Annotated in this window: 52 protein-coding genes and 2 pseudogenes (2 of these 54 running past the window's edge); 35 read left to right on the top strand and 19 right to left on the bottom strand. The window is 39.7% G+C overall.

The genetic code is table 11. From position 1 onward, the window contains the following. The 3 genes in view from QM382_RS00560 to QM382_RS00570 are tightly spaced (at most 26 nt apart) and all read right to left on the bottom strand, a layout consistent with a single transcriptional unit that may run on beyond the window. Window positions 1-924 carry the 5' portion of a metal ABC transporter substrate-binding lipoprotein gene (locus QM382_RS00560; protein ID WP_414272099.1) on the bottom strand. It extends 9 nt beyond the left edge of the window, so 924 of the gene's 933 nt are visible here — the first part of the coding sequence; it begins with the start codon at window positions 922-924; the stop codon falls past the left edge of the window. A gap of 26 nt (window positions 925-950) precedes the next feature. Further along, window positions 951-1,799 (bottom strand): metal ABC transporter permease, encoded by an 849-nt coding sequence (locus tag QM382_RS00565; protein WP_004251242.1) that lies wholly within the window; start codon window positions 1,797-1,799, stop codon window positions 951-953. Further along, entirely contained in the window at window positions 1,796-2,518 is a 723-nt protein-coding gene (locus QM382_RS00570; RefSeq protein ID WP_414272100.1) for a metal ABC transporter ATP-binding protein, read from the bottom strand. The genes QM382_RS00565 and QM382_RS00570 overlap by 4 nt, the downstream gene beginning before the upstream one ends. A gap of 179 nt (window positions 2,519-2,697) precedes the next feature. On the opposite strand from QM382_RS00570, the gene QM382_RS00575 reads away from it, so the two are divergent. Continuing rightward, a complete protein-coding gene (locus tag QM382_RS00575) occupies window positions 2,698-4,590 on the top strand; it encodes a M13 family metallopeptidase (RefSeq protein ID WP_414272101.1) in 1,893 nt (630 codons plus the stop codon). Between the two features lie 87 nt (window positions 4,591-4,677). Continuing rightward, complete coding sequence (locus QM382_RS00580) at window positions 4,678-5,442, top strand: hypothetical protein (protein WP_414272102.1); 765 nt, start codon at window positions 4,678-4,680, stop codon at window positions 5,440-5,442. Window positions 5,443-5,546: 104 nt separating this feature from the next. Here QM382_RS00580 and QM382_RS00585 read toward each other — a convergent pair whose 3' ends face one another. Both QM382_RS00585 and QM382_RS00590 read right to left on the bottom strand, forming a co-directional pair. Next, a complete protein-coding gene (locus QM382_RS00585; RefSeq protein WP_070677615.1) occupies window positions 5,547-6,176 on the bottom strand; it encodes an MBL fold metallo-hydrolase in 630 nt (209 codons plus the stop codon). Between the two features lie 104 nt (window positions 6,177-6,280). Then, window positions 6,281-7,357, bottom strand: a complete 1,077-nt coding sequence (locus QM382_RS00590; RefSeq protein WP_414272452.1) for a DUF2974 domain-containing protein — start codon at window positions 7,355-7,357, stop codon at window positions 6,281-6,283. Between the two features lie 95 nt (window positions 7,358-7,452). On the opposite strand from QM382_RS00590, the gene QM382_RS00595 reads away from it, so the two are divergent. The 6 genes from QM382_RS00595 (at window position 7,453) to QM382_RS00620 (ending at window position 14,116) form a co-directional block, all read left to right on the top strand. Then, window positions 7,453-8,130, top strand: a complete 678-nt coding sequence (locus QM382_RS00595) for a response regulator transcription factor (protein WP_000548968.1) — start codon at window positions 7,453-7,455, stop codon at window positions 8,128-8,130. Then, window positions 8,123-9,097 carry a sensor histidine kinase gene (locus tag QM382_RS00600; RefSeq protein WP_414272103.1) on the top strand — a complete coding sequence of 325 codons (975 nt, stop codon included), beginning with the start codon at window positions 8,123-8,125 and terminating at the stop codon, window positions 9,095-9,097. Before QM382_RS00595 ends, QM382_RS00600 begins: the two co-directional genes overlap by 8 nt. Before the next feature lie 432 nt (window positions 9,098-9,529). Continuing rightward, window positions 9,530-10,288, top strand: coding sequence for an ABC transporter ATP-binding protein (locus QM382_RS00605; protein ID WP_006152604.1), 759 nt, complete (start codon window positions 9,530-9,532; stop codon window positions 10,286-10,288). Between the two features lies 1 nt (window position 10,289). Beyond that, window positions 10,290-12,281 carry an ABC transporter permease gene (locus QM382_RS00610; RefSeq protein WP_414272104.1) on the top strand — a complete coding sequence of 664 codons (1,992 nt, stop codon included), beginning with the start codon at window positions 10,290-10,292 and terminating at the stop codon, window positions 12,279-12,281. Window positions 12,282-12,858: 577 nt separating this feature from the next. Continuing rightward, the gene (locus QM382_RS00615; RefSeq protein WP_414272105.1) at window positions 12,859-13,908 is read left to right on the top strand and encodes a DUF389 domain-containing protein; all 1,050 of its coding nucleotides are present in this window, start codon (window positions 12,859-12,861) and stop codon (window positions 13,906-13,908) included. 64 nt (window positions 13,909-13,972) lie between these two features. After that, window positions 13,973-14,116 (top strand): hypothetical protein, encoded by a 144-nt coding sequence (locus QM382_RS00620; RefSeq protein ID WP_414272106.1) that lies wholly within the window; start codon window positions 13,973-13,975, stop codon window positions 14,114-14,116. 80 nt (window positions 14,117-14,196) lie between these two features. On the opposite strand, the gene QM382_RS00625 is transcribed toward QM382_RS00620, so the two are convergent. The 7 genes and pseudogenes from QM382_RS00625 to QM382_RS00655 form a co-directional block, all read right to left on the bottom strand. Then, window positions 14,197-14,391 carry a hypothetical protein gene (locus QM382_RS00625; protein WP_303407027.1) on the bottom strand — a complete coding sequence of 65 codons (195 nt, stop codon included), beginning with the start codon at window positions 14,389-14,391 and terminating at the stop codon, window positions 14,197-14,199. A 158-nt stretch (window positions 14,392-14,549) separates the two neighbouring features. After that, window positions 14,550-14,723: a hypothetical protein gene (locus tag QM382_RS00630; RefSeq protein ID WP_414280773.1), complete on the bottom strand. Its 174-nt coding sequence runs from the start codon at window positions 14,721-14,723 to the stop codon at window positions 14,550-14,552. 399 nt (window positions 14,724-15,122) lie between these two features. After that, complete coding sequence (locus tag QM382_RS00635; RefSeq protein WP_414272107.1) at window positions 15,123-15,668, bottom strand: DUF6609 family protein; 546 nt, start codon at window positions 15,666-15,668, stop codon at window positions 15,123-15,125. An 88-nt stretch (window positions 15,669-15,756) separates the two neighbouring features. Beyond that, window positions 15,757-16,266: pseudogene (locus QM382_RS00640) on the bottom strand (DNA alkylation repair protein); the annotation flags it as partial. An 8-nt stretch (window positions 16,267-16,274) separates the two neighbouring features. Then, complete coding sequence (thrS, locus tag QM382_RS00645) at window positions 16,275-18,218, bottom strand: threonine--tRNA ligase (protein ID WP_414272108.1); 1,944 nt, start codon at window positions 18,216-18,218, stop codon at window positions 16,275-16,277. Between the two features lie 70 nt (window positions 18,219-18,288). Continuing rightward, a pseudogene (locus QM382_RS00650) lies at window positions 18,289-18,416 on the bottom strand (AAA family ATPase); the annotation flags it as partial. Window positions 18,417-18,537: 121 nt separating this feature from the next. Beyond that, window positions 18,538-18,909, bottom strand: a complete 372-nt coding sequence (locus QM382_RS00655; protein ID WP_414272109.1) for a hypothetical protein — start codon at window positions 18,907-18,909, stop codon at window positions 18,538-18,540. A gap of 205 nt (window positions 18,910-19,114) precedes the next feature. Between QM382_RS00655 and rpsO the strand changes: the two genes are divergently transcribed. The 14 genes from rpsO (at window position 19,115) to QM382_RS00725 (ending at window position 30,261) form a co-directional block, all read left to right on the top strand. Then, window positions 19,115-19,384: a 30S ribosomal protein S15 gene (rpsO, locus tag QM382_RS00660; RefSeq protein ID WP_001018251.1), complete on the top strand. Its 270-nt coding sequence runs from the start codon at window positions 19,115-19,117 to the stop codon at window positions 19,382-19,384. Window positions 19,385-19,948: 564 nt separating this feature from the next. Next, window positions 19,949-20,995, top strand: a complete 1,047-nt coding sequence (locus QM382_RS00665) for a FecCD family ABC transporter permease (RefSeq protein WP_414258836.1) — start codon at window positions 19,949-19,951, stop codon at window positions 20,993-20,995. Between the two features lies 1 nt (window position 20,996). Next, entirely contained in the window at window positions 20,997-21,752 is a 756-nt protein-coding gene (locus QM382_RS00670; RefSeq protein ID WP_414258838.1) for an ABC transporter ATP-binding protein, read from the top strand. 18 nt (window positions 21,753-21,770) lie between these two features. Then, window positions 21,771-22,781: an ABC transporter substrate-binding protein gene (locus QM382_RS00675; RefSeq protein WP_414258839.1), complete on the top strand. Its 1,011-nt coding sequence runs from the start codon at window positions 21,771-21,773 to the stop codon at window positions 22,779-22,781. Next, window positions 22,762-23,457: an alpha/beta hydrolase-fold protein gene (locus tag QM382_RS00680; RefSeq protein WP_414272110.1), complete on the top strand. Its 696-nt coding sequence runs from the start codon at window positions 22,762-22,764 to the stop codon at window positions 23,455-23,457. Before QM382_RS00675 ends, QM382_RS00680 begins: the two co-directional genes overlap by 20 nt. A gap of 150 nt (window positions 23,458-23,607) precedes the next feature. Further along, on the top strand, window positions 23,608-24,951 hold the full coding sequence (locus QM382_RS00685) for a DEAD/DEAH box helicase (protein WP_414272111.1): 1,344 nt from the start codon (window positions 23,608-23,610) through the stop codon (window positions 24,949-24,951). A 240-nt stretch (window positions 24,952-25,191) separates the two neighbouring features. Further along, window positions 25,192-26,571, top strand: a complete 1,380-nt coding sequence (locus tag QM382_RS00690; protein ID WP_414272112.1) for a VWA domain-containing protein — start codon at window positions 25,192-25,194, stop codon at window positions 26,569-26,571. Window positions 26,572-26,850: 279 nt separating this feature from the next. Further along, on the top strand, window positions 26,851-27,327 hold the full coding sequence (gene pezA, locus QM382_RS00695) for a type II toxin-antitoxin system antitoxin PezA (protein WP_414272113.1): 477 nt from the start codon (window positions 26,851-26,853) through the stop codon (window positions 27,325-27,327). Then, window positions 27,327-28,085 carry a type II toxin-antitoxin system toxin PezT gene (gene pezT / locus QM382_RS00700; RefSeq protein WP_414272114.1) on the top strand — a complete coding sequence of 253 codons (759 nt, stop codon included), beginning with the start codon at window positions 27,327-27,329 and terminating at the stop codon, window positions 28,083-28,085. Before pezA ends, pezT begins: the two co-directional genes overlap by 1 nt. Before the next feature lie 54 nt (window positions 28,086-28,139). Then, on the top strand, window positions 28,140-28,346 hold the full coding sequence (locus QM382_RS00705; protein ID WP_049538195.1) for a hypothetical protein: 207 nt from the start codon (window positions 28,140-28,142) through the stop codon (window positions 28,344-28,346). 156 nt (window positions 28,347-28,502) lie between these two features. Next, window positions 28,503-29,021 (top strand): hypothetical protein, encoded by a 519-nt coding sequence (locus tag QM382_RS00710; protein ID WP_414272115.1) that lies wholly within the window; start codon window positions 28,503-28,505, stop codon window positions 29,019-29,021. A 23-nt stretch (window positions 29,022-29,044) separates the two neighbouring features. Next, window positions 29,045-29,461, top strand: a complete 417-nt coding sequence (locus QM382_RS00715) for a hypothetical protein (protein ID WP_414272116.1) — start codon at window positions 29,045-29,047, stop codon at window positions 29,459-29,461. Between the two features lie 112 nt (window positions 29,462-29,573). After that, window positions 29,574-29,960: an HYD1 signature containing ADP-ribosyltransferase family protein gene (locus QM382_RS00720; RefSeq protein ID WP_414272117.1), complete on the top strand. Its 387-nt coding sequence runs from the start codon at window positions 29,574-29,576 to the stop codon at window positions 29,958-29,960. A gap of 10 nt (window positions 29,961-29,970) precedes the next feature. Next, a complete protein-coding gene (locus QM382_RS00725) occupies window positions 29,971-30,261 on the top strand; it encodes a DUF6881 domain-containing protein (protein WP_414272118.1) in 291 nt (96 codons plus the stop codon). A 348-nt stretch (window positions 30,262-30,609) separates the two neighbouring features. Here QM382_RS00725 and guaA read toward each other — a convergent pair whose 3' ends face one another. After that, the gene (gene guaA / locus QM382_RS00730) at window positions 30,610-32,172 is read right to left on the bottom strand and encodes a glutamine-hydrolyzing GMP synthase (protein WP_414272119.1); all 1,563 of its coding nucleotides are present in this window, start codon (window positions 32,170-32,172) and stop codon (window positions 30,610-30,612) included. Window positions 32,173-32,312: 140 nt separating this feature from the next. Here guaA and QM382_RS00735 point away from each other — a divergent pair, with 140 nt between their 5' ends. Then, window positions 32,313-33,011, top strand: a complete 699-nt coding sequence (locus tag QM382_RS00735; RefSeq protein WP_414272120.1) for a GntR family transcriptional regulator — start codon at window positions 32,313-32,315, stop codon at window positions 33,009-33,011. A gap of 236 nt (window positions 33,012-33,247) precedes the next feature. Continuing rightward, window positions 33,248-34,438, top strand: a complete 1,191-nt coding sequence (metK, locus tag QM382_RS00740) for a methionine adenosyltransferase (RefSeq protein ID WP_303407085.1) — start codon at window positions 33,248-33,250, stop codon at window positions 34,436-34,438. 46 nt (window positions 34,439-34,484) lie between these two features. Here metK and QM382_RS00745 read toward each other — a convergent pair whose 3' ends face one another. The 5 genes from QM382_RS00745 to QM382_RS00765 all read right to left on the bottom strand — a co-directional run bounded on the left by QM382_RS00745 (window position 34,485) and on the right by QM382_RS00765 (window position 38,911). Further along, on the bottom strand, window positions 34,485-35,117 hold the full coding sequence (locus tag QM382_RS00745) for a GNAT family N-acetyltransferase (RefSeq protein ID WP_247922170.1): 633 nt from the start codon (window positions 35,115-35,117) through the stop codon (window positions 34,485-34,487). A gap of 171 nt (window positions 35,118-35,288) precedes the next feature. Continuing rightward, window positions 35,289-35,588: a DUF1827 family protein gene (locus tag QM382_RS00750; RefSeq protein WP_254730369.1), complete on the bottom strand. Its 300-nt coding sequence runs from the start codon at window positions 35,586-35,588 to the stop codon at window positions 35,289-35,291. 63 nt (window positions 35,589-35,651) lie between these two features. Further along, window positions 35,652-36,101 carry an NUDIX hydrolase gene (locus QM382_RS00755; protein ID WP_414272121.1) on the bottom strand — a complete coding sequence of 150 codons (450 nt, stop codon included), beginning with the start codon at window positions 36,099-36,101 and terminating at the stop codon, window positions 35,652-35,654. A gap of 89 nt (window positions 36,102-36,190) precedes the next feature. Next, window positions 36,191-38,440 carry an AAA family ATPase gene (locus QM382_RS00760; RefSeq protein WP_414272122.1) on the bottom strand — a complete coding sequence of 750 codons (2,250 nt, stop codon included), beginning with the start codon at window positions 38,438-38,440 and terminating at the stop codon, window positions 36,191-36,193. A gap of 240 nt (window positions 38,441-38,680) precedes the next feature. Then, a complete protein-coding gene (locus tag QM382_RS00765) occupies window positions 38,681-38,911 on the bottom strand; it encodes a DUF1797 family protein (protein ID WP_004253825.1) in 231 nt (76 codons plus the stop codon). A 205-nt stretch (window positions 38,912-39,116) separates the two neighbouring features. On the opposite strand from QM382_RS00765, the gene QM382_RS00770 reads away from it, so the two are divergent. The 6 genes from QM382_RS00770 (at window position 39,117) to QM382_RS00795 (ending at window position 51,006) form a co-directional block, all read left to right on the top strand. Then, window positions 39,117-39,800, top strand: a complete 684-nt coding sequence (locus tag QM382_RS00770) for an amino acid ABC transporter permease (RefSeq protein ID WP_414272123.1) — start codon at window positions 39,117-39,119, stop codon at window positions 39,798-39,800. Next, window positions 39,800-40,534, top strand: a complete 735-nt coding sequence (locus QM382_RS00775) for an amino acid ABC transporter ATP-binding protein (protein ID WP_414272124.1) — start codon at window positions 39,800-39,802, stop codon at window positions 40,532-40,534. The genes QM382_RS00770 and QM382_RS00775 overlap by 1 nt, the downstream gene beginning before the upstream one ends. 132 nt (window positions 40,535-40,666) lie before the next feature. Next, window positions 40,667-41,524: a bifunctional methylenetetrahydrofolate dehydrogenase/methenyltetrahydrofolate cyclohydrolase gene (locus QM382_RS00780; protein WP_414272125.1), complete on the top strand. Its 858-nt coding sequence runs from the start codon at window positions 40,667-40,669 to the stop codon at window positions 41,522-41,524. Between the two features lie 236 nt (window positions 41,525-41,760). Then, entirely contained in the window at window positions 41,761-49,050 is a 7,290-nt protein-coding gene (locus tag QM382_RS00785; RefSeq protein ID WP_414272126.1) for an SIALI-17 repeat-containing surface protein, read from the top strand. A 279-nt stretch (window positions 49,051-49,329) separates the two neighbouring features. Continuing rightward, window positions 49,330-50,154, top strand: a complete 825-nt coding sequence (locus QM382_RS00790; RefSeq protein ID WP_414272127.1) for a phosphate ABC transporter ATPase — start codon at window positions 49,330-49,332, stop codon at window positions 50,152-50,154. Between the two features lie 3 nt (window positions 50,155-50,157). Next, complete coding sequence (locus QM382_RS00795; RefSeq protein WP_414272128.1) at window positions 50,158-51,006, top strand: NAD(P)H-hydrate dehydratase; 849 nt, start codon at window positions 50,158-50,160, stop codon at window positions 51,004-51,006. 23 nt (window positions 51,007-51,029) lie between these two features. Here the strand turns inward: QM382_RS00795 and QM382_RS00800 are convergent, their stop codons facing one another. Further along, window positions 51,030-51,215 (bottom strand): hypothetical protein, encoded by a 186-nt coding sequence (locus QM382_RS00800; RefSeq protein WP_006148859.1) that lies wholly within the window; start codon window positions 51,213-51,215, stop codon window positions 51,030-51,032. 121 nt (window positions 51,216-51,336) lie between these two features. On the opposite strand from QM382_RS00800, the gene QM382_RS00805 reads away from it, so the two are divergent. The 5 genes from QM382_RS00805 to gyrB all read left to right on the top strand — a co-directional run. Further along, complete coding sequence (locus QM382_RS00805) at window positions 51,337-53,784, top strand: bifunctional DnaQ family exonuclease/ATP-dependent helicase (protein ID WP_414272129.1); 2,448 nt, start codon at window positions 51,337-51,339, stop codon at window positions 53,782-53,784. A 36-nt stretch (window positions 53,785-53,820) separates the two neighbouring features. Then, entirely contained in the window at window positions 53,821-55,044 is a 1,224-nt protein-coding gene (locus QM382_RS00810) for an FtsW/RodA/SpoVE family cell cycle protein (RefSeq protein WP_414272130.1), read from the top strand. A gap of 10 nt (window positions 55,045-55,054) precedes the next feature. Next, window positions 55,055-55,603 carry a DJ-1 family glyoxalase III gene (locus tag QM382_RS00815; protein ID WP_178894762.1) on the top strand — a complete coding sequence of 183 codons (549 nt, stop codon included), beginning with the start codon at window positions 55,055-55,057 and terminating at the stop codon, window positions 55,601-55,603. Window positions 55,604-55,712: 109 nt separating this feature from the next. Next, window positions 55,713-56,276: an HAD family hydrolase gene (locus tag QM382_RS00820; protein WP_414272131.1), complete on the top strand. Its 564-nt coding sequence runs from the start codon at window positions 55,713-55,715 to the stop codon at window positions 56,274-56,276. 14 nt (window positions 56,277-56,290) lie between these two features. After that, window positions 56,291-57,671 carry the 5' portion of a DNA topoisomerase (ATP-hydrolyzing) subunit B gene (gene gyrB / locus QM382_RS00825; protein ID WP_414272132.1) on the top strand. Its footprint extends 566 nt past the window's final position, so the window shows 1,381 of its 1,947 coding nt (coding positions 1-1,381); the start codon lies at window positions 56,291-56,293; its stop codon lies beyond the right edge, outside the window.

The raw sequence follows: 57,671 nt of genomic DNA on the forward strand, positions 1-57,671 counted from the left end.
TAAACCTTCAGCAATCTTGTCAAGGTTATATTTCATCATGTTGTAGTAGCTATCGCCTTCTTTACCTTCTTCAGCGATTGAGTCCGTAAAGATTTGAGCATAGATTGGGATGTTTGTGTCTTTTGAAACAGTCTTCATTGGACGATCATCGACACTGGACTCAACAAATAGTGATGGGACTTTCATTTGGCGAAGTTTTTCAACCAAAGTCTTGATTTGGTCAGGTGTTCCTTCTTCTTCAGTGTTGATTTCCCAAATGTAAGCACTTGGTACACCGTAAGCTTTAGAGAAGTATTTGAAGCATCCCTCGCTGGTTACGATGAGTTTCTTGTCAGCATCAATAGCGTTAAATTTCTCTTTGGCTTCCTTGTCAAGCTTGTCTAGTTTTTCAGTGTATTCTTTGAGATTCTTTTCGTAGAATTCCTTGTTGCTAGGGTCTTTGGCGATGAGTTGCTTAGCAATATTTTGAGCATAGATGATCCCATTTTCAAGATTGAGCCAAGCGTGTGGGTCTTCTTTCCCTTTTTCATTTTCCCCTTCTAGGTAGATGACATCAACGCCTTCACTAACTGCAAAGTAGTCTTTGTTTTCAGTTTTCTTAGCATTCTCAACTAATTTTGTAAACCAGGCATTTCCACCTGTTTCAAGGTTGATACCATTGTAGAAAATTAAGTCGGCTTGCGAAGTTTTCTTGACGTCTTCTGGTAGTGGCTCGTACTCGTGTGGATCTTGTCCTACAGGCACGATACTATGAAGATCAATCTTGTCTCCTGCGATATTTTTAGTAATATCAGCGATGATAGAGTTAGTTGCTACAACCTTTAGTTTTTGGTTTGTAGATGCTGTGTCTTTTTTTCCGCTAGCACAGGCAGCTAATCCAATGATAGCAAGAAAAAGAACAAGCAATGTACCTAATTTTTTCATTATATTCCTCCAGAGGGGCTCCCTCATTATTGTTTGATTTTTTTATTTTTCAGCTTCAGATAACGTTGTTTTGGTGCGATAAAGAAACTGATGAGAAAGAAACTTGCAGATGTCAGCACGATACTTGAACCTGCAGCCAGGTTAAAGCTATAACCGATAAAAAGTCCCAAGACAGAAGCTAGAGCTCCCAAGCCTGATGAAAGAAAAATCATGGTCTTTAGACTATTGGCGTAAAGATAAGCTGTCGCGGCTGGAGTAATCAGCATGGCTACGATAAGGATGGTTCCGACACTTTGCATAGCAGTCACTGACACCAAAGTCAAGAGTATCATGAGTAGATAGTGGTAGAAATTAACTGGCATGCCCATAGCTTTGGCTAGGAGTTCATCAAAGGATGTAATCAAGAGTTGCTTGAAGAAAATCCCGATAATCAATAGAATGAGAGCTCCCATACCGATGGTAATATACATGTCTATGTCTTGCACAGCTAAGATATTCCCAAAGAGAATATGGAAGAGGTCAGTCGAGCTTTTAGCCACACTAATCAAGATAATGCCCAGAGCCAATAAAGATGAAAAGGTAATCCCAATGGCAGTGTCACTCTTGATAATAGAGTTCCCCTTGATGTAGGTGATGATGACAGAGGCAAGCAGTCCAAAGATGATAGCACCAATAAAGAAGTCAATTCCTAAAATAAAAGAAAGAGCTACACCAGGTAAGACAGCGTGCGAGATAGCATCTCCCATAAGGGACATACCACGGAGAATGATAAAGCATCCGACCGCTCCAGCAACAATACCAATCACAACAGCTGTAATCAAGGCATTTTGGAGAAAGTGGAAGTTCTGCAATCCATCTATAAATTCTGCAATCATAGGTCACCTCCATTGAAAAAGAGTCGGTCACCATAAGCTTGTTTGAGATTGGCTTGGGTGAAGGTCTCCTTTGTTGGACCAAAGGCAATTAGCTCCTTGTTGAGAAGGAGTACCTGGTCAAAATAATGGGCAACCTTGCCGAGGTCATGGTGAACGATAAGGACAGTCTTGCCAGCTTTTTTAAGATCTCTCAGCGTATTCATGATGATCTCTTCACTGACCGAGTCAATCCCCACAAAAGGCTCGTCTAAGAGAATATAGTCAGCCTCTTGAACTAGACAGCGAGCAATTAAAACACGCTGGAATTGTCCTCCAGATAGTTGACTAATCTGACGATCTGCATAGTCAGAAAGACCTACGATTTCGAGTGCTTCAGCCACCTTTTGCCAGTGGTTTGCTTTTAAAGTGTGAAAGAGTGGAATGGATGGATAGAGTCCCAGAGAGACACATTCTTTTACCTTGATAGGGAAGTTGTAGTCGATATGAATTTTTTGCTCGACATAGGCAACTTTCTTAAGAGATTTTTTCATTTCTTTATCTTCGATAAAAGCATGTCCTTCATGTGGGATAATGCCCAGCATACCTTTTAATAATGTTGATTTCCCGGCGCCGTTTGGACCAATAATTCCGGTAATCGTTGGTCCTTGGAGCACTAGTGAAATATCCTTAAGTGCCAACGTTTCTTTGTAGGAGACACTGAGGTTTTCGATACGTATCATACAGTTGTATTCCTCCTGGATTTTAATATACCTTAATTTTATTTTTAAGTCAAGTTAATTTTGGTAAAAATTTAAAATATTAATGATGAAATCGATCAGTAAGAGACGGCATTTTTAATTGCATTCCCCAGGGATTTTTGCTAAGCTAAGAATAAGTGAAAAATGAAAGCGAGAACAAGATGACACGATATCAAGATGATTTTTATGATGCTATAAATGGTGAGTGGGAAAAGACTGCGGTCATTCCAGCTGACAAATCGCGAACAGGTGGTTTTATCGACCTTGATGAAGAAATCGAAGAGTTGATGCTAACGACGACAGACAAGTGGTTGGAAGGAGAAGATGTTCCAGAAGATCCTATCCTAGCAAACTTTGTCAAATACCACGCTATGGTGAGAGATTTCGATAAGCGAGAAGCAGACGGAATTGAGCCAGTCCTTCCTTTATTGAAGGAATACCAAGATTTGGAAAGTTTTGCGGACTTCGCAAGTAAACTAGCAGCATTTGAATTAGCTGGCAAACCAAACTTCCTTCCATTTGGAGTATCACCAGACTTTATGGATGCTAGAACCAATGTTCTCTGGGCTAGTGCTCCAGGAACTATTTTGCCTGATACAACCTACTATGCGGAAGACCATCCTCAGCGTGAGGAATTATTGAACCTTTGGAAAGAAAGTACTTCTAATCTCCTCAAAGCCTATAACTTCTCAGATGAAGAAATCGAAGACTTGCTAGAAAAACGATTGGAATTGGACCGCCGCATCGCAGCTGTCGTACTTTCAAACGAAGAGAGTTCAGAATATGCCAAACTTTACCATCCGTATTCTTATGAAGATTTCAAAAAGTTTGCACCTGCTCTACCTCTCGATGACTTCTTCCAAACTGTGATTGGACAAACTCCAGATAAGGTTATCGTAGATGAAGAACGTTTCTGGCAAGCAGCAGAGCAATTCTATAGTGAAGAAGCTTGGCCTTTGCTCAAGGCAAGCTTGATCTTGAGTGTGATCAATCTTTCAACGAGCTATTTGACAGATGAGATTCGTATCTTGTCAGGTGCTTATGGCCGTGCTCTTTCAGGTGTTCCAGAAGCCCAAGACAAACGTAAGGCGGCTTATCATTTAGCGCAAGGACCATTTAAACAAGCTCTCGGACTTTGGTATGCCCATGAAAAATTCTCTCCAGAAGCAAAGGCGGATGTAGAGAAAAAAGTAGCAACTATGATTGACGTTTATAAGGAACGCTTGGCTAAGAATGACTGGCTGACTCCTGAAACACGAGAAAAAGCTATCGTCAAACTCAATGTCATTAAGCCTTATATCGGTTATCCAGAAGAATTGCCAGCTCGCTACAAGGACAAGGTAGTGGATGAATCTGCTAGCCTCTTTGAGAATGCTCTTGCCTTTGCGCGTGTGGAAATTAAGCACAGTTGGAGCAAGTGGAATCAGCCGGTTGACTACAAGGAGTGGGGAATGCCTGCTCACATGGTTAATGCCTACTACAATCCACAAAAGAACTTGATTGTCTTCCCAGCTGCTATCTTACAGGCACCATTCTATGACTTGCATCAGTCATCTTCTGCCAACTATGGTGGTATTGGTGCGGTTATTGCCCATGAAATTTCTCACGCCTTTGATACTAATGGAGCTTCCTTTGATGAAAATGGAAGTCTCAAGGATTGGTGGACAGAGAGCGACTACGCAGCTTTTAAAGAAAAAACACAGAAGGTTATCGACCAGTTTGATGGTCAAGAATCTTACGGTGCAAAAATCAATGGTAAATTAACTGTATCCGAAAACGTTGCCGACCTAGGAGGAATTGCTGCTGCCCTTGAAGCTGCTAAGAGAGAACCAGACTTCTCAGCTGAAGAGTTCTTCCATAACTTTGCTCGTATCTGGCGAATGAAAGGTCGCCCAGAGTTGATGAAACTCATGGCTAGCGTTGACGTACACGCCCCAGCTAAACTCCGTGTTAATGTCCAAGTGCCAAACTTTGATGACTTCTTTACAACCTATGATGTCAAAGAAGGTGACGGCATGTGGCGTTCACCAGAAGACCGTGTGATTATTTGGTAAAATGATTTCTTAATCAAGTATAACTTGGAGTGAATGATTCATTTTTGAAGTTTATACATCTGAAAATGCAATGCTATCGAGGTTAATATGAAGAAATTTTTAATGATGCTTTCAGCTATTTTTTCGATTTCAGTTTTGGCATCTTGTGGTCTTAATAAGAATAATAGCAATACAGAACCTTCATCTCCACTATCATCTGTTTCCAAAGACGATAAGTCTAGTACATCAACAGAAGCAAAGACTGAAAATACAAGCGACTCGTCAACCAAAGTTTCACAATCAACTGCTGAAAATAAGAAGGAAACGGGACCAGATTTGTATAAAGAAGTGATTGAACGTTATAATCACTATACAGAGCTTTTAAAACAAGGTAATAGAGAAGATTTATACGAGGAAAATAAACAACACAAGATTGCTTCAGAAGAATATGGCATGATTTTCTCTCGTATGGATTATCAAAATGCACCAGACTTTAAATATGCCCTTCTTGATTTGAATAAAGATGGGCAAGATGAGTTGCTTATTGGGGATGAAAAATTCGTTTCAGCTATTTACTATTTGGAAAATCAAAAACCAAACTTACTTCACACAGCTTATGTAGCTTCTGCAGGTGGTTTTCGCTCAGGCTTTGTTATTTACGAAAATGGTCTAGTCTCTTATGCAGACTGGCAGTCAACTCGTCCAGAAATGAACCTGGCTCTATATTCGTTTGACAAAAATGGAGTGCAGAAGATTAAAGAAGCAACTATTCAAATCGGTGGTAATGAAAAAGCAGAGCAAGTTTTAGATATTTCTTCTGAAAAGCTTGATTTATCTAACATTGACTGGAAAGAATTGAATCCAACTAATTAGTTTTGAATTATTTTTCTAGTCAATGTTGATTCTACCGAGCAAGTAGTGATGTAGAAATTAAAGCTACACAAAAACCAAGGATGATTGTCCTTGGTTTTTATGTTTTAGAAAAATGGATTGAAGGTTTTTTCGTGCGCGATAGTCGTAGCCGGACCATGTCCTGGATAGACATCGTAGTTTGGAAGGGTGAAGAGCTGGGTTTGGACACTATGAAGGAGTTGTTCCATACTACCAGTTGGCAAATCTGTTCGACCAATGGTTTCTCGAAAAAGGGCATCTCCCGTTAAGACCAAGTGTCCATCTGGGAAAACCAATGAAACTCCACCGATAGAGTGGCCTGGCGTTGGTAAGACCGTGAAGCGGAATTCTTCAATCTGGTATTCTTCATGAAAGACATAAGTGTGTTCAGCTGGTTTGCAGATGACATCTGCCATATCGTCATGTCGAGGGAGACCTGAAAGGTTGTCAACAGGAGTATAGAGCCAAGAAGCTTCACTTTCTGCCACATAGACTGGAGGATTTCCATAAGTATCTCTGACCAAGTCAAGACTCATAATATGGTCGTAGTGAGTGTGGGTCAGAAGAATGGCACAGACCGGTTTGTTGATGGTTTCGATAGTCTTGCGAATGGCCTCCCAGTTGCTACCAGGATCGACTACAATCAGGTGTTGCTCCCCTTCAAGATAATAAGTATTTTCATAGGCAACAGGATTCACAGTTTTATGGATTTTCATAGGATTTCCTCTTTCATAGATTTACATTTTCTAGTATAACACAGAAGAATAAAATAAGGAATCAACAAGAAAGTCCCTCCATAAAGGAAGGGACTTTTAACTTTTTAAAAATGATTTTTCCAGGCTTGGAAGCGTGCATCCAGTAGGAGTTGTGTCAGGTTTTTTAAGATTTCGACTTGCTCGGGCTCCAGTGTCTGGGCTTGAGAAACAAGTTGTCGAACATGGTCAATAGCATTTTTAGAAGACAGTTCATTAATAGAGCTAATTCCAGACTCTAGGATGGTACCAAAGAAGAGATCGAAGTAGAGCTCCAATTCCTCATCGGGCACACTGTCCACCCATTCCTTAAGAGTGTCTTTGATTTGGAGACTTTCGCTACTGATGGACTCTAGTTGGACAAAGTGGTGTCCTTCAGTTTGCCAGCTGAAAGTATTGTGTTGGGCGATACCGCCTAGGGCTAGACTTCGCACGACAATAGGAGTATCAGGCACTTCAAGCATCATTCCAATAACAGACCCCTGGGGTACATAACGGTGAATTTTAGGGATAATGTCTTGGTAGCCAGTGGTTTCAGTCAGATGAGCCTGCAAACCAGGAGCATCATAGGTATAGATAGCCGAGATTTTTTCTTGCAACTCAGGCTGGATTTGACTTGCAGCATAGACGGCTAGATTACCACCTTTAGAATGCCCAGCTATAATCACTTTTTGTTTTGGATGTTGTTTAAAGAAATCTTCCAAGTATTCAAGAGCATGCTTTTGGGCAGGGATTTCCTTCATATAGGTCATATGGAAATCTTCCTTCCAGCCAATAATACTGTCGTCTGTGCCACGAAAGACAATCAGATAAGTATCTAGGTTCAGACGATAGGTCATAGCAGCGAACTGTTTCTGTTGCTCAGTGTCAATCTCGTTAATAAAGTTTGATAGCTTGCTATTTTTAAAACGCTTGTGTGTGGAGAGTTGATCTAAGAGTTGCAGACGTTCTTTATTGGTCAACATGGTGCTTTCTCGCGGAACACGTGTTGCGACATCGCTTAAACGATTGACAGGCTGGTCCAATAGGTTATCAAAAGGAAGATAAGTCAGCTCTGTTAAAGCAAGTACATCCAGTTCATTTAAGGGAAGATCATAAAAAGAATCGTATTGAACATCAGTTAGATAGTCAAAAATATTGGCCATGAGAATTCCTTTCTTAACTTTTATCATATCAGATTTGCATCAATTTCGCTAGTAGTCAGAAGAATTTTGCTATAATATAAAAAAAGGAGGAGCAGATGCATAAGATTTTACTAGTAGAAGATGATCCAGTAATCCGTCAGCAAGTTGGGAAAATGCTCTCTGAATGGGGTTTTGAAGTAGTCATGGTAGAAGACTTTATGGAAGTTCTGACGCTATTTGTTCAGTCTGAGCCTCATCTGGTCCTGATGGATATTGGATTGCCCCTCTTTAATGGTTATCATTGGTGTCAGGAAATTCGCAAGATTTCCAAAGTTCCTATTATGTTTCTGTCTTCAAGAGACCAGGCTATGGACATCGTGATGGCTATTAATATGGGAGCTGACGATTTTGTGACCAAGCCTTTTGACCAGCAGGTCCTTTTAGCTAAGGTACAAGGATTATTGCGCCGCTCTTATGAATTTGGAAGGGATGAGAGCCTCCTAGAGTATGCTGGAGTTATTCTCAATACCAAGTCTATGGATGTGCATGTCAATGGCAAAGCTATCAGCCTAACCAAGAATGAATTTCAGATTTTACGAGTTTTATTTGAGCATGCAGGAAATATCGTAGCGCGTGATGATTTGATGCGGGAACTCTGGAACAGTGACTTTTTTATCGACGACAATACATTGTCTGTTAATGTCGCTCGCTTGCGCAAGAAACTGGAGGAAGAAGGTTTGATTGGTTTTATCGAAACCAAGAAAGGGATAGGGTATGGATTGAAACATGCTTGATATTAAAAGTTTTTTTCTAGCTTATATCCGTTCGCGTAGCCGTTTTTTTGCTTTTATTCTATCGCTTACAGGTTTGCTTTTTCTCTTTGAAATCTTGTTTGATAAGCAAGTGCCCTACTTTAACTATTTCTTCTTTCTATCTACATTTTTGACATTTTTGTTTTTGGTATTTGATTTCTTGATAGAATTGCAACGTTATCGTAAGGAATTGCTCTATGGGGAAAGAAAAGCTAAGTCACCAATGGAAGTCCTTCTAACTGAAAAATTAGAGAAAAGCGAATCTGAACTCTATCAAAAGAAATCAGATGCTGAAAACCGCTATAATGATTTGGTGGATTACTATACACTCTGGGTTCATCAGATAAAAACACCAATTGCAGCCAGTAAACTCCTAGTGAGTGAGGTGGCAGATCGCCAACTGAAACAACAGTTGGAGCAGGAAATTTTTAAGATTGATTCCTATACCAACCTCGTTCTCCAATATCTACGCTTAGAAAGCTTCCATGATGATTTGGTGTTGAAGAAAGAAAATATAGAAGATCTGGTCAAGGAAGTCATTCGCAAATATGCCATTTTCTTTATCCAGAAAGGTCTTAGTATCAATCTGCATGACTTGGATAGAAGTATTGTGACGGATAAGAAATGGTTGTTGGTGGTCATTGAACAAATCCTTTCAAATAGCCTCAAGTATACTAATGAAGGTGGAATTGAAATCTATATGGACGGTCAGGACCTTTGTATCAAAGATACTGGGATTGGTATCAAAAACAGTGATCGGTTGCGAGTCTTTGAACGTGGATTTTCAGGATATAATGGTCGAATGACCCAGCAGTCATCTGGACTTGGGCTCTATCTAACCCAGAAAATCAGCCAAGAATTAGGACATCAGATTCAAATAGAATCCGAACTTGGGCAAGGAACAACTGTGAGGATTAAGTTCTCTGAAGTGAATTTACTGATTGAATGAAAAGAATTGTGAAGAGCTTGGAAGAAACCTTTCAAGCTCTTCTTTAGACCTTGATATGGTGAGAAAAAAGGCTCCAATCAGATAATACTCTTCGAAAATCAAATTCAAACCACGTCAGCTTCGCCTTGCCGTACTCAAGTACAGCCTGCGGCTAGCTTCCTAGTTTGCTCTTTGATTTTCATTGAGTATAAAATAGTTTAATCTTACAAAAATGTAAGATTAAAGGCCTCTTTTGTAAGGTTATGTTATGGCAAGCCACCTTTTTTTGGAGTAAACTTAGAGCATAAAGAAAAAGGAGAGGAACCATGAAAACAATTTTACAAAAGAAACAAACAAGTAAGCCGAGTCCAAAGGATATCGAGCGAGTTCAAATCGGCATCGAAATGATGCAAGCTCAGTTTCAATTAATGGGATATTAAAAAGGAGATTATCATGACACTATTAGATGTAAAACACGTTCAAAAGATTTATAAAACTCGCTTTCAAGGCAACCAAGTAGAAGCCCTGAAAGATATTCACTTTACCGTTGAAAAAGGCGACTACGTCGCTATCATGGGTGAGTCTGGGTCTGGTAAATCTACTCTACTGAATATTCTAGCTATGCTTGACAAGCCAACGCGTGGCCAGGTCTTCCTAAACGGAACTGACACAGCTACCATTAAAAATTCTGAAGCATCAAGCTTCCGTCGTGAAAAGTTAGGCTTTGTCTTCCAAGACTTCAATTTGTTAGATACGCTTTCTGTTAAGGACAATATCTTACTCCCTTTGGTATTGTCTAGAAAGCCTATTACAGAAATGATGAAAAAATTGGTCGTAACAGCTGAAAATCTTGGCATCAATCAATTGCAAGAGAAGTACCCTTATGAAATCTCTGGTGGGCAAAAACAAAGGGTAGCAGTTGCACGGGCTATCATCACAGAACCAGAAATTCTTCTTGCGGACGAGCCAACAGGTGCCCTAGACTCTAAATCTTCTGCAGCCCTCCTTGATATCTTTGATCAGATCAACGAGCAAGGGCAAACCATTCTCATGGTGACCCACTCAACAGCAGCTGCTAGCCGTGCAAAACGTGTTCTTTTCATCAAGGACGGTATTCTCTATAATCAAATCTACCGTGGTGAAAAGACGGATCGTCAGATGTTCCAAGAAATCTCTGACACCTTGACTGTTATGGCAAGTGAGGTGAACTAGTATGTTTCGATTAACCAATAAGTTGGCCATATCCAACTTAATTAAAAACCGCAAACTCTATTATCCGTTTGCTTTGTCTGTCATTTTGGCAGTCACTATCAGCTATCTCTTTTACTCTCTAGCCTTTAATCCTAAAATTGTGGATTTACGTGGTGCATCTGCTATTCAATTTACCCTACAACTAGGGCTTGTCGTTGTAACATTTGCATCTGCCATTATCGTTCTTTATGCCAATAGTTTTGTCATGAAAAATCGCTCAAAAGAACTGGGTGTATATGGCATGTTGGGCTTAGAAAAACGCCATTTGATTGGTATGACTTTTAAGGAACTCTTGATATTTGGGCTAGTAACAGTCACTGCCGGAATTGGAATTGGTGCCCTCTTTGATAATCTGATTTTCGCTTTACTACTAAAACTTGCAAAGATGAAGGTAGAGTTAGTCGCAACCTTCCAATGGTCCGTAGTGCTTTCAATCCTTCTAGTATTCGGTTTTATCTTTTTAGTCATCGTTTTCCTGAACGCTGTACGCATTATCCGTATGGATGCTCTACAGCTTTCTAGAGAAAAAGCAAAGGGTGAGAAGAAGGGGCGTTTCCTAGTTCTTCAGACACTTGTAGGACTAATTACTCTAGGTGGTGGCTACTACCTAGCACAAAGCGTAAAAGATCCAGTTTCAGCGGTCTTAACTTTCTTCATAGCCGTTATGTTGGTCATTTTTGCAACCTACCTCCTATTCAATGCAGGTATTACAGTTTTCTTGCAGTTGCTCAAGAAAAACAAGCGATATTACTACCAACCCAACAACCTCATCTCTGTTTCTAACCTCATCTTTCGTATGAAGAAAAATGCTGTCGGATTAGCAACCATTGCCATCCTTTCAACCATGGTTTTGGTTACTATGTCAGCAGCTACTAGTATCTACAACGGTTCTGAGAATATGAAAAAACTCATGTATCCTCATGATTTTGATGTTAAGGGACAACATGTAGAAGTTGAGGATTTAGACAAGCTTTTGACTCAATACGCTAGCGAAAAGAACCTAACGATCAGCAATAAGGACGTCCTCAATTATGCAAGTTTCGGTCTTTCGAGTCAAGAGGGGACCAAATTAACCACCTTTGAAAAAGGGCAAAACAATGTCATGCCTAAGACAGTCTTTCTGGTTTTTGATCAAAAAGATTATGAAAAAATGACTGGACAAAAGCTAAATCTTACTGGTAATGAAGTAGGACTTTGGGCTCGAAATGATCAACTTAAAGGTCAAAAAGCATTCAGTCTGAACAATCAGGACTATACGATCAAGGAAGCAATCCAGCAAGATTTTGTTATGAATCATGTTTCAAATCAATATGTTCTCTTGGTATCGGATTATAACTATCTAGTTGTACCAAATCTTCAAAACTTTTTGGAACAGTACCAAGATTCCGCTATCTACACTCAGTTCTACGGTGGTATGGATGTAACTGCTAGTCAAGAGGAACAGTTAAAGCTATCTGATGATTTTGATGCGTATGTGAACAATTTTAGTCATAATCTCAAGAGTGAAGATGCTATGGTTTATAATGGAACTACTAAAACTGATGCAATTGCTGAAATGAACGCTCTCTTTGGTGGAATTCTCTTTATCGGTATTTTCCTCTCTATCATCTTTATGGTAGGTACTGTACTGGTCATTTACTATAAACAAATCTCAGAAGGTTATGAGGATCGTGAACGCTTTGTCATCCTGCAAAAAGTGGGCTTGGATCAAAAACAAATCAAACAAACCATTAACAAGCAAGTCTTGACTGTTTTCTTCCTCCCTGTAATCTTTGCTTTCCTACACTTGGCTTTTGCCTATCATATGTTAAGTTTGATTCTTAAGGTCATTGGGGTAGTAGATACAGCTATGATGTTAAGTGTAACACTTTCTATTTGTGGTATCTTTGCCCTCATCTACGTACTTATCTTTATGATTACTTCAAGAAGTTATCGTAGAATTGTTCAAATGTAAAAACAGAAACATCAAAAAAGAGAGTGGGACAGAAATCGTTAATTCGTTAGAATTCGATTTCGTTGTCCCGCCTCTGCACAGTTGAGTAGGGTTATAAAAGCCGATGAAATCAGCGTAGGAGAGCCCACTCAACCACTGCGTCTTGCTCGACAATCAAAAGACAATTGAGAGGCTAGGACTTTTGTCCCAGCCTCTTTTTTAGTAGCTGGGATTTTGTATCAGATTTTATCTCTTATTTCTCAACACGTGATTTGTTGGCGAGATCAGCTAGGATTGCTGCTACAAACTCATCATCTTTAAACATTAAAACGGTATCTACTTTCAGAGGAGATATCGTTTTTCTTCTTCGAATAAGGATACAAAAATTTCTTCCTTTCTCTATCTTTTAAATGAATTGATTTCTTCAGAGAAAGACTGTAAAATTTTTGATATAATATGTAGGATGGACTGATGGATATTTAAAAGATAATGTTCAAAAGAATCACAGCTAAGAATTAAAAACATGTCAGTTTGGACAGAAGTCTCTCTACCATCATCCATGCAGAAACAAGATTATATGAAATAAAAGGAGTAACCAATGTCCGGAAACTATTCAACACGTGAATTCCGCGAGAAACTATATGATGACCTTCATGTTCGATTAAGAGATACACTGATTTTGATGTGTTCGATTTTTATTGCCTCTATAGGTCTAAATATGAATTCAACAGCTGTCGTTATTGGAGCCATGCTGATTTCCCCTCTTATGACACCGATTGTTGGACTGGGGTTTGGTTTAGCTATTTTTGATACGCGTTTAATCAAGCAATCTCTACAGGTTTTACTTACTCAAGTATTGGTCAGTTTGCTTGTATCGACTCTGTATTTCTGGATTTCTCCCTTATCTTATGCAAGTAGCGAGTTGATTGCACGAACCTCTCCAACCATTTGGGATGTTCTCATTGCTATTGCTGGTGGGATAGCAGGTTTCATTGGTTCAAGGAAAAAAGAAGCAAACAATATCGTACCAGGAGTAGCCATCGCAACAGCTCTTATGCCACCTATCTGCACTGCAGGATATGGTTTAGCTAATGGAAATGTACGATTTTTATTTGGGGCTCTTTATCTTTTCTTGATCAACTGTGTCTTTATCATGCTAATCAACATTGTTGGAACAAGAATGTTGATGAGAAAATCTCCCTTAAGTTCATTTAATGAGCTAAACATTAAAATGAAAATTGGATTGATCTCCTTGATTGTATTATTGGTCCTTCCAGCCAGCTATTCAGCAGTCACTCTGACGATGGATCAAGCTCGAAAAGAAGGGATCAAACAGTTTGTAGAAAATGAGTTCGCCAATCATACGATCATTAATCAAGTCTACAAGTCAAGTAATAATGAATTGGTCTTGACAGTTGTTGGAGATCCGATTTCAGAAGAAGAATTAGAAACTATTCGCCAAAAGCAGGCCTCTTACGGTATTCAATCTGTTCAATTGAAAGTCAAGCAATTCCATAATTCGGCAAAATTAGATAGTGAGACGATTAAGGAATTTTACGAAAACATTGACAAGTATATCGAACAAAAACTCTCTGAAAAAGATTTACAAAACGATCGCGCAAAAGAAAATGAAGCAGACAAGGACTGAGGATAGTCAACTTATCTAACTCATGGAAGCAAATCTTGGGAGGATATTCTATATCCAAAAGTTAATGGATAAAAGAATTGTTGATGAAGATTCCATTTGTGGTGGTTTGACCAATTACGATAGCATGTTGAAATATCAAAAAATTGGTGAAATGGATAGCAAATATCCTTTTTTATCTTGTTCTAAATCCGATTTTTGGATGGAATAACAGATGATAAAGCAAATCATTTCGAAAATACAACAAAAAGACAAACGCCAAAAATGACGTTTGTCTACGTTCTGACCACTCTATTCAGAGTGATTTTTGTATTTTAATTTTCTAAAAATAACTATCAAGATAGCTGAAGCCACAGCTACAAAAAAGAATACCGACAGTACATTCGGATAAACCGGATATAAATCAGGTGCAAAGAAATAAACAACAATTGACAAAAATAAACCTAAAATTGAACCTAAGAAAATCCCATAAGTTAATTTTGACATATCCTATTCCACCCCTTAAACAACGCTACAAAACCTACACTACTTACGACGTAATTGCTTCATCAACTTGCTAACGTGGTAAAATCTCATCATTTATTATTTATCTATACACCAATTATACTCCTAGAAATCATCTGTGAATAGTCCTTCTTAGCAATTTACCGGTTGTCCGATTCTTTATTTTTCTTAGCATCCTCTACTAGGTACATGATCGGGAGAAGGATAAAGATAAATTGGCTTGTGAGTACAGGGATTAATGCTTGGCCTGTAAAAACGTTTAAAACCAGGTGCATGACAAGGGCTAATGCATTGACGACGAGCGCTACAATCATTAGGTCTTTTGTAAGTTGGTTTGTGTCTTGTTTTTTGATGTTGATTTTCATGTGAATCGCTCCTTAACTGTATTCCTTGTCTTTATTAAACCACTTTAAGGAGTCGTGCAATAGGCACTTTGGTCATTGATTTGGATTACTAAAGTCATGGCTTGGTTGATTTCGAAGGAACTGCGGATTCTATAATAGCAGTAACGCGTTACGCATTAAATGTGAATTAGTAGGAGTAACCCGCTTTCGGGTGTACTCCTACTTTGAAGCTTTAAAGGTGCAAGACGAAGGCTTGCACCGGTGCAACGTTACAGCTATTATGTAGAAATCCGCAAAGTTCCGTAGAAATCAACCTTATCAAAAAAACAGCAAACCAAATTGATTTGCTGTTTGTAAATGGCAATGAATTTATGCTTTGGATGGTTTAGATAAGAAGAATAAGTAAACTCCAAAGGCTAATTTAATAAAGGCATCAATATAAGCGATGGTCACGAGGGATGTTTGCGGAGAAAGGTATCCGAATGCTGCGTTAATCACACATGCCAACCCTAGGAAGATCATTGATTTCCCATGAACGAAGTAGTACGGTAAGAAATGAATTCCTGTCGCAAGGAGTGCGCCTAGCCAGATAAGTCTCCAGTTCTCTGATTCAAAAAACGGACCTCCTAAAAGTACTAGCAAAATAAATAAGAGAATCACCGAGTATAACGACACTTTTCGTTGGAAAGGCGTTGAAGGGCCTTCTGAAAACTTATGAAGGACTTTTTTATTCAGATTAATGGAAAAGAAGCTCACCATATACCCGATACTGAAAACCTGCATATTAATGATTTGTTCGCCACCTACAACTGTCGCAAGTGCAATTACGAATGCGACTGCGATGAGCCATAAGCCACACGCCTTTTTGTAGTTAAATTCTAATGTTTCTCCTTTGTTATAACCTAAAAATGACATACGTATTCCTCCAGTTAACTTTGAAACTTTTAACGACATCCTCTATTTTACTCCTGTAAAAAACGGATGTCAATCCGTCGCACTTTTGTCATGGATTGCCATTACTAAAGTCATGCTCTTTTGATAAAAACTTGCTCGCCAATTGATACACTTGCTGAATTGCTTTAGAATCGAGAGTCCATGTTTCTAATTCAGCCTTTATGAACGCAGGGTACTTCTTGCTAATATCTCGAAGGGCATTGCCAACAGATTTTCGGACATACTCGCTTTCGTCTTCTTTGAGGGCGGCAATTCTTCGGATGGCTTCATGGGGATGTTCTTTAAAATACGGCCGGCTCGTCCAGATTCGTAAGCCTTCTGTGACCGCTCGTCTTGTATTGGAACGCGGATGGGTTAGCCACTCGTCGATGACGGGAAGTGCTTTTTCATAGCTGACTTTTTTACAGTACTCGTCGAACGCCTTCGCTAACACTTCTTGCACTCTCCAGTTATCGTCCTTGGAAACCTCTTCTCTCAAAAAGGTGAGAACTTCCTCTTTCTGTGATAAATAGCCAAAAAGGAAGACTCCGTACATTCGAACCTGATACACCCCAGACTGTAATCGTTTTATTTCTCAACACGAGATTTGTTAGCGATATCAGCTAGGATAGTTGCTACAAATTCATCTACTGATACAGTGTTCGTTTCTTTTTGTCCATAGCGACGAACGTTGACAGTTCCATCTTCCATTTCCTTGTCACCAACGATCAATTGGTAAGGAATCTTGCTAGTTTGTGAAGCACGGATCTTGAACTGCATTTTCTCATTACGTTCATCCACATCAGCACGGATACCACGGTCACGGAGTTTCTTCGCTACTTCCCAAGCGTAGTCAACGTGTTTTTCGTTAGAAACTGGGATAAGGGTTACTTGATGTGGTGCCAGCCATGTTGGGAAGGCACCCTTGTAGTTTTCAATCAAGATAGCTGTAAAGCGTTCCATCGTTGAGATAACACCACGGTGAATCATAACTGGACGGTGTTCTTCCCCGTCTGCTCCAATGTAATGAAGATCAAAGCGTTCTGGAAGCAAGAAGTCCAATTGGATAGTTGAAAGAGTTTCTTCTTTACCAAGAGCTGTTTTCACTTGGATATCCAATTTTGGTCCGTAGAAGGCTGCTTCCCCTTCAGCTTCATAGTACTCAACACCCATATCATCAACGGCTGCTTTCAACATGCGTTGAGCATTTTCCCACATTTCATCGTTGTCAAAGTATTTGTGTTTGTCTTCAGGATCACGGTAAGACAAGCGGAAACGATAATCTGTCAAGTTAAAGTCTTCATACACATCGATGATCAATTGAAGGATCTTCTTGAATTCTTCCTCGATTTGTTCTGGAGCCACAAAGGTATGGCCATCATTCAGAGACATTTCACGCACACGTTGAAGTCCTGTAAGGGCACCAGATTTTTCATAACGGTGCATCATACCGATTTCAGCGATACGGATTGGCAATTCGCGGTAAGAGTGCACATGGTGTTTGTAAACTTCGATGTGGTGAGGACAGTTCATTGGACGAAGAACAAACTCTTCTCCATCCCCCATATCCATTGGTGGAAACATGTCTTCACGGTAGTGATCCCAGTGACCTGAAGTCTTATAAAGTTCTACAGAAGCAATTGGTGGAGTGTAGACGTGTTGGTAGCCTGCTGCGACTTCTTTATCAACGATATAGCGTTCCAACTCACGACGGATCGTCGCACCATTTGGCAACCAGAATGGAAGACCTTGACCAACTTCTTGAGAAATCATGAACAAATCAAGCTCTTTCCCAAGTTTACGGTGGTCACGCTCTTTAGCTTCTTCACGCATTTGAAGGTAGTTCTTCAAGTCTTTCTTGTCAAACCAGGCAGTACCGTAGATCCGTTGCATCATCGCATTGTCGCTATTTCCACGCCAGTAAGCACCTGCTACATTGAGAAGGTGGAAGATTTGGATACGACCAGTTGATGGAACGTGTGGGCCACGGCAAAGGTCTACATATTCACCTTGACGGTAGATGGTCAAGCCACCTTCGTCTTCTGAGTGTTCTTCAATCAATTCTAACTTGTATGGATCGTTTTTGAAAATTTCACGCGCCTCATCTTTGGTCACTTCCTCGCGAATAGATGGGAAGTTTTCTTTCACAATTTTCTTCATTTCTTCTTCGATACGAGGAAGATCTTCGTTAGAGATTTGGCCAGCTTGGTTATCAGTATCGTAGTAGAAACCATCTTCGATAGCTGGGCCAACACCCAAGTGAATGTCTGGGAAAAGGCGACGAGCTGCTTGTGCAAACAAGTGTGCAGCTGAGTGACGCAAGATTGGAAGAGCATCTTCGTGATCAGGTGTCACGATTTCGATGCTTCCATCTTCAGTGATAGCACGAGTAGTGTCAATGAGTTTGCCGTTTAATTTACCAGCAAGAGCTTTTTTAGCTAGGGAATTACTGATAGATTGGGCAATTTCAAAAGTAGTAACGCCTGATTCGAATTCACGAACAGCGCCATCTGGGAAAGTAATCTTAATCATGATGTTCTCCTTAATATTAGTTATCAATTATTTTTATAGCAGAAGTGTTTCCCTATTTTGCATTCTTAAATCAAGAAAAACAAAAAGCGACCTCCTCGAAAGGACGTCGCAACGTGGTTCCACCTTCATTTATGTTCCTCAAAAAAGAGGGACACCTCTGATTGGCTCTAACGTGGCCACCGTTTTATGTTTGCATAAAAGTTAGTAGAGTAGTATCAGTTTAGACTTCCTATGCGTTCTCAGCAACCACGCACTCTCTAAAAGAAAGATTCTAAGTGACTTGTCTCTATGCATTATTATAGCATGATTGCGAGATTTTTCAAGGATTTTGTGAAAGTTTTTTGTTTTTCAGTTTTTGAACCAGATACTTGATAGTGGCACCAATAACTGTACCTAGTAGAATAAGAATTTCATAGGCTAGAAAATAAACAAAAATAAATTCTTTGAAAGGAATAATAGTAAAGCCATAGAGCAAGCAACTACCTAGAAGCCAATAGAGTGAAAAACCAAAACGGTAGCTATAAAGAAGTGAAACTATAAAAATTACAACAGGCGAAATGATGAATATATTTAAAAGATAGAGCTCCGTTAGTTTTGGATTCTGTAATAGTAGTATAAATAATCCATAAAGTGGCCAATAAAAGAAAAATATGACCAGATAGTAGGGGAGATATTGCGAGAATTTACGCATGGTAATCACCTCACTTTTCAAGCTGTCACCTTAGATATCCTTCCTATAACTATTATAGCACATTTGCGGTATTGATAGTAAATTAGTTGACAAAGAAGTTAGTTATTGGTAGAATAAGAACTGTCGTAAAGACAAATAACTTCTTCTTGGTTACAGGCATGCCAACCTGTCACTCGGATGAAGCCAAATAAAAAGGAGAAACATCATGGCAATCTCAAAAGAGAAAAAAAATGAAATCATCGCACAATATGCCCGTCACGAAGGTGATACAGGTTCAGTAGAGGTTCAAGTTGCTGTCCTTACTTGGGAAATCAACCACCTTAACGAACACATCAAACAACACAAAAAAGACCACGCTACTTACCGTGGATTGATGAAGAAAATCGGTCGCCGTCGTAATTTGCTTGCATACTTGCGTAAAAACGACGTTAACCGTTACCGTGAGTTAATCAACTCTCTTGGACTTCGTCGCTAATTCAAGATACAAAGGCCGTCAAAAGCACAAAGCAAAAATAGGAAAATTGACGAAGAAACTTCAGTTTCTAGGAGATTTTATCTTTTTTGCCAAGTGCTTAGGCCGTGTTCAATTGAGCATATCTTGAAAGTAAGGCTACTCTAGTTGAGTAGTTTTTTTATTTTGTCACCTCACCTCGATATACTTAAGTATTATCTTCGGTTACGGTTCCTAGCACTGTAAGGTAAAATAAACCAGATCATCTCCCTTTGGGGAGATTTTTTGTTTCACTAAAATTTTTGTTCAATCTTTGGCTTGCCGCCTAGTCTATAAACGTTTTATCCAGCAAGAATTATGATGCTAAGGGCGTTAAAAATCCGTATGAAAATAGGGAAAGGACGCAGTGTTCGATGAACACAAGGAGTTTCATCTTTTTCACTAGGATTTTAGCCCAAGTTCAAATTAGCTCTCTGACTTCAGAGGGCTTTTTTCTATATTTTTCTAGTCTTGTTCCTGATTTGGAAATGTGGTATACTAATTATGAAAATTGTCTAAATTTTTAATCTTTGATAAAGGGAGGGTTTCATGCTTTCCAAATTTTCTGGAAGCCATCAAAACCTGCGATATTTTTTTCTGCTAGCTTTTTTGCTTGTAGCATTGGGAATCTCTCTATTTTTTGCTGTTTCTATGGGTTCTGTTCAAATTAGTTTGAGTGATACCTATCGGATTATATTAAGTAAGATGGGAGCTCCGTTGGATATAGGAGACATTTCGAAGTCGACACTTGCTATTGTTTGGAATATGAGATTGCCACGGGTCTTTCTAGGTTTGATAGTTGGTGCGGGTCTTTCTATGTGTGGTAGTGTCATGCAGTCAACAGTCAATAACCCCATTGCTGAACCTTATGTGTTAGGGATTTCAGCTGGGGCAACCTTTGGAGCAACGCTGAGCATTATTCTCGGTTTTAAGGTCATGATTGGTGTTGGTTCTTTCCTTGGAGCGCTTTTGGCAACAGTTGCAGTCTTAGTCATTGCTTCCATGCAAGGCAGGATGACAACTTCAAGCCTCATTTTATCAGGGACGGTGGTCAATGCACTCTTTTTGGCTTTTTCAAACTTTATTATCTCAGTTGGCGCTAATGCTGACAGTGTCATGACGATCAAGTTTTGGACCATGGGTTCTCTAGCAGGGATCTCCTGGGCTCACTTAACCCTGCCAGCAGTAGTCGTGGGAATATCCTTTTTGTTTTTCTCTACCCAATACCGTGTTTTTAATGCCATGATGATGGGTGATGAGGCAGCCTTGACCTTGGGGATTCCTCTACGTTTTTACTGGTATCTCTATGTGGCTATTGTGGCTGTGCTGACAGCTATCTTGGTATCGACCTGTGGGATTATTGGTTTTGTTGGCCTGATTACACCTCATTTGGCAAGAAGCTTGGTTGGTACAAACTACAGAAGACTTTTTCCGATTGCTACTTTACTTGGCGCTCTCTTTGTTGTCTGGGCAGATGTCCTTGCTCGTGTTTTGATACAAAATGCTGAGCTTCCGATTGGAATCTTCACAGCCTTAGTAGGTGCACCTTTCTTTATCTACATGGTTGCTAGTAGACGAAGGGAGGTGAAGGTCTGATATGGACTTAATGTGTCAGGATATTCACTTTGGAATCGGAGAAAAAAAGATTCTCAAAGGAGTCTCGCTTAAACTGGAGGGCAACCAATTTCATACGATTTTAGGCCCCAATGGGAGTGGGAAAACTAGCCTACTGAAACTCCTCTATCGTCAGGAAAAGCCTGATCAGGGCCTGATTTCCCTTGATGGGAAACCGATAGAACAAATGAGAGTTAAGGAAACGGCAAAACAGATGGCCGTCATCACCCAGTTCAATCAACTCCAATTTGATTGTACGGTTGAAGAAATCGTTATGCTGGGCAGAACACCCCATCTCTCTTTCTTACAAAAGGAAAAAGAAAAAGACTTTGCCTTGGTTGAGGATGCTCTAGCCAAGGTAGATATGCTCGAAAAGAGAAATCGCCTTTACTCTTCTCTATCAGGAGGAGAGAGACAGCGAGTTTTGTTAGCACGCGCCTTAGCTCAAGAACCTTCACTCTTGCTCTTAGACGAGCCGACCAATCACTTGGATATCAAGTATCAGCTGGACTTGTTAACCATTGTCAAAAATCTCCAGATCAATGTGTTAGCCGTCTTGCATGATATTCAGCTGGCTTGTCGCTATTCAGACTATCTCTATCTGATGAAAGAGGGAGAGATAGTTTACCAAGGTACTCCAAAAGAAACCATCACTCCTGAATCTTTGCAGGTTGTCTATGGTGTCCAAAGTAAGGTTACTTGGATGGAAGACCAGCAAGCCATGATTCACTATTTATAAGATTTAAAGGAAATTGACATGAAAAAATCACTCAGTATTTTGCTCGTAACAGTAGCTACCTTAACTTTGGCGGCTTGTAGCAACACATCTAAAGAAACAGCAACTGCACCAGCTACAACAGAAGCTAGTCAAAAAGCTACTACAGAAACAAGCTATCCTGTAACCATCAAAACATACGATGCCAAAGGAAACGAAGTCGAGCAAGTCTTTGAAAAGGCTCCTGAAAAGGTCATCACCAACAACCTTTCAACAACTGAAATTCTACTTGAACTTGGTTTGAAAGATAAAATTGCCGGCATGCTCAATCCTGATAATGCCGTAACTGGTAAATACAAGGATGCCATTGAAGCTATCCCTCATATTGGGGATAAGAAATCAGTCTCACAAGAAACGGTTCTTTCTTATGAACCTGATGCCTTGATGGGGCGCAACATGATGTTCTCTGAAAAGTCAATGGGAACGATTAGCGCTTGGAATGAAAACAAAATTCCTGTTTATACGCAAAAAGCTTCACTTTCAAATGTTCAACAAGATTTGGGAAATATCGTAGAAGATGTGAAGAATCTAGGAACAATTTTTAATGTCCAAGACAAGGCCAACCAATACGCAGAACAATTGCAAGCTAAAATCGATGCGGTTAAAAAAGCCAACCCAGAAACACAGGGTGAAAAGAAAAAAGCTTTAATTATGGTTGCCTACAATGACGAAACCTTTGGTGCCTACAAGTCAGCCCTTCAAGAAAGCTTGCTTAACCAACTTGGTTATACCAATGTTGCAACAGGAACATCTGGTTTGACCCTGGAAAATCTAGTATCAATGGATCCAGAGTTGATTATCTATGTAACTAGCGATCGTAATCAAAAGTTGGATGAAAAAGCAGTGGATTTGATGAAGGCAAACACTGTTTTGGAAAATGTACCAGCAATCAAGAATCAAAAAATCATGACCATCTCTTATGATGAATTGATGGACTACGGTCCTGCAGTGATTGATTCACTTGAAAAAATCAATGACTTTATCAAGAAATAAGGAGTTTAACTGGGAAGGAATTCAGGTTAGGGTCAGCCTTCCTTCAAACTATGACTCTAAACAAGCCTACCCAATTGTACTTCTAAACGATGGGGAACTGGACTATTTGTCAGACCTATCTCAATCTGTGATTTTGGTGGGTTTGATTCCAGAAAGCCGTCTGAATGACTTTACACCTTGGAAAGTTAGTGCTTTAAAAGAAGGGGCTCCGGATTTTGGTGGGAAGGTAGAAGCCTATCATGAGAAGCTCTTTCAAGGAATTCTAACAACTCTAAAAAAAGACTACTTGATTGATGAAAATAGGATTGCATATGGTGGTTATTCACTTGGTGGTCTTGCTGCTATCTATAGTCTTTACAGTAATCATCTCCCCTTGGCCTGTATCTTCTCTATCTGTGGTTCCTTCTGGTATCCAGACTTTACAGACTTTTGTAGGGAACATGAGCTGATACAGAGTCAAAGTCTGATTTATCTGCAAAATGGTCAGATAGAAGGTGCCAATCATTCTAATCGTCTGTCTAAGGCTCCGATGTTTGCAAGGGAACTACATAACCTGATTTCAGAAGCAGTTCCCTCAACATATTCTACATTTGATGCTTATGGGCATCATGAAGCTCTTAACGAACGCTATCATCAGTTTTGTGATTGGCTAAGAGAGCAGTGGGAACTCAAGTAATCTAATAGCACTCCTTGTTCATCGCAACTAGGAGTGTTTCTCATGTATGCTTTTCCTTAGAATTTTCAAGCGATTACCCTTGACGGAAATCCCTCCCTGTAATAAACTAAATTATGGTATAATGAGAAGATAGATAGAATCGAGGAAATTATGTCATTTACACAATTTAATTTTAAGAAATATATAGAAAAAGCTTTGGAAGAGTTGAAGTTTACGGCGCCTACCGAAGTGCAAGAAAAGTTGATTCCTATTGTCTTGGCAGGGCGTGACTTGGTCGGTGAATCAAAAACAGGTTCAGGAAAGACCCATACCTTCTTGTTGCCGATTTTCCAACAGCTAGATGAAGAAAGTGATAGTGTACAAGCCGTTATCACAGCTCCTAGTCGTGAGTTGGCGACTCAGATTTACCAGGCAGCTCGCCAGATTGCGGAACATTCTGAAGTAGAGATTCGTGTTGCCAACTATGTTGGTGGTACAGATAAGGCTCGCCAAATTGACAAACTGGCAAGCAATCAGCCACATATTGTCATCGGAACTCCAGGTCGTATCTATGATTTGGTAAAATCAGGTGATTTGGCTATTCACAAGGCTAAGATTTTTGTTGTCGATGAAGCCGACATGACCTTGGATATGGGATTCTTGGAGACAGTCGATAAGATTGCAGGAAGCCTTCCAAAAGACTTGCAGTTTATGGTCTTTTCAGCAACCATCCCACAAAAACTGCAACCATTCTTGAAGAAATATTTGTCAAATCCTGTCATGGAGAAAATCAAGACCAAAACCGTTATCTCTGATACCATTGATAACTGGTTGATTTCGACCAAGGGGCGTGACAAGAATGCTCAGATTTATGAATTGACTCAATTGATGCAACCTTATCTTGCTATGATTTTTGTCAATACAAAAACACGTGCAGATGAATTACATTCTTACTTAACTGCGCAAGGTCTAAAGGTAGCGAAGATTCATGGAGATATTGCGCCTCGTGAACGTAAACGGATCATGAATCAGGTAAAGAACCTTGATTTTGAGTACATCGTTGCGACTGACTTGGCTGCGCGTGGGATTGACATCGAAGGTGTCAGCCATGTTATCAATGATGCTATCCCACAGGACTTGTCTTTCTTTGTCCACCGTGTTGGACGAACTGGACGTAATGGTCTACCAGGTACAGCCATTACCCTTTACCAGCCTAGTGATGACTCTGATATTCGTGAGTTGGAGAAATTAGGAATTAAGTTTGTACCTAAGGTGGTTAAAGACGGAGAATTCCAAGATACCTATGACCGTGATCGTCGTGCCAATCGTGAGAAAAAACAAGAAAAACTGGATATCGAAATGATTGGCTTGGTCAAAAAGAAAAAGAAAAAAGTTAAACCAGGCTATAAGAAGAAAATTCAGTGGGCAGTCGATGAAAAACGCCGTAAAACCAAGCGTGCTGAAAGTCGTGCCCGTGGACGTGCAGAACGTAAAGCCAAGCGTCAAACATTTTAGAATTGAGACAGTAGAACCAAGTGGTTTTACTGTTTTTTTGACTCTTAAAGCCTAAGATAGTATAAGTAAGAATCGCTAATTAATTTGAATAGCAAAAAAATGTCATAGAGACTGATGCTATAGGATTTTTAATCAAAATTTTGATTCCAGAAAATATTTGAAAACATTCTTAATTTATGTTATTCTAAAAAAAAACAGATTTTTAAAAAATATTAAATCTGTTAAAGAAAAGAGGTCATTATGGCAAAAGGAATGTTTAAGCAAGAACGTTTTTCGTTTCGTAAAATGAAAGTTGGATTGGCATCTGTGGCTATCCTCTTTGCTTTTGCACAACTTGGACAAGTTTCTGCTGATGAAACTAGTAAAGTTTCGTCAAGTGAAATTACTAAGGTAACTGAGGCACCAAAAGTAGTTGAAGAAGTCAAATCGCCTATTGAGGAGGCTAAAGCAGAAATTGCAACTGAAAAATCAAGACCTATTGTCAAAGAAACTGAAGCAAAAGCTGGGGATTTGATTGATGTCTCAAAGAAAGAATCTGCTGTCGAAGTAAAAGAAAGTCAAGAAGGCAATCAGAAAGTCCATATTGAAACCTCTGTAGCTGAGGTAACCAAAACTGAAATTGCTCCAGAAAAAGTGGAAAAACTTCCAGATCCTGTAACTACGACAAAAGAGAATACTGTAGCAGCTAAGGATAAAGATGGAAATTCTTATACTCAGTATGAACGAGTAGACAAGACAACAACTGTGGAAATAACTAAAACACCACCAACTGTTAAAAAAGCAGGAGAAGCAGATATTGTTTTTGTTGTTGACCGTTCAGGATCTATGTCTTCAACGATTAATACTGTTCGTAAAAATGTCAATGAGTTTGCAAGAAATCTTGCCAAAGATGGAGTAGCGGCACGTTTTGGATTAGCTACATATAGTGATGAAGTATACGGACGTCGATTAGGAAAAACTGACGAAGATACAATTCTAACGAAATTTGGTGAGAATTATTTTACAACAGATCCAGTTGAACTTGAAAAAGCTTTAGAAAAAATTAAGATTGCACATGGGGGAGATTCTCCTGAAACAGCAACTCCTGCTCTCACAAAGATTGTTTCTACTTACGACTGGTCTAAGTCACCAAAAAATAAAAAGTTTGTGGTGTTGTTAACAGATGCTAGGATGAAAGAAGATCCGTCAATTCCATCTATCGCTGAGACATTAACAACTCTGAAAAAAGCTGGTATTGATAGAATCGTAGCGACAACCTTGTATAATCAACGAAACTATAAAGATTTTGTGTCTGAGGGACGTTTAATGGATATTGATCGTAACTTAGCTGACTCTTTAACTAAGGATGCAGCTTCATGGATTGTGGAAACAGTCAGTGAGGGACGTCAGTACAAGGTAACAAAAGACAGCTACCAATTCTACTTGGAACGTCGTACAACTGTGCCAGTTTTGGAGCAGAAAGTAACTCCTAAACCAGAACCTACTGCTTACAAACCAGCACCAGCTAAACTTCCTGAAACAGGAAGCAATGATTCTAGTAACCAAACTCTTTTGGGTCTAGGTATTATGCTCGCAGGTTTTGGATTGGCTACAAGCGCTAGAAAATCTAAAGAACAATAAGATACTTTAATACACACAAAACACCTGAAGTAGAGCTATATTGGCTTTTATTAGGTGTTTTTTGATGAAGTTATCCTAAAATAAAATAAACACACTGGGACGAGTATTTCAGTGTGTTTTTGTGGTAAATTTGTCTTTAAAATAGATAAGATAGATTATTTGATAAAGCCATTGTATTAGATGATTGGTTTAGCAACAATGCAACAGATAAAGACGCACCATTTTTGGTGCGTTTTTATTTTTTGTGCTATAATAGAAATAAATAAAAGGAGGAGTTACATGATTGGAGAAAATATAAAAACGTTACGTAAAACACATAAATTAACCCAGCCTGAGTTTGCAAAGATTGTTGGTATCTCTAGAAATAGTCTGAGTCGTTATGAAAATGGGACAAGTCGAGTTTCGACAGAATTAATCGATCGTATCTGCAAAAAATTTAATGTTTCCTATATCGATATCGTAGGGGAGGAAAAAATGCTCACACCAGTTGAAGATTATCAGTTAACATTAAAAATAGAATTGATAAAGGAACGAGGAGCGAATATCTTAGCGCAACTTTATCGTTTTCAAGATGAACAAGGAATTGCATATGACGATACTTCTAATCCTTGGGTTCTAATGAGCGATGATCTTTCTGATTTGATTAATACGAGGATTTATCTTGTTGCAACTTTTGAGGATATAGAGCGATTTAATGGCTATTTGGATGGCATTGAACGTATGCTAGAACAAGCTAGTCATCTAGTGGTGGCTTAATGAAACTAGAAGAATTTAGTCAAGATGATTTTGAACGAGCATCCAAACGACTCGTTCGTTCTTTAACTCGTGGAAAAACAACCTCATCTCAGCCTAAGGCTATTTTGCTCGGTGGACAGAGTGGTGCTGGTAAGACAACGATTCATCGTATTAAACAAAGGGAATTTCAAGGCAATATCATTATCATTGATGGAGATAGTTATCGCTCTTTTCATCCGAACTACCTTGGCTTACAGGAAAAGTATGGAAAAGATAGTGTGGAGTATACCAAAGTATTTGCGGGCCAAATGGTTGAATATCTTGTAGATGAGTTGAGTAAGAAAGGTTATCATTTGTTAATCGAGGGTACCTTGAGAACAACAGAAGTTCCTAGAAAAACGGCACAATTATTGGCAACTAGAGGATATCAAGTCTCACTTGCACTGATTGCGACTAAGCCAGAATTGTCCTATCTCAGTACTTTGATACGTTATGAGGAGCTCCATGCTTTAGACCCTAGTCAAGCGAGAGCGACTCCCAAAGAGCACCATGATGGAATTGTAGAACATTTAGTTGATAACTTACGAGAGTTAGAAAATGACAAAATTTTTAATCAAATTCAAATTTATCAAAGAGATCAATCGTGTGTTTATGATTCGGAAGTAGATCAAATCTCAGCAGCAGAAGTTCTACAAGAATGCCTCTTCGGAAAATGGAACAAGGTGGAAAAAGAGATGTTGAAGATGGGACAGGAGCGGTTGAGAGAGATTGATAAGTGACGAAGGGCTAATTTATGAGTACATTAAAAAAAGTAGATATTATAGGTGACTAATATGAATTATAATGATGTTAAAGAAAAATTATGTAATATTATTATTAAATACATTGATAATCCTGAAATACGTTTACAAATGTTAGAGCAAGCAGAGTCTGTTAATACTGTGAGAGGTGTACTCTATAGTTTAGATAAAGAAAAAAACGGAGATTTAACTCAAGAGGAGATTGATTTTTGTAAAGATTTATTTTTTTACTTTGGTTAAAAATAAAATTTTCTAGAGTTTTGGATAGATTCCTACGATAATTTCACTATAGCCTAAAAATTTTATAGAAATTGCGACTGTAGATAATGTTGTGGATGAAATCGTCAGATAGATGGGACACCAGCGAGTGATATAGAGAAAGCTATCGCTCCATATGTGCCGTGGATTGCACCGATTCAAAATGTAACGGCTGCGCTTGCAGGAAGACAGGTTGCTAAATACAGTTCTAGTGTTCCGACTGGTAATGGTATGAAGTGGGGATCGGAAAGTGGGAAAAAATTAAATTTGAATGGTACAGGTTCACCTTACGGCCCCCAACCATATAATGGACCTCTAAAACCGTTAAGGCCATATGGACCACAACAATATAGTGGAACCTTGCAACCATTGTCAACACTTGATAATTTATCACCGAGACAAATTTCTAATATGAGCTTAGAGAGTATCCAGAGAGCTTTGCCAAAGGGATGGGAGTTAAAAAATAATAATGGTTTTGTACACATTTATGACAATGTAAATCCTAAACCGATAATTCGAATTGATCCACCAGATTCTAAAACAAATTATCCTCATATGCATTTTTATGATGGTGCCCAAAATTCTTTAGATATAAATGGGAAAATAGTTGATTATCGTAGTTCGGAAGCACATGTTCCTTGGATTAATGACCAATAACATCAGAAATTGAGGTAATATTAATGAAACACTTTGAAATAAGGGAGAAGCAGGATAAGATAAATCAGACTGACTATTGGGATTGTCGGATTCTAGATTTACAAATATTATATTTTGGCGATGAAGTCCATATATACATAGAAAGTTATAACGAGAATAAAGTAGATTTAGAGGAATGTTGGAAAGTCAGTTTCCTTGCTTGTGCATCACTGAATTATGAGACAGATGCACAAAATCGCAAAAAATTTAAAGTAAAAGATTTTACACAAAATCACTTGTATACCTGTCAAGAGATATCTCTTGAATATTACGATGGCAGTTTTTTTCAAACCAGGATAGTTTTAGAAGGATTAGTCAAGTTCAATATCATTTCTAGGGATGTTACTGTGGAAAGAATCAAACTATCAGAACATGATTTTTTCTGGAAGAGCACTTTTTAAATTTTTAATATAGGAAACATTAAGTACGTGTGTAAACATACTAAAAATAAGGCATAAGAAGGCTCCTAAGGATGATGTGGTGACGACGAAGCCTACAGGTGGACGTCTACCAATGACAGTAGAGAATCTCCAAATGTCTGCGGATAAGCCAGATATTGTTGATAAACCATCTACTTTATATCATTATACGTCCGAGAAAGGGTTGACTGGAATATTAGATACAGGAACTCTAAATCCATCGTTAAAAGCGAATAATCCTAAAGATGCTCGTTATGGTAATGGTCAATATTTTACGGATATTGCTCCAGGTTCTAAAAGTAACGGTCAATTATCTCGAGAGTTTTATGCTACACCATGGAAATACAAGCAAACTTCTCATTATCTTGAAATTGATACAAATGGTTTAAATGTTATAAAAGGAAGAGAAGGAGTGTACCTTGTTCCTAATGAATCTTCTCTTGATATAACAAATCGTATTGTAAATTATGGTGAAAATTAGGAGAAAGCTAATGAAATATTATAGAACTTATTGGGAGCAGTCATCTCTCGAATATGCAACATGGATATTTTCGGAAGTTGATAATCAGGGGTATGAGATTAGAAAACTAGAAATTTTTTTAGATGGAAAAATTAGTTATTATGATGCTAATATTCCCTTTGAGTTGGGTGAATTTCCTACCGATGAAGATTTAGAATCTATCAACGATAGTGAGGAAATTACCGTAATAGAAATTTCAAAAAATGATTTTGAAAAAACATTACAACTTTTTAATGATAAAAATCAGACGGGGGACCAATAATGGAATACTATCGAACTTATTGGCAACATGATGATGATTATCCTGTTTGAATTTATTCTGAAATTGATTCAAATTAGATGAAATTCAGTTTTCTGTAAATGTGGGAAAACATTGATTTTAAGCCCATCTTGAAACTTATTCAAATAGAAATGTTTCCAACCAGGTCTTAAGAAAGCTCGTAAAGCATCAAATAATAGAAGAATAAAATTTAATATAAAAAAATCCCATCAGAATATTTCTGGTGGGATTTTTGGTGGGGAACCAATCAATTTTGATTGATTTTTAACCTTTTATAATAACCGAAAGTGCTGTTAAAACAACCATTTCACTTCAAATCATGTTTATAAATCATTCCCACTCAACGGTTGCTGGTGGTTTACTTGTGATATCGTAGACGATACGGTTAACGTGGTCAACTTCGTTTACGATACGAACTGAGATTTTTTGGAGGACTTCCCAAGGGATCTTAGCGAAGTCAGCTGTCATTCCATCGATAGAAGTGATGGCACGGATAGCGATGGTGTAGTCGTAAGTACGGCCATCTCCCATAACACCTACTGAACGAACGCCAGTGTTAACAGTGAAGTATTGCCAGATATCGCGGTCAAGTCCAGCCTTAGCGATTTCTTCACGCAGGATAGCATCTGATTCGCGAACTGTTTCTAGTTTCTCTTCAGTAATTTCACCCATAACACGGATAGCAAGTCCTGGTCCTGGGAATGGTTGGCGCCATACGATGTGGTCTGGCATTCCAAGTTCAGTACCAAGTGCACGAACTTCGTCCTTGTAAAGAGTGTTGAGTGGCTCGATCAGTTCAAACTGCATGTCTTCTGGGAGTCCACCAACATTGTGGTGAGACTTGATGGTTTGAGCAGTATCCGTACCAGACTCAATCACGTCAGTATAAAGAGTTCCTTGAGCAAGGAATTTCACATCTGTTAGTTTGCTTGCTTCGTCATCAAAGACATAGACAAATTCGTTACCGATAATCTTCCGTTTTTGTTCAGGATCAGATACACCAGCCAATTTATCAAGGAAACGTTTGGCAGCGTCTGCTTTAACGATGTTGAGACCAAACTTACCACCAAGCATATCCATAACTTGGTCAGCTTCCCCTTTACGAAGAAGACCGTGGTCTACAAAGATACAGATTAATTGATCGCCGATTGCTTTTTGGAGAAGAACCCCAACAACAGAAGAGTCAACACCACCAGAAAGTCCGAGAAGAACACGTTTATCTCCAACTTTTTCACGGATTTGTTTGATTTGCATCTCGATGAAGTTATCCATAGTCCAGTCACCTTTGGCACCACAGATATTTAAAGCAAAGTTACGCAAAATATCATAACCGTGAACTGAGTGGCGAACTTCTGGGTGGAATTGGATACCGTAAATTTTCTTATCAGGGTTTTCAATAGATGCATAAGGACAGTCTGCAGAAGTTCCAGTACGAACAAAGTCAGCAGGAATTTCCGTTACAGCATCCCCGTGACTCATCAAGACAAGTTGCTCATCTGGAGTACCCGCAAAAAGAGCTGATTCTGTGTGAGTCAATGTTGATTGACCGTATTCACGGTTACCAGCGTCACCTGCAGGAACAACCTTACCACCAAGTTTGTGAGTCAATAGCTGCATACCATAACAGATTCCCAAAATCGGAATACCGAGTTCAAAAATCTCTGGGTCAATATCAAACGATCCTTCTTCGTAAACAGAGTTTGGACCACCTGAAAGTACAATCCCTACAGGATTGATAGCACGGACTTCGTCAGCCGAAATCTTGTGACTTTTTAGTTCTGAAAAGACACCAATCTCACGGATACGACGTGAGATGAGTTGGTTGTACTGGCTACCATAGTCCAGTACGATGATCTTTTCGACATCTTGCAAATCAGTTGAAATGTTGCTCATCTTTTCCCTTTCTTCAAAGAAATATCTTCTTGAATATTCTATCATAAAAGGGTTAGAATTACCAACTAAACAAGTGCGGTTTGACTTTTCCCTATGAGTTACGGTACAATGGAAAAAATAAAGAAAAGAAGTGAGCAAGCATGTTACCAGCTTATATGAAAATCCACGACCAAATCAAGAAAGACATTGATGAGGGAAGTTGGAAAATAGGAGAGAGACTCCCAAGTGAGCGAGATTTAGCAGAAGAATTTGCCGTTAGCCGCATGACCTTACGTCAAGCAATCTCTCTTTTGGTTGAAGAAGGGGTTTTAGAGCGTCGTGTAGGTAGTGGGACCTTTGTTTCTAGTACTCGTGTTCAGGAAAAAATGCGTGGAACGACCAGTTTTACGGAAATTGTGAAGGCTCAGGGTAAAACACCATCGAGTCATCTGATTTCTTATCGTCGAACGATTCCGAATGAGCAAGAAGTGGCTAAACTAGGTATACTACCAACTGACAATATCATTCGGATGGAACGTGTTCGTTATGCGGACAAGCTTCCTGTTGTCTATGAAGTGGCTTCAATTCCTGAGAAATTTATCAAAAATTTCAAAAAAGAAGAAGTAACCAAGCATTTCTTTCAAACCTTGCAGAAACATGGTTATCGAATTGGTAAATCTCATCAGACCATTTATGCACGTTTAGCAAAAGAAAAGATAGCTCATTATCTAGAAGTAGAAAAGGGACATGCTATTTTAGGTCTGACCCAGGTTTCTTACTTTGATGACGGAACGGCTTTTGAGTATGTAAAGAGCCAATACGTCGGAGAACGGTTTGAATTTTATCTAGAAAATAATTAGTTTATAACATCACTCTTAAAGTAGAAACTCTTCTATTTTAAGAGTTTTTATTTGGTTGTGATTAGAAAACATTTTCCTAGTAAGAAAAATAGCAATCATACGAGTATTTTTCAAAGATTCGTGTTATAATAGTTAGGTTATATGGTCCCGATAAGGTGGTGGGATTGATTGTAAATACTCTTCCTACCAGTTCTTTGTAACTCTATAACGAATATTTTTTAAGGGGGGACATTTTTATGTCAGAACGTAAATTATTCACGTCTGAATCTGTATCTGAGGGGCATCCAGATAAGATTGCAGACCAAATTTCAGATGCTATCTTGGATGCTATTTTAGAGCAAGATCCAGAGGCACACGTTGCTGCTGAAACAGCTGTTTATACTGGTTCCGTTCATGTCTTTGGTGAGATTTCAACTACAGCTTATGTGGATATCAACCGTGTGGTTCGTGATACTATTGCAGAGATTGGTTATACCAATACAGAGTATGGTTTTTCTGCAGAGACGGTGGGAGTACACCCATCCTTGGTGGAGCAATCTCCAGATATCGCTCAAGGGGTTAATGAAGCCTTGGAAGTTCGTGGGAATGCGGATCAAGATCCACTTGATTTGATTGGGGCTGGAGACCAAGGTCTCATGTTTGGTTTTGCAGTTGATGAAACTGAAGAACTCATGCCATTGCCAATCTCACTTAGCCACAAGTTGGTTCGTCGCTTGGCAGAGCTACGTAAGTCTGGTGAAATTAGTTACCTTCGTCCAGATGCCAAATCGCAAGTTACTGTTGAATATGATGAAAATGATCAACCAGTGCGCGTGGATACAGTTGTTATTTCAACCCAACATGATCCAGAAGTGAGCAATGAACAAATCCATGAGGATGTGATTAACAAGGTTATCAAGGAAGTGATTCCAGCTTCTTATCTTGACGATGAGACTAAATTCTTCATCAACCCAACTGGTCGTTTCGTTATCGGAGGTCCTCAAGGGGACTCAGGTTTGACGGGTCGTAAGATCATTGTGGATACCTATGGTGGTTATTCACGTCACGGTGGTGGTGCCTTCTCTGGTAAGGACGCGACTAAGGTTGACCGTTCCGCTTCTTATGCAGCTCGCTACATTGCTAAAAACATTGTTGCTGCAGGTCTTGCTAAGAAAGCAGAAGTGCAATTGGCCTACGCAATCGGTGTAGCTCAACCTGTATCTGTCCGTATCGATACTTTCGGTACAGGAACAGTAGCTGAAAGTAAACTTGAAAAAGCTGCGCGTCAAATCTTTGACCTTCGTCCTGCAGGAATCATTCAAATGCTTGACCTCAAACGTCCAATCTACCGTCAAACAGCGGCTTATGGACATATGGGACGTACAGATATTGATCTTCCATGGGAACGCTTGGATAAAGTAGAAGCCTTGAAAGAAGCCGTTAAGTAAACATAAAAAAGATTGGTCTAAGGACCAATCTTTTTTATGTTTAAAATTAGTTATCCAGGATTTTTACAAAAGCCCAGTTTCCAATAGATTTTGTTCCGTATTCTAACATCATCGAATCTAGTAATTCATACTTGTTTTTTTCATAGAAACAAACATTTTTTTCAGTACTAGTAATCAAGCCCAAGCGTTTGCAGCCTTTGGATTTAAGATAAGGTTCGACACCTTCTTGTAGAAAAGCACTCCCGATTCCTTGGTTTTGGATTGAAGAGTTGACTCCTAGCATCATCAAGTACCAATCAAAGTTCCCAGATTTTTTCAAATGTTGTTCAGAGCGATCAACTAAATCTAGATACTTCAAGAGATTGCGGGGGGTAATAAAGCGGAAAAGCTTGATAATACCATTCAACAGATAAGATAGGATGGAAAAATCCTTTTGTTGTAAAAGTGCGATAGCCAGGATTTCCCCATCTCGTTCAGCAACTAGACAAGTCTCTCCTTTGATGTAAAGTCTGGTCAAAAGGCTATACAACAATTCTAAGAATGCTGGGTAATATTCTGGTTTCTTTAAATCATCTTTGATAAGAGTCATGAAAGGGTAGTCCATAAAGGCACCAGCCAACACTTTTCCAATTTTTTGATATTCATCTAGCCTGGCTTCTCTGTATACTATTTCTTTCATATCAAACTCCTTCATTAAAATCTCTCTATCTATTATAACGAAATTTCTCACATTTTTCGATTAAAATGTGAAATTTTCACAAAAAGCTTTATTCACAATAATTTATTTAAAGATATAAACAAGAAAAGGTATTAAAAAACCCCGCAGTTTTAACTGTAGGGTAGATTAATTCTATTTTGTAGGGATTGAAATCTCAATCAATTTATCAGAATAGAGGGTTTTAATATTTGCCTTATCAATAGCCTGTTGATTAATTTTACGACTGAGGAAAAATTCTTTGATTATTTCCATTTCTTTTTCACGGATTGCCCGATGTTTATTGGAAATGAGGATTTCGTAATGAAGTGGAGCCTGAGTAAAAATAACATCTGTATTTCCCGCAGAATAAACCTCTACAAGCGTTGCGTCTGTGTTTTCTAGCTGACTTTTAACAAGTTGCGAGTGTGAATTTGTAGTATTGATAAGCTTCATAGGGTTTCCTCCTGTATTTCTATGTCTATTATAGCACTTTTTGGGAAATTTGGTAAAGATAGTTTAAATTTGATGTTGTTTTTTCCAAGCTTCGATCGCCCATTTGTGACTTCCGCGTTTTAAGTTAGTAATAGCTTCATCGATTGGAAACCAAGCTAGACGATTGAAGTCCTCGAGAGGTTTTTGGATTTCTTGATAAGAAGTAGCTTCGTAGAGATAGGCTGGATTGTAGTAGTAGGTATCACGATGACTAGAATAAAAATATTCATCAGCTTGCCCGTAGTAGGTGCCGATTTCAGCTGTAAATCCTAATTCTTCAATCAACTCTCGTTTGAGAGCTTCAAGATGGTTTTCGCCTTCTTCGATTTCACCTCCTGGTAAGAACCATGCACCATTTGGAGCTTGTACGAGGATAATCTTTTCATGATTTGCATCAGGTATGACTGCATAAACGCCATATCTATTTTTGTAGGTTACTCCCTCTTTTTTTTCTCCAAATGTTGGATTTGCCATAAAGTTCTCCTTCGTGAGTGCGCTTTCTTTCTATAATAGTAAAGAATGTTCTCGCTGTCAAGCAAGAACATTCTTTTGTATGTGAGGAATTAGTCGTTTGACTCGACTGTTTCCGTTTTATTTTTGGACTTAATCACGATTTTACCTTTACTTGTCATGACTGCCTTGAGGTCTTTTTCACTTGGATTTTCAAGGTAGTAGTCTGTAATGGCATCTTCGATATAGTCTTGGATGGTACGACGGAGTGGACGAGCTCCCATTTTTGGATCGTAACCAAGGTCTACAAGTTTTTCTTTCACCTTATCTGTTACATCTAAATGGATGTTATTACTTGAGAGACGTTTATTCACATCATCCAACATAAGGTCAACGATTTGTAGGAGATTTTCCTTGCTGAGAGCCTTAAATTCAATAATACCATCAAAGCGGTTCATGAACTCAGGGCTAAAGAAGTTGCCTAATTCCCCAAGGACAGAGTTGGTACGACCTTCTCTAGCAGCACCAAAACCAACACTAGCTTCAGCCTTGCCTGTACCTGCATTTGAGGTCATGATAATGATGGCATCCTTAAAGCTAACAGTTCGACCTTGACCATCCGTTAAACGGCCATCATCCAATACTTGAAGGAACATATGCATAACATCTGGATGGGCTTTTTCAACCTCGTCCAAGAGGATAAGTGAGTAGGGGTTGCGACGCACTTTCTCAGTTAATTGACCTGCTTCATCATAGCCTACGTATCCTGGAGGGGCACCAACGAGTTTAGCAACGCTGTGTTTTTCCATGTATTCACTCATATCAAAGCGAATCATGCTATCAGCAGAACCAAAAAGCTCAATAGCTAGTTGTTTAGAAAGTTCTGTCTTACCGACACCAGTAGGACCAACAAAGAGGAAGCTACCGATTGGACGGTTTGGAGTACCTAGTCCAACACGGTTACGACGGATAGCCTTAGCAATCTTATCAACTGCATCATCTTGACCGATGACATGAGCCTTGAGGTCGTCTGCTAGGTTGATGAGTTGAGACTGTTCTTTTTCTTTCAAATCACCAACCGGAATATTGGTCTTTTGTTCAATGATGTGTTCAATCGTCTTTTCACTGATGATTGGAGTATCCTGATCCGTTACCTTGGTCTTTTGCATTTCCTTATATTTGGCAATCTGGTCACGGAAGTAGGCTGCTTTTTCAAAGTCTTCGTCTCGAGTTGCTTGAGCCTTGAGATTTTCTGCTTCGATTAAGCGTTGGTCGATGACCTTTGGATCCACAAAATTCAAGGTTAAGTTCATTTTAGAACCAGCTTCATCTAAAAGGTCAATGGCCTTATCCGGCAAGAAACGATCTTGGATGTAGCGGTTAGAGAGAGTAGCAGCTGCTTCGATAGCTCCGTCAGTATAATGAACGTGGTGGTAATCTTCGTATTTCTTTTGAATACCTTTAAGAATAATAATAGTCTCTTCCACAGTTGGTTCATCAACTTTGACAGGTTGCATACGACGTTCAAGGGCAGCATCTTTTTCGATGATGCGATATTCATTGAGGGTAGTAGCACCCACTAACTGAAGTTCACCACGAGATAGGGCTGGTTTGAGGATATTGCCTGCATCCATATTCCCGTCTCCAGCAGAACCAGCACCGACAATCTCGTGAATTTCGTCGATAAAGAGGATGACATCTTTGCGCTCACGGATTTCTTCCATGAGTTTTTGCATGCGCTCTTCGAACTGTCCACGAATTCCTGTGCCTTGAACAAGACTCACGACATCTAGGCGGATGACTTCTTTCCCTTGAAGTTTGTGGGGAACATCACCGTCTACAATTTTCTGTGCTAAGCCTTCGACAACTGCTGTCTTACCAACACCAGGCTCCCCAATCAGTACTGGGTTGTTTTTAGTTCTGCGGTTGAGGATTTCAATGACACGGATGATTTCTTCGTCACGGCCGATAACTGGGTCGATATTTCCACGACGGGCAATCTCAGTTATATTGATACCATACTCATCCAAGAGGCCCTTTTCTTGGCTAGGAGGAGGTGTTTGAGCTGGCCCGCGATTTTGGGAACCAAAACCACCATTGCCACCATATCCACCACCTGACTGGGTTGGAGGAACATTATTATTTGAAGAAGGTCTAAAGTTATTCAGATCGTTAAAGAAGTCTCCAAATGGATCAAAATCGCGATTGTTTAAATCTGTAATGCCTTTGAATAAGCTATTGTTAGGATCTGTTTTGATAATTTTGTAGCAATTTTGGCAAAGATCGATTTGCTTTTGTTGCCCATTCAGATTAGTGTAAAGATGGATTGTTGAGTCATTGATTTTACAATTTTGACAGAGCATACCACTACCTCGTTTCTTTCTTGGCTTTGACTAAAATAGAAAGGTCAAAAATAGTCAAAGTTCTTTAGTCTCATTATATCATGATTAAAGGGGAAAGCAAGCAAAAAGATTGCTTGTTACAATTAAACATTCCAGGCAATTCTTACTAGACTTTAGTTATAAAAATAAAAATCCCATTTGTCATGCAAAAAGGATTTTCATTGGTCAAAGCAGGAGTATTCTCCAGCCCATATTCAACTATTAGTATAAAAGTTCGTAGATTTCCATCGCAATGAGGTCGATGCTATCAAATGTATAAGTCTCACGAGCTTCAACGTCACGAAGTGTGAAAAGTGGTCCGTTTTCTTCGTCGTGGTTAAAAGCAACCTCTGCGACAACAACTCCTTCGCGCTCAAAGTTACGTTTTAAATTACCACCATCTTTTGTCATTGCTTCTAAGCGATTGATGATTCTAACCAAATGTGATTCCATTTTGATTCTCCTCCATTTCTTATCTTTACTATTTTACCATAAACAGACTCCACTTGACTAGAAAAAAACTAAGATTTCTCGCTATTTCTATCGTCTTTGAAAATTTATTGAAAATATTAGGAGAAAATGTTGAATTTTTATGCAAAATATGTTATCCTTATACAAGTTTTGAGTTTAAATATTAAAAATAGAAAGTAGAGTATCCATGAATTTTTCTTTTTTATCGAAATATCTACCGTATTTTAACTATGGTGCCATTGTTACGATTATCATTTCTATCTTAGTGGTCTTTTTGGGGACTATTTTAGGGGTAGTGTTGGCCTTTGCACAACGTTCGAAGATTAAACCACTTGCTTGGTTTGCTAATCTATATATCTGGGTCTTCCGTGGGACACCGATGATGGTGCAGATTATGATTGCTTTTGCCCTGATGCATATTAGTGCTCCAACGATTCAAATTGGGATTTTAGATGTTGATCTTACTCGTTTGATCCCAGGGATTATCATTATCTCTATGAATAGTGGTGCCTATGTATCAGAAACTGTTCGTGCTGGGATTAATGCAGTGCCAAAAGGACAACTAGAAGCAGCCTATTCACTAGGTATTCGCCCTAAAAATGCTATGCGCTATGTCATTTTACCACAGGCTATCAAGAATATTTTACCAGCCTTGGGGAATGAGTTTATTACCATTATCAAGGATAGCTCGCTCTTGTCAGCTATCGGGGTTATGGAGTTGTGGAATGGAGCTACTACGGTGTCAACAACCACCTACTTACCTTTAACTCCACTTCTATTCGCAGCCTTTTACTACTTGATTATGACCTCTATCTTGACGCTGGCCTTGAAAGCTTTTGAAAATCGTATGGGACAAGGAGATAAAAAATAATGACTGAAACACTTATAAAAATTGAAAACCTTCATAAAAGTTTTGGAAAAAATGAAGTTTTAAAAGGGATTGATCTTGAAATTAAAAAAGGGGAAGTAGTGGTCATTATTGGACCATCTGGTAGCGGTAAGTCAACCCTCCTTCGCTCGATGAATCTCCTTGAAGAAGCTACAAAAGGAAAGGTTATCTTTGAGGGTGTTGACATTACGGATAAGAAAAATGACCTTTTTGCCATGCGCGAAAAGATGGGAATGGTTTTCCAACAGTTCAATCTCTTCCCGAATATGACAGTCATGGAAAACATTACACTTTCTCCGATTAAGACTAAGGGAGAAAGTAAGGAAGTGGCTGAGAAGAGAGCGCTTGAGCTCTTGGAAAAGGTTGGATTGCCAGATAAGGCCGATGCCTATCCACAAAGCTTGTCGGGCGGGCAACAACAGCGTATCGCTATCGCGCGTGGTCTTGCTATGGAACCAGATGTCCTACTCTTTGATGAACCGACTTCTGCCCTAGACCCAGAAATGGTAGGGGAAGTACTAGCAGTTATGCAAGAACTTGCCAAGTCAGGTATGACCATGGTCATCGTAACACATGAGATGGGCTTTGCGCGTGAAGTAGCAGACCGTGTTATTTTTATGGCTGACGGTGTAGTTGTCGAGGATGGAACACCTGAGCAAATTTTTGATCAAACACAAGAACAAAGAACCAAGGATTTCTTGAGTAAGGTTTTGTAAGAATATGATGAAAAGCTCCAAGAGGGCTTTTTCTTATAGTTTCAGACTATAGGGTATCTTAGGTAAGAAGTGTTAGAAGGTCGAGCGATTTTTTGTTATAATAGAGGATATTTGTTAGAAAAGAGAAAATACATGACACAGATTATTGATGGGAAGGCTTTAGCAGCCAAGCTACAAGGACAACTGGCTGAAAAAACAGCTAAACTAAAAGAAGAGACAGGCTTGGTGCCTGGCTTAGTTGTCATTTTAGTCGGAGAAAATCCAGCCAGCCAAGTTTACGTTCGTAACAAGGAACGTTCAGCTATCGCAGCGGGCTTCCAAAGTGAAGTTGTACGTGTTCTGGAGACCATTACTCAAGAGGAATTGTTGGAGTTGATTGCCAAATACAACCAAGATCCAGCATGGCATGGGATTTTGGTCCAGCTTCCATTACCAAAACACATCGATGAAGAAGCTATTTTACTAGCTATTGATCCAGAAAAGGATGTGGATGGTTTCCATCCTCTCAACATGGGACGCCTCTGGTCTGGTCATCCAGTTATGATTCCTTCAACACCTGCAGGAATTATGGAAATGTTTCATGAATATGGGATTGACTTAGAAGGTAAAAATGCGGTCGTAATTGGTCGTTCCAATATTGTCGGGAAACCCATGGCTCAGTTGCTGTTGGCTAAAAATGCAACTGTAACCTTGACCCACTCTCGCACCCACAATCTAGCCCAAGTAGCTTCTAAAGCCGACATTTTGGTCGTAGCTATCGGTCGTGCTAAGTTCGTGACTGCTGATTTTGTCAAACCTGGGGCAGTTGTTATTGATGTGGGGATGAACCGAGATGAAAATGGCAAACTCTGTGGAGATGTTGACTATGATGCTGTTGCACCAGTCGCTAGCCATATCACACCTGTACCTGGTGGAGTAGGACCTATGACCATTACTATGCTGATGGAGCAGACTTATCAGGCGGCTTTAAGAACGCTGGATAAAGATTAATCATCTCTGTAATTATTAATAGAACTTTAAAAGCAAGTTATTTTTAGAACTTGCTTTTTTCTTGCTCGATTTCTACTAAAATTCCAGTAAAACTTCTACAAATTATTGAAAAAACTCTACTATTTTGATATATTAAAAGTAACAATATGTATATGTAAATGAAGTAAGCGTCTAGAGGGAGGTTTATTTTTTGAAGCAAAATGTAATCGCTTACTATAACTTAGAAAGGAACCATAATGGATAAGAGATTTTTTGAAAAACGGTGTCATTTTAGTATTCGTAAGTTTGCAATTGGTGCGGCTTCAGTTATGATTGGAGCTAGTATTTTTGGTCTTCAGGTAGCGCAAGCAGCTGAAGCAGAAACAGCTAGTCCTAGCGAAGAAACAATTCATCAAGTTCAACCTTTAGATAAACTTCCAGATGATCTTGCTGCAGCCATTGCAAAAGCTGAGCAAAACAGTCCACAAGATTCTTCTACTTATAAAGAAGAAAAGGATAAGGTGGAAACTGAAAAACCAGCAACTGAAGAAAAGGCGACTGAGGCAACAAGTCCTAAGGAAGAAAAGGAAGCAGAAGTAGTCACCCCTAAGGAAGATAAAGCTGAAAAACCAGCAACTACAGTGGATGAAAAAGCGCCTACAGTTTCAGAAGCTAGTTCTGAAAAGCCAGCAGTTTTGGAAGAACATACTGCTGAAGCAAATCAGAATAAACCAGTAACTAGTCATAAAGTTAAGGAGGAAAATACTTCTGCAACAGACTTACCTCAAGTTACCAAAGAGAAAGAAAAAGAAGACCAACTGTTACAAGAAAGAAAACAAAATTTTAACAAAGATTGGTATTTTAAATTAAATTCTCAGGGTGATTTTTCTAAGAAAGACGTGGATGTTCATGACTGGTCTAAGTTGAACCTTCCTCATGACTGGAGTATCTATTTTGATTTTGATCACAAATCTCCTGCTCGAAACGAAGGTGGTCAATTAAACGGGGGTACTGCATGGTATCGTAAGACCTTTACTGTAGACGAAGCTGCCAAGGGCAAAGACGTTCGTATTAATTTTGATGGAGTTTACATGGACTCTAAGGTCTATGTCAATGGTCAATTTGTAGGTCATTATCCAAGTGGTTACAACCATTTTTCATATGATATTACTGAATTTTTAACTAAAGATGGCAGTGAGAATACCATTGCTGTTCAAGTGACTAATAAGCAACCAAGTAGTCGTTGGTACTCAGGAAGTGGTATTTATCGTGATGTGACGCTTAGCTATCGTGATAAGGTGCAAGTGGCTGAAAATGGAAATCATATTACAACTCCGAAATTAGCTCAACAAAAAGATGGCAATGTTGAAACACAAATCCAAAGCAAGATCAAAAATACTGCCAAGACTCTAGCCAAGGTATTTGTGGAGCAACAGATTTTTACTAAGGAAGGTAAGGTTGTTTCAGATTTAGTTCGTTCTGTAACTAAGACTCTATCAGGAAATGAGACAGCTGACTTTAAGCAAACGATTTTGGTTAACAAGCCAACTCTCTGGACAACAAAAAGCTACCATCCTCAGCTCTATGTTCTAAAAACCAAGGTTTATAATGAAGGTCAGCTAGTTGATGTAACAGAAGATACTTTTGGTTATCGTTATTTCAACTGGACAGCTAAAGAAGGCTTCTCACTGAACGGTGAGAGAATGAAATTCCACGGAGTTAGTATCCACCATGATAATGGTGCCTTGGGGGCAGAAGAAAATTATAAGGCAACCTATCGTAAATTAAAACTCCTGAAAGATATGGGAGTTAACTCTATCCGTACGACTCACAATCCAGCAAGTCCACAGTTACTAGATGCTGCTGCTAGTCTAGGACTCTTGGTCCAAGAAGAAGCCTTTGATACTTGGTATCGTGGCAAGAAAACGTATGACTATGGACGTTTCTTTGACCAAGATGCAACCCACCCAGAAGCCAAGAAGGGTGAGAAGTGGTCTGATTTTGACCTGAGAACCATGGTCGAACGTGATAAAAATAATCCATCCATCGTCATGTGGTCACTCGGTAATGAAGTGGATGAAGCAGATGGTGGGGAACGTTCACTAGAAACAGCTAAGCGCTTGAAAGCTATCATCAAAGCAATCGATACAGAGCGCTATGTGACCATGGGTGAGAACAAATTTAGTAATAGGTCTACTGGAGAATTCTTGAAATTGGCAGCAATTATGGATGCTGTCGGTATGAACTATGGTGAACGGAATTATGATGCTGTTCGTAAAGCGCATCCAGACTGGTTGATTTACGGTTCTGAAACTTCTTCAGCGACTCGAACTCGAGATTCTTATTTTGATCCTGCTCATTTACTCTGGCACGACAATCGTCCAAATCGTCATTATGAACAGTCAGACTATGGTAATGACCGTGTAGCCTGGGGTAGAACAGCTACTGAATCTTGGACCTTTGACCGTGATCGTGCTGGCTATGCAGGTCAGTTCATCTGGACTGGTTTCGACTATATCGGTGAGCCTACACCTTGGCATAACCAAGATAATACACCAGTGAAAAGCTCTTACTTTGGTATCATTGATACGGCAGGCTTGCCTAAGAATGATTTCTATCTCTACCGTAGTGAATGGTATAGTGCCAAAGAAAAACCAACTGTTCGTATCATGCCTCACTGGAATTGGACAGATGAAACGCTCAAGGAACGCAATATGCTCATCAATGGCAAGGTTCCAGTTCGGACCTTCTCAAATGCTGCTAGCGTAGAATTACTTCTGAACAACAAATCTCTCGGCAAGAAAGAATTTGTTAAGAAAACAACCGAAGATGGCCGCCCTTATCACGAGGGAGCTAAACCAAGTGAATTGTATCTTGAGTGGTTGGTTGACTATAAACCAGGTACTTTAACGGCTATTGCTCGGGATGAAAATGGCAAAGAGATCGCGCGTGATAGTGTGACAACAGCAGGAGAACCAGCTAGAGTTCGGCTCACCAAGGAAGAACATGTCATCACTGCAGACGGAAAAGATTTATCATATATCCATTATGAAATCGTTGATGAAGATGGCAATGTCGTTCCAACTGCCAATAATCTTGTTCACTTCAATCTTCATGGGCAAGGACAAATCGTTGGTGTGGATAATGGAGAACAAGCTAGCCGTGAACGCTACAAAGCTCAGAAAGATGGCACATGGCAAAGAAAAGCCTTCAATGGTAAAGGGGTTGTCATTGTTAAATCCACTGAAAAAGAAGGTAAATTTACCCTGTATGCCGATTCTGCAGGTTTAGCTTCTGATCAAGCGACAGTCACAACTGTTTCCGGTAAAAAAGAAAACCGTCACTTTGTCGCTTTTGCCCCTGTTAAGGCAAGAACTGATGTCAGCGAAAATCCTAAACTACCAGATACAGTGACAGCTATTTATAGCGACGGTAGTGTTGAAGAAAAAGCCGTGACTTGGGATATCCCAGATGATCTCCTTACCAGTGCTGGAGAGAAAAAAGTTCTTGGTCATGTTGAGGGTATCGAAGCTAAGGCTGAAGCTCTAGTTAAGGTGGTTGCGCTCGATAAGTGGTTGCCTAAGGTAGCAACAGTTCCTGTTGGTACAGCTGTGCAAGATTTGGACAAGACAGTTACGGCTGTTTTGTCAGATGGAAACTTAGTTGATGCAGATGTCGTTTCTTGGACCTTGAAAGATCCTTCTGCCTTGACCAAGGAAGGTGGACGTACGGAAGCAACTGGTAAATTAGTAGGTAATGACTACGAGGTGACAGCGACCTTTATTGCAAGTGACAAAGAGACAGAAAGTACTGTCACAGGTCTCACGGTTGGAGATAAGACGCTTGAAAACTTTGAGCCTGGAAAGACTTACTACCGAGTATCCCTTCCTTATACTGCTAAAATCCCAAGTGTCGGAGCACAGACAAGTGGCTATCAGGTAACAGTTCAACAAGCTTCAGCGGCTAATGATTATCAGGCCTCTGTATTCTTGAGTGACCAGAAGGGTGATTTAGTTCAAACTTACTTGATTCAATTCGTGAAGGAAGCTCCTGCCTTGACACGCTTAGAAGTAAGTGTAGAAGGTAAAGAAAATGCAACAGAAGATCAAGTCCTCCCTTATCATGTCATTGGACATTACGAAGATGGGTCACAGACTGAATTTTCATCATCAGATATCCATTTGGAAGCTAAATCAGCTGATGGTGGTCATCTAGAGGTAAATGGTCAGAACTTACTTCTTTACACGAAAGGACATGTAACCCTCACTCCTCGTATTGATAATCAAACTGATAAGACTCAATCTGTAGCAACAGAGCTGGTCATTAAAGAAAATAAAGTAGACAAGAAAATTGTCAAGCTTCATCCAGTGACTATCTCTACAGATATCAATCAGCAACCGAATTTGCCTGATCAAATTGGAGCAGAATTTGACAAAGGTTTGCCTCGTAAGGTAACTGTAACGTGGGATAAGGTAGATGAACATGAACTTGCAAGCTATCATAGCTTTACCTTAAAAGGTCATGTAGAAGGTACAGACATTGAAGCTATTGCAAATGTGACTGTTGAAGGATTGCAGGTTGCAGAAGAAATCAGCCTCACTCTTCCTAAGGGTGAAACGGTTCAATTGCCAGCTAACGTTCGTGCCTACCATTCTAATGGAACAACTGTCTATAATGATGTCGTTTGGGATAAGGTGCCAGCTAACTTTAGTCAAACTGAAGGAATCTTTGAAATCAAAGGTCAATTGGTTGGTAGCTCTCTGACTACCAAGGCTCATGTTCGTGTTTCCAGTCAGGTTGTTGCGGGAAATAATATCTCGAAACAATGGACAGGTTCACAATTGCCAGCAGCTATCGTATCCAATACTGGTGGAGATGATTCGGCCAATACTCTGAATGACTTGACCGTTTCAAGAGCCAATACAGATGTCAAGAATAGATGGACTACATGGCAAACAAATACTGATAACGATTGGGCGTCTATCTTATTTGGTAATTCGGGAGATTTAACCAAACGCTTTGTCGACAATCTTTCAGTTGATTTCTATACAGATGGTGCGATTGGACTTCCAAAAGAATATGTCATCGAGTATTATGTTGGTCAAGAAATTCCAGATTTACCAACTGATGTCAATCATGCTCAAGGAGATGCCAAGCATCCATTTAACAATGCTACCAACTGGAAAGAGGTTGAACATCTCAAAGCTCCAGGACAATTATCTGCAAGCCAAACTAACCACTTTACATTTGATAAGGTTGAGACCTATGCAGTTCGTATTCGCATGAAGAAAGCAAATGGTACGGCTGGTGTCGGTTTGACCGAAATCACTATCTTAGGAAATAAAGTTCCAAGTGCTTCAAGTTCAGAGATTTCTATCCAAGTAGATGGCAAGAGCCTTGAACATTTCAATCCAGCTAAGACAGACTATCATATTCCTCAAGCTAGCAAAGTGATTACTGCAACAGCAAGCGACAATGGTGTGGTAACGATTGTCCCTGCTACAAGCCCAGAAGGAGCAACACGCCTCATTTTGAAGGCAGAAGACGGAAGCATCTTGAAAGAGTATCGCATTTTCCGTGATGGTAAAAAAGAATCTACACAACCAGTAGCTGCCGAAAATGCTGCCATGACATTGAGTGTTGGCGATAAGCTTCAATTACCTACAGAATTGACAGTATACTATCCAACAGAAACAGATTGGACTACAGATAAACTAGCCGTAGAATGGGATGCAGTGGCTGAACATGCGACAGACCAGGAAGGCACCTTTGAAGTGCTTGGTCATATCCTAGGAACAGACCTGACAACTAAGATGCAAGTAACCGTTCTGGCAAGAGGAAATCAAGTTATCTCTGAGAATGCAAGCAATAATGCGACTGACTCTAAAGCCTTTGCCTCTACTACAAACGATACCGATGCCGCTTCTAATGATAAAATCTTCTATATCAACGATGGTCGATTTAATGAGGATAATCGTTGGACAAACTGGTCTCGGACTCCAAAAGATCAAGAAGTGTCCGTGGGAGTTCTCTTTAAGAAGAACGGTCAGATTACACCTCAGTCTGTTGGAAAAGTAGCAATCCAATTCTTCAAAGACAGTGGAACAGATGCACCAGCGACAATGGTACTCGAAAGATACGTTGGACCAACTTATTCTGAACCAAGCACCATTTCACGTTATGAGGAAAATGCGGATCATCCGTTTAACAAGGCAGAAAATTGGGAAGAAATTCCTTATAAAGCATCTGGAGCAATCGTGGCTGGTAAGCCAATCGAATTTACCTTTGATCCGATTCAGACATCTGCTATTCGCGCACGTATGACTCGCAAATCAACAACCAATGGTCTTGCAATGGTCGAGTTTAGTGCCTATTCTCCAGCCAAAGCAAGTGATTCAGAAACACCTGCAGTGACTATTTCAGTTGCTGGAAAAGCATTGGAAAACTTTGACCCTGCTGTTTCAGAATATCGTTTAACCGCTAATGGAGCGAAACCACAAGTGACAGTCCAAACAAGTGGTCATGGTGTAGCAACTGTCATTGAGTCAAATCAAGACAATCTTCCAACACTTGTTCGACTCCTTGCTAAAGATGGTAGTCTTGTGAAAGAATATCGCCTTCACTTTGAAGCTGGTTCAGAAGCTAGTCATGCAGTGGATGATCAAGCTCTTGTTCTAGACCGTCCAAGTCTAGAAGTTGAGAAAGCTATCATTCCATTCAAGGAAATTATTCGTGAGAATAGTGAACTAGCCAAAGATGAACGTCGTATCGTCTCAGAAGGTAAAAATGGAGAAAAAGTAGACTATGTCGAAATATTAGGAACAAGTCGTAAAATTGTTCACACTGAAACAATAGATGCAAAAGATCAAATTGTTGAAGTAGGAGTGAAAGCACTTGTTACAAGTAGCAAGGGTGACGAGCCAGCTCCTGTTCTTGAAATTCCAGAATACACAGCCCCTATTGGAACTGTAGGTGAGGAGCCAGCCCCAGTTGTCGAAGTTCCAGAATATAGCGACTTTATCGGTACCGCAGGCGATCAAGCAGCCCCAATTGTTGAAGTTCCAGAGTTCAAGGGCGGAGCTAATTGGGTCGAAGCTGCTACAAATGAAGTTCCAGAGTTTAAAGGCGGAGCTAACTGGGTTGAAGCCGCTACAAATGAAGTTCCAGAGTTTAAGGGCGGAGCTAATTGGGTTGAAGCTGCTAAAAATGAAGTGCCTGAATTCAAGGGTGGAGTCAATGCTGTGCAAGCAGATAAGAACGAGCTCCCAGAATACACAGGACCTCTAGGAACCGCAGGCGACCAAGCGGCTCCAACAATCGATAAACCAGTTGCAGATATTCGAGGTTTATCTGACAAGCCTTCAGAAACTCAGGCTTCTGCTGAGCAGACTCAGGGTTCCCAAGCTCTTGGAAATGCTTCAGAAAAAGCAGACTCAGCAAGACTTCCAGAAACTGGGGAAAGTCAATCAGATACAGCTATTTTCCTAGCAGGTCTAAGTCTAGCTTTATCAGCAGCATTCCTAAATGGGAAACGTAAGGAAGAATAATGATTCATAACTTACTATTCTCAAAAGGTTGATCATTATAAAAGAAGAGGCTGGGACAAAAGTCCTAGCCTCTCAATTGTCTATGGATTGTCGAGCAAGTCGCAGTGGTTGAGTGAGCTCTACTACGCTGATTTCATCAGCTTTTACAGCCCTACTCAACTGTGCGGAGGTGGGACGACGAAATCGAATTCTAACGAATGACCGATTTCTGTCCCACTCTCTTTATTAATTGGGCAGTGAGGTGTATAATGAAAGTAAGAGAATGTGAGGAGAAGGATCATGATTGTAAAAGTTTGTAATGCAGATTATAGTCTCCAGTGGGATGGAATCTATCAATTTGCTCTTGAAAACTATCCTCAGATTCAATCATGGGAATTGGAGAAGCTGGCAAAGTTTATTGCTTATGAACAGGATCATCATCGTCAGACCATTGTGGAATGTGAGGATCATGAATTAAAAATACAAATTCATGATTACTTGCAAGAGCATAGCTATTTTCCTCCCTACAGACCAAGTCATCAGCTTGTAGCTTCTACCTATGATATCCATAAGAAGTTGGTAACTTCAAATTATTGTAGTCATACTTGTACAGTTGAGGTGGCTCAGGCTATTTTTCAGACTGGCAAACTCATGTCAGCGGTTAAAGTATTTGGTAAAATTGGGGCGGAGCTAGTTACAGATAGTCGTAATGCAGCTTCTGATCCAGCAGACTATTTTGACTATATCATGTTTGGATGGTCTAATACGACTTCGGGTTACCGACTCGCTATGGAGCGTTTGTTAGGACGGGCACCTTCTGAGGAGGAATTGCAAGAAAAGTTCATTCCTGGAGTTAGTTTTCATTTCCTGTATGAAGAATTAATTCAAGCACCAGGTTATATATTTGACGGCTATCACGTTGCGAAGGTAAGAGATAGTTTAGATTTGAATACCTTTCTTTATTTGTGTGTTATTCCTTCAAAAGATAAGGCTTGTTTTGAAGGTTTGATTCCCAGTCAATTACAAGATAGAGTGCTGTACCTAGACTATGAGGGAGAAGGGTTACAGGCTTGGAATACTAAGGTTAATCAAGTGCTATATGGTAAGGATAAGTCGAAGGAGTAGCTTATGAAAGAGATTGATCAAGCTCTACTAAAGAAAGTGATTATCGAGCGTTCTCGTTCTAGTCATAAGGGAGACTACGGTCGTCTTCTCTTGATTGGAGGAACGTATCCCTATGGGGGAGCGATTATTATGGCTGCTTTAGGGGCGGTTAGAAGTGGCGCAGGCTTGGTGACAGTAGCAACGGATAAAGAGAATATTCCAGCTCTGCATAGCCATCTGCCGGAGGCTATGGCTTTTGACCTTGGTGATAAGCAATTACTGGAGCAACAGTTGAAGAAAGCAAGTGTTGTCTTGGTTGGACCTGGATTAGTGGACGATGAGCGTGGAGAAGAGCTTCTCCAAACAGTCTTTCATCATTTAGTCCAAGACCAGATCCTCATACTGGATGGTGGTGCCCTATCCATTTTAGCGAAGACGGGAATGAAATTTCCTAAGGCTCAGCTTGTTTTAACTCCACACCAAAGGGAATGGCAAGTCTTGTCAGGATTAGATTTGACTTCCCAAGGAACTGAGGAAACAGGAGAGGCTATGAAGAGATTTCCTTCAGGAACGATTCTAGTTCAAAAAGGTCCTGCTACTCGAATTTGGCAAGCTGGTCAAACTGATTGTTATCAGTTGAGTGTTGGTGGCCCTTATCAGGCGACTGGGGGAATGGGTGATACTCTGGCTGGGATGATCGCTGGCTTTGCAGGGCAATTTCCTCGAGCAAGTCTCTATGAAAGAGTGACAGTAGCGACCTATCTACATTCAGCCATTGCCCAAGAACTAGCTGAGGACAACTTTGTAGTTCTGCCAACCACGATTAGTCAACATATTCCTGCATTTATGAAAAAAATACAAAAAGACACCTGAAAATATCAGGTGTCTTTTGATGATTAGAAGAGGCCTTTGACCTTATCTACAAGACCGTCAAGTCCTTCTGATCCTGAGACCAAAGCTTGTGCTTGGCTTAGGTACTCACCGAGTTGATCCTTGTTTTCTTCAACAAATGTTTTTGCTGCAGAAAAATCTTTGTTCTCAATGAGTTCTTTTACTTGATTAAACAAATCTAATGGGTTCATGAGTTCCCTCCTTTTCTAAAATTCTATACAATCATTTTTTTTCAAATCTTGCAAGAAACTTGACTCTTCAAATAAAGTTCAGGAGTGTCAAATGGTGCAAATTTTGATATAATTTTTAGTGATGAATTTTAGAAATAATCGGTATGTGGTTGTAGATTTAGAAGCTACAAGTACCGGAAGCAAGGCAAAAATCATCCAAGTGGGAATTGTAGTCATTGAAGATGGTGAGATTGTTGAGCAGTATGCGACTGATGTCAACCCTCATGAACACTTGGATTCTCATATCAAAGAATTAACGGGTTTGACTGATAAACGTTTGGCAAAGGCTCCAGAGTTTTCTCAGGTGGCTGAAAAGATTTTTGAACTGGTCAAAGACGGTATTTTTGTTGCGCACAATGTTCAGTTTGATGCTAACTTATTGGCAGAATTCCTCTTTTTTGAGGGTTATGAATTGCGCACGCCTCGTATTGATACAGTGGAGTTGGCTCAAGTATTTTACCCTCAGCTTGAGAAGTATAATCTCGGCATTCTTTGCCAAGAATTGGGGATTCCTCTAGAGCAAGCCCATTCAGCCCTATCTGATGCCCAAGCAACAGCAGAACTCTTTCTTTGTATGAGACAAAAGATGTTTGGACTGCCAAAAGGGTTGTTGGAGCGCTTATTGAGTTTATCAGACAGTTTACTCTATGAATCTTACCTAGTCATCGAGGAAGTTTATCAGAAGCAGTCTCTCCTCGTTGAGCATGATTTGGTAGAAGTGCAGGGCTTATTCTTAAGAAAAGAGAAGCCAGTCCTTTCTCCACGCAAACTCTCAAAAGATTTCCAGACCAATATTGCCTTGCTAGGTTTGGAGGAGAAAAGTCAACAAGAAGAGTTTGCCCAAAAGGTTCAAGAGTTTTTACAAGGAGAAGCCATTTCCTTTATTCAGGCTCAAACAGGAATTGGGAAAACCTATGGTTACCTGCTACCGGCCTTGTCACTTGAGAATGAAGGGGGAATTCTACTCAGTGTTCCGACTAAAATCCTTCAAAATCAGGTGATACAAGAGGAGGCTAAAAGACTAGAAGAGATTTTCCATATTTCTATTCATAGTCTTAAAGGTCCTCAGAATTACTTGAAGCTAGATGCCTTTCATACAGCTCTAGAGGAAGAAGACTCCAATCGTCTGTATACACGATTCAAGATGCAACTTCTAGTTTGGTTGACAGAGACAGATACAGGAGATTTAGACGAGATTGGTCAGCTCTATCGCTACCAGCAATTCTTATCGAACTTGGTTCATGATGGTAACCTTCACAAAGACTCTCTCTTTTGGTTGGAGGATTTTTGGAAACGAGGTCAGGAAAAGGCTCGTTCTTGCAAGTTGCTTGTGACCAATCATGCTTACCTCGTTACTCGACTTGAAGATGATCCTAGTCTCTTAGAAGGGCGTCTCTTGATTTTAGATGAAGCCCAGAAAATCTTGCTGACCTTGGAAAATCTTTCTCGAAAATCTTATTTGCTTACAGATTTGCTAGAACAATTAGACCAAGCTCTATCGAGGGAAGAAGGTATGCTTCAAAGACGCTTGCTAGAGAGTATTCGTTTTGAAGTTTCTTACCTACTTGATCAGTTTCTATCTGGTAAACGGAAGATGTGTCCAGCTAGTAGCATTGACAAACTCCGACAAGATTTTTCTGAGCTGAATTTACCAGAATTTAAAGATTATCTGAAGTTTTTTGCATCTGAGGGAGAATTTTGGTTATCGACTTCAGATATGTCTAGTAAGAAGGTTGAAATAACTTCTAGTCGCAATCAGCGTTTGCTCTTTTCTGAAATCTTTCCAGACTCCTGTCAGCTCTTAGCAATCTCCGCAACTTTAGAAATTAGTGGTCGGGTTTCCTTGCCGGAACTTTTGGGTTTCCCTCAAGCAACCTTTTATTCTCTAGACGAACAGTTTCAAGAAAATCAGGAAATTTTATTAGTGAATGATTTTCCATTGGTGACAGAAATTTCATCTGAGGAATATGCACAAGCAATTGTAGAGGTTCTAGAAGATTTGTCCTACCTTGAAGAACCGATTTTAGTCTTATTTACTGCAAAAGATTTATTGTTGCAGGTATCTGATACTTTGAGAATTCCCCATTTAGCCCAATATAAGCATGGGGAACCAGCTCAATTGAAAAAACGTTTTGAAAGAGGCGAGCGTGAGCTTTTGCTTGGGGCGGGAAGTTTTTGGGAAGGTGTCGATTTTTCAAGACATCCGCGGGTTATTGAAGTGGTGACTCGTTTACCTTTCCAAAATCCAGAAGATCCTTTTACTAAAAAGATGAACCAAGAACTCCGTCTTGAAGGGAAAAATCCTTTTTACGATTATCAGCTTCCTATGGCTATTATTCGCCTCAAGCAAGCGATTGGAAGAACCATGCGTCGATTGGGGCAACGCTCTGCAGTTCTGATTCTAGATAGCCGCATGGCAAGTAAACGTTATGGTAAGCAAATCAGCAAGGCTTTGGCTCGAAGCAATCGTGTTAGAGTCATTAGCCGAGAGCAAATTTATATCAATGTTCAAGAATCTTTAAATAAATAATGAAATGAATACCTGAAAGAATGAAGGAGGCCTTTTATGAAACGTTCTCTCGACTCTAGGATCGATTATAGTTTAATATTACCAGTATTTTGTTTGTTGGTGATTGGAGTCGTAGCTATTTATATAGCAGTTAGTCATGACTACCCAAACAATGTTTGGCCCATACTTGGACAACAACTGGCTTGGATATCACTAGGGATTGTTTTTAGTTTCATAGTCATGTTTTTTAACACAAAGTTTCTCTGGCAGTCCACACCTTATTTATATGGACTCGGTCTAGCCTTGATGGTCTTGCCTTTGGTCTTCTACAACCCGAGTTTAGTAGCAGCAACAGGTGCTAAAAACTGGGTATCAATCGGTGGTTATACACTTTTTCAACCATCCGAATTCATGAAGATATCCTATATTTTGATGCTGGCATACGTTATCGTAACCTTTACCAAGAAACATAAAGACAAAGAACGAACTATTGGCTTAGATTTTCTATTGATTTTGTGGATGATTGTTTTCACGATGCCAGTTATGGTTTTACTAGCCTTGCAAAGTGACCTTGGGACAGCTATGGTTTTTGTTGCAATCTTTGCAGGTCTTCTCTTGCTGTCAGGTGTTTCTTGGAAGATTATCATTCCAGTCTTTGTAACAGTTGTATCAGCCATTACAGGATTTTTAGCCATCTTCATTACAAAGGATGGGCGTGCCTTTCTGCACCAAATTGGAATGCCGACTTATCAGATTAACCGTATCTTGGCTTGGCTCAATCCCTTTGATTATGCGCAAACAACTACCTATCAACAGGCGCAGGGTCAAATTGCGATTGGTAGCGGTGGAGTATTCGGTCAAGGTTTTAACGTGTCTAATCTCCTTATTCCAGTCCGCGAGAGTGATATGATTTTCACAGTAATTGCGGAAGATTTTGGATTTATTGGTTCAGTTGTTGTGGTTGCACTCTATCTACTGCTCATCTATCGCATGTTAAAGATTACCCTAAAATCCAATAATCAATTTTATACCTACATCTCAACTGGATTTATCATGATGCTCTTGTTCCATATCTTTGAAAATATAGGTGCGGTTACTGGTCTTCTGCCTCTGACAGGGATTCCTTTGCCCTTTATTTCTCAAGGGGGATCCGCTATTATCAGTAATCTTATTGGTATAGGTTTGCTTTTATCGATGAGCTACCAAACTCATTTAGCTGATGAAAAGAGTGGCCGAACAAGATTCAAACGTAAAAAAGTTGTACTGAAGAAAGTGAAATAAGGAGGTCGCTATGCCTAAAGTTGCAGTTATCCTAGCAAATGGCTTTGAAGAAATTGAAGCCTTGACTGTCGTAGACGTCTTGCGTCGCGCAAATATCACCTGCCATATGGTAGGATTTGAAGATACAGTGACAGGTTCACATGCCATTCAAGTTCAAGCTGATCGAGTGTTTGATGGTAATTTATCAGAGTATGACATGATTGTTCTTCCAGGAGGTATGCCTGGTTCTGCCCACTTGCGGGACAATGAACAATTGATCACTGAACTTCAAAAATTTGAGAAAATCGGTAAGAAGGTAGCAGCCATTTGTGCGGCTCCAATTGCATTGAATCAGGCAGGTCTACTAGAAGGTAGAAACTTCACCTGCTATGATGGAGTTCAAGAACAAATTGCTGACGGTCACTACCATAAAGAAACAGTAGTCGTAGATGGAAATATCATTACGAGCCGTGGGCCAGCAACTGCTTTAGCCTTTGCTTACTACCTGGTTGAAACACTGGGCGGAGATGCTGAGTCTCTAAGAAATGGCATGCTCTACACAGACCTATTTGAAAAATAATGACAAACGGAGGAGAATCTTTCTTGTTGGTGAAGATTCTTCTCTTTTTTAATGGCAAAAAGCAAGGTAAACATCGCATTTTTTATAAAAAAATGGTATAATGAAGGGTATGAAATATCACGATTACATCTGGGATTTAGGTGGAACCCTGCTTGATAATTATGAAACTTCTACAGCAGCTTTTGTAGAAACATTAGCAGAGTTTGGGATTGAGCAGGAACACGATAGTGTTTACGAAGCTTTGAAGGTTTCGACTGCCTTTGCCATCGAAAAGTATGCTCCAGGTATTGAAAACTTTCTTGAAAAATATAAGGAAAATGAAGCCCGAGAGCTTGAACATCCAGTTTTGTTTGATGGGATTCCTACTCTTTTAGAAAATATTTCGGACCAAGGTGGCCGTAACTTCTTGGTTTCTCATCGAAACGATCAAGTATTGGAAATTCTAGCGAAAACTGAGATAGCTCCGTACTTTACAGAAGTAGTGACGGCTAGTTCAGGTTTTAAACGCAAGCCTAATCCTGAATCGATGATTTATTTACGTGATAAGTATCATATAACGTCAGGTCTAGTCATTGGTGACCGAACCATTGATGTAGAAGCAGGACATGCTGCAGGCTTAGATGCCTATCTCTTTGAGGATGTTGTGTCCTTAAAACAAGCAATAGACATGTAAGAAAAAGGGGAAAAATGACAGAAGATATTAAAAACCAACAGGCACAAGATTATGATGCCAGTCAAATTCAAGTTTTGGAAGGTCTGGAAGCTGTTCGTATGCGTCCAGGGATGTATATTGGTTCAACTGCCAAAGAGGGTCTTCACCACCTAGTCTGGGAAATTGTAGATAATTCTATCGATGAGGCCTTGGCAGGATTTGCTAGTCATATCGAGGTCTTTATTGAACCGGATGATTCAATTACAGTTATCGATGATGGTCGTGGAATTCCAGTTGATATCCAAGAAAAAACAGGACGTCCTGCCGTTGAAACAGTCTTTACTGTTCTTCACGCTGGAGGGAAATTCGGCGGTGGCGGATACAAGGTATCTGGTGGACTCCATGGTGTAGGGTCATCAGTTGTAAATGCTCTTTCAACACAGTTGGATGTTCGCGTTCATAAAAATGGAAAGATTCACTACCAAGAATACCGTCGTGGACATGTTGTTGCAGACCTTGAGGTGATAGGGGATACGGATAAAACAGGAACAATCGTTCACTTTACTCCAGACCCAGAAATTTTTACTGAGACAACGACATTTGATTTTGATAAATTGAATAAACGGATTCAAGAGTTAGCCTTTTTGAACCGCGGGCTTCAAATTTCTATTACTGACAAACGTGAAGGACTTGAACAAACCAAGCATTATCACTACGAAGGCGGGATTGCGAGCTACGTTGAGTACATCAACGAAAACAAGGATGTTATCTTTGATACACCAATCTACACAGATGGTGAAATGGATGATATTACAGTGGAAGTTGCGATGCAGTACACAACGGGTTACCACGAGAATGTCATGAGTTTCGCCAACAATATTCATACCCATGAAGGTGGAACACATGAGCAAGGTTTCCGTACAGCCTTAACTCGTGTTATTAATGACTATGCTCGTAAAAACAAACTTCTAAAAGATAACGAAGATAACCTAACAGGTGAGGATGTCCGTGAAGGATTGACAGCCGTTATCTCTGTGAAGCATCCAAACCCTCAGTTTGAAGGACAAACTAAGACCAAACTTGGAAATAGTGAAGTTGTGAAGATTACCAATCGCCTCTTCAGCGATGCATTTTCTGACTTCCTTTTGGAAAATCCACAGATTGCTAAGCGCATCGTTGAAAAAGGGATTTTGGCTGCCAAAGCGCGTGTTGCTGCCAAGCGTGCGCGTGAAGTTACACGTAAGAAATCTGGTTTAGAAATTTCAAATCTTCCAGGAAAATTAGCGGACTGTTCATCAAACAATCCAGCTGAAACTGAACTTTTCATCGTCGAAGGAGACTCTGCAGGAGGTTCTGCAAAATCAGGACGTAATCGTGAGTTCCAAGCCATCTTACCAATTCGTGGTAAAATCCTTA

Source organism: Streptococcus infantis, from assembly GCF_047465185.1.
In the GTDB taxonomy this organism is placed as follows: domain Bacteria; phylum Bacillota; class Bacilli; order Lactobacillales; family Streptococcaceae; genus Streptococcus; species Streptococcus infantis_O.

Coding starts and splice junctions, on each gene's coding strand:
- QM382_RS00565 (WP_004251242.1), bottom strand. CDS start 1,799: ATGATTGCAGAATTTATAGATGGATTGCAGAACTTCCACTTTCTCCAA.
- QM382_RS00570 (WP_414272100.1), bottom strand. CDS start 2,518: ATGATACGTATCGAAAACCTCAGTGTCTCCTACAAAGAAACGTTGGCA.
- QM382_RS00575 (WP_414272101.1), top strand. CDS start 2,698: ATGACACGATATCAAGATGATTTTTATGATGCTATAAATGGTGAGTGG.
- QM382_RS00580 (WP_414272102.1), top strand. CDS start 4,678: ATGAAGAAATTTTTAATGATGCTTTCAGCTATTTTTTCGATTTCAGTT.
- QM382_RS00585 (WP_070677615.1), bottom strand. CDS start 6,176: ATGAAAATCCATAAAACTGTGAATCCTGTTGCCTATGAAAATACTTAT.
- QM382_RS00590 (WP_414272452.1), bottom strand. CDS start 7,357: ATGGCCAATATTTTTGACTATCTAACTGATGTTCAATACGATTCTTTT.
- QM382_RS00595 (WP_000548968.1), top strand. CDS start 7,453: ATGCATAAGATTTTACTAGTAGAAGATGATCCAGTAATCCGTCAGCAA.
- QM382_RS00600 (WP_414272103.1), top strand. CDS start 8,123: ATGCTTGATATTAAAAGTTTTTTTCTAGCTTATATCCGTTCGCGTAGC.
- QM382_RS00605 (WP_006152604.1), top strand. CDS start 9,530: ATGACACTATTAGATGTAAAACACGTTCAAAAGATTTATAAAACTCGC.
- QM382_RS00610 (WP_414272104.1), top strand. CDS start 10,290: ATGTTTCGATTAACCAATAAGTTGGCCATATCCAACTTAATTAAAAAC.
- QM382_RS00615 (WP_414272105.1), top strand. CDS start 12,859: ATGTCCGGAAACTATTCAACACGTGAATTCCGCGAGAAACTATATGAT.
- QM382_RS00620 (WP_414272106.1), top strand. CDS start 13,973: ATGGATAAAAGAATTGTTGATGAAGATTCCATTTGTGGTGGTTTGACC.
- QM382_RS00625 (WP_303407027.1), bottom strand. CDS start 14,391: ATGTCAAAATTAACTTATGGGATTTTCTTAGGTTCAATTTTAGGTTTA.
- QM382_RS00630 (WP_414280773.1), bottom strand. CDS start 14,723: ATGATTGTAGCGCTCGTCGTCAATGCATTAGCCCTTGTCATGCACCTG.
- QM382_RS00635 (WP_414272107.1), bottom strand. CDS start 15,668: ATGTCATTTTTAGGTTATAACAAAGGAGAAACATTAGAATTTAACTAC.
- thrS (WP_414272108.1), bottom strand. CDS start 18,218: ATGATTAAGATTACTTTCCCAGATGGCGCTGTTCGTGAATTCGAATCA.
- QM382_RS00655 (WP_414272109.1), bottom strand. CDS start 18,909: ATGCGTAAATTCTCGCAATATCTCCCCTACTATCTGGTCATATTTTTC.
- rpsO (WP_001018251.1), top strand. CDS start 19,115: ATGGCAATCTCAAAAGAGAAAAAAAATGAAATCATCGCACAATATGCC.
- QM382_RS00665 (WP_414258836.1), top strand. CDS start 19,949: ATGCTTTCCAAATTTTCTGGAAGCCATCAAAACCTGCGATATTTTTTT.
- QM382_RS00670 (WP_414258838.1), top strand. CDS start 20,997: ATGGACTTAATGTGTCAGGATATTCACTTTGGAATCGGAGAAAAAAAG.
- QM382_RS00675 (WP_414258839.1), top strand. CDS start 21,771: ATGAAAAAATCACTCAGTATTTTGCTCGTAACAGTAGCTACCTTAACT.
- QM382_RS00680 (WP_414272110.1), top strand. CDS start 22,762: ATGACTTTATCAAGAAATAAGGAGTTTAACTGGGAAGGAATTCAGGTT.
- QM382_RS00685 (WP_414272111.1), top strand. CDS start 23,608: ATGTCATTTACACAATTTAATTTTAAGAAATATATAGAAAAAGCTTTG.
- QM382_RS00690 (WP_414272112.1), top strand. CDS start 25,192: ATGGCAAAAGGAATGTTTAAGCAAGAACGTTTTTCGTTTCGTAAAATG.
- pezA (WP_414272113.1), top strand. CDS start 26,851: ATGATTGGAGAAAATATAAAAACGTTACGTAAAACACATAAATTAACC.
- pezT (WP_414272114.1), top strand. CDS start 27,327: ATGAAACTAGAAGAATTTAGTCAAGATGATTTTGAACGAGCATCCAAA.
- QM382_RS00705 (WP_049538195.1), top strand. CDS start 28,140: ATGAATTATAATGATGTTAAAGAAAAATTATGTAATATTATTATTAAA.
- QM382_RS00715 (WP_414272116.1), top strand. CDS start 29,045: ATGAAACACTTTGAAATAAGGGAGAAGCAGGATAAGATAAATCAGACT.
- QM382_RS00720 (WP_414272117.1), top strand. CDS start 29,574: ATGACAGTAGAGAATCTCCAAATGTCTGCGGATAAGCCAGATATTGTT.
- QM382_RS00725 (WP_414272118.1), top strand. CDS start 29,971: ATGAAATATTATAGAACTTATTGGGAGCAGTCATCTCTCGAATATGCA.
- guaA (WP_414272119.1), bottom strand. CDS start 32,172: ATGAGCAACATTTCAACTGATTTGCAAGATGTCGAAAAGATCATCGTA.
- QM382_RS00735 (WP_414272120.1), top strand. CDS start 32,313: ATGTTACCAGCTTATATGAAAATCCACGACCAAATCAAGAAAGACATT.
- metK (WP_303407085.1), top strand. CDS start 33,248: ATGTCAGAACGTAAATTATTCACGTCTGAATCTGTATCTGAGGGGCAT.
- QM382_RS00745 (WP_247922170.1), bottom strand. CDS start 35,117: ATGAAAGAAATAGTATACAGAGAAGCCAGGCTAGATGAATATCAAAAA.
- QM382_RS00750 (WP_254730369.1), bottom strand. CDS start 35,588: ATGAAGCTTATCAATACTACAAATTCACACTCGCAACTTGTTAAAAGT.
- QM382_RS00755 (WP_414272121.1), bottom strand. CDS start 36,101: ATGGCAAATCCAACATTTGGAGAAAAAAAAGAGGGAGTAACCTACAAA.
- QM382_RS00760 (WP_414272122.1), bottom strand. CDS start 38,440: ATGCTCTGTCAAAATTGTAAAATCAATGACTCAACAATCCATCTTTAC.
- QM382_RS00765 (WP_004253825.1), bottom strand. CDS start 38,911: ATGGAATCACATTTGGTTAGAATCATCAATCGCTTAGAAGCAATGACA.
- QM382_RS00770 (WP_414272123.1), top strand. CDS start 39,117: ATGAATTTTTCTTTTTTATCGAAATATCTACCGTATTTTAACTATGGT.
- QM382_RS00775 (WP_414272124.1), top strand. CDS start 39,800: ATGACTGAAACACTTATAAAAATTGAAAACCTTCATAAAAGTTTTGGA.
- QM382_RS00780 (WP_414272125.1), top strand. CDS start 40,667: ATGACACAGATTATTGATGGGAAGGCTTTAGCAGCCAAGCTACAAGGA.
- QM382_RS00785 (WP_414272126.1), top strand. CDS start 41,761: ATGGATAAGAGATTTTTTGAAAAACGGTGTCATTTTAGTATTCGTAAG.
- QM382_RS00790 (WP_414272127.1), top strand. CDS start 49,330: ATGATTGTAAAAGTTTGTAATGCAGATTATAGTCTCCAGTGGGATGGA.
- QM382_RS00795 (WP_414272128.1), top strand. CDS start 50,158: ATGAAAGAGATTGATCAAGCTCTACTAAAGAAAGTGATTATCGAGCGT.
- QM382_RS00800 (WP_006148859.1), bottom strand. CDS start 51,215: ATGAACCCATTAGATTTGTTTAATCAAGTAAAAGAACTCATTGAGAAC.
- QM382_RS00805 (WP_414272129.1), top strand. CDS start 51,337: ATGAATTTTAGAAATAATCGGTATGTGGTTGTAGATTTAGAAGCTACA.
- QM382_RS00810 (WP_414272130.1), top strand. CDS start 53,821: ATGAAACGTTCTCTCGACTCTAGGATCGATTATAGTTTAATATTACCA.
- QM382_RS00815 (WP_178894762.1), top strand. CDS start 55,055: ATGCCTAAAGTTGCAGTTATCCTAGCAAATGGCTTTGAAGAAATTGAA.
- QM382_RS00820 (WP_414272131.1), top strand. CDS start 55,713: ATGAAATATCACGATTACATCTGGGATTTAGGTGGAACCCTGCTTGAT.